We start from the raw sequence: 57,671 nt of genomic DNA on the forward strand, positions 1-57,671 counted from the left end.
AATAGCGTGCAAACACAAATGGTTTAAACACGCTATAGAGACTAGTTCTATGACTGTCTTGAGCAACAAAATTAATAAAAAATAAGATTTTAGTTGGAAATCAACACAGAATCTTATATGGTGAAAAGCTACACCATTTCAATGGCTTCTTCAATTGTAGCATATACCTTTTGAAGCTGTTCGTCAGTCATGATGTAAGGAGGTAATATATAAACTATGTTTCCAACAGGACGTAAAATAACCCCATTTTCGATAAAGAAATTATACAATTTGGTACGCATAGAGCCATAATAGCTTTCTTTAGCATCTGATTTAATTTCAACCGCAAAAATGACTCCCAATGTTCTGGCCGTAATTACTTTTGGATGGCTTTCGATTTTCTTCTGAAATTCTAAATGACTTTTAATGATTCGATCAATATTTGCCTGCATTTCATCTGTCTGCAATAAATCAATACTTGCCAATGCTGCGGCACAGCCTGTTGGATTAGCCGTAAACGTATGTCCATGAAACAATGCTTTATTAATATCGTCATCATAAAAGGCATCGAATATGTCCTGGGTAAAAGTCGTAATCGCCATCGGAATTGTTCCGCCGGTTAAAGCTTTTGAGAGGCACATCATATCCGGAACTTCAGACACATAATCCATTGCAAAGGTTTTTCCTGTTTTGCCAAAGCCTGTCATTACTTCATCAGCAATAGTTAAAACGTTATTTTTTTTGCAAATTGAAATCAGTTCTGCCAGTGCTTCAGGTTCGTACATTACCATTCCGGCTGCTCCCTGTACCAAAGGTTCGAAAATAAATCCGGCACAATTGTGATGCTGAATTACATTTTCCAACGCCTCAAAACTCGCTTGTTCCTGACCTTTCACCGGAACCGGAATCCGCACAACATCTATAAACATTCCCTGAAAAGCCTGTGTATAGAAAGAAATTCCACTTGCTGCCATCGCTGCAAATGTATCCCCGTGAAACGCATTTTCAAAAGCAATTATGGTAGTTCGTTTTTCGCCTTTATTGTAGAAATATTGCAAAGCTACTTTAATCGCAACTTCAACTCCGGTGGAACCATTGTCGGAAAAGAAAATTTTTTGCTGATTCTTTGGCAGAATTTCCATTAATTTTTCGGCCACTTTTATGGCAGGTTCATGTGTAAAACCTCCAAAAAGAACATGTTCTAAAGTGGTAAGCTGCTTGTAAATCGCATCGGCAATAAATTTGTTACTGTGTCCAAACGGATTTACCCACCATGAGGCAATAGCATCTATGTATTCTTTATTGTTTTCGTCCCAAAGCAAGGCGCCTTCGCCTCTTGAAATAGCAATAGGGGTTTGCGAAGTTTTGTGCTGTGTATAAGGATGCCAGAGATATTGGCTGTCTTTTTCTTGTAAAGTCATAATTGTGAAATGTTTTTTTGTCAGATGTGAGATAGATGCATTTTACTTTTTACAAAATACATTTTACAGTTTTAAAAGATTTTCCCGAAACAAATCGGCGTATTCTTTAATTACATTTTGGTCGAAATACGGTTCTTCCTCAATTCTTCCAATGCATTTAATTCCGGTTTTATTTAGAATCAAACTTTCAGTCGATTTATTTTCGCTTCCGCTAAAGATAATTCCATGAACCTGAAATCCTCTGTTTTGAATGGCTTCAATAGTCAATAACGTATGATTAATGCTCCCCAGATAATGTCTTGAAACTACAATGATTTTATAATCAGGTTGAATTAAATCAGCAATTGTATTTTTTTCGTTTAATGGAACAAAAATACCGCCGGCACCTTCAATTACGAGATTGTTCTCAGTGTTAGGTTCCCTGATTTCTTCGAGATTAATTGTAATTCCATCAATTTCAGCTGCCAGATGCGGACTTGCAGGTGTATTTAATTTGTAACTGTTTTCGAAGATTTTCGTTTTTGAATTAGAAATCCGGGCTTTTATTTTATGGCTGTCCGAATTATCTAAATCTCCGGCCTGTACAGGTTTCCAGTAATCTGCTTCTAAAGCTTCTACCACAATTGCAGAAGTTATTGTTTTACCTACGTCGGTAGAAATTCCTGTAATAAATATTTTCATGAGTTCTGTTGTTTCGCAGAGATTCGAAAAGCATACACAAAGCAGCGCAAAGAATAAAAATTTTTGTGAATCTTTGCTTTTACTTTGTGAATCTCTGTGTAAAATTCTCTACAAAAATACCAATAAAAACAACAAACCCATCGTAATTGATGGGCTTGTAATTTATTCTTCTTTTAATTCGTCAATAACTTTCCTTATTTCTTTGGCATGTTTTCCATAGAAATACTGCACCCACCATTCTAATGACAATCCCATGAATAAGATTGAAAATATGACGGAGACAAAAACACTTATCAGTTGTGAATTACTTAGATCGGTTATTTGAAAACCAGGTATTTTTGAAAAATTATGGTATAAAAAGCCGATTAAAAACAAAACAATAAAAGGTGTCAGCGCAAACCCGAATGTTTTGTACAATTCCATATTAAGCCTTATGTCAAAATAAGTTTCATACAGGCTGTCTTTTGTTTTTAAAGTAATCTTGTTTAAGCGTTTGTAAAAAACGTACAGTTTTGCCAGATAATAAATACACACCGCAACAAATATGCTGAACATTAGGTAGAAAGGTGCAATCCATTTTTCTGGGAAATGATAGGCATAAGGCGTAAATGCCATTAATACCACAGCTACTGATTGCATAATAAGTTCATTCTTCAAATTTTTTCGAATCTTGTCCAAAGGCGTATTTGCCGATTGTATTTTTTCTAAATTATCCGGAAGAACGACATTTTCTGTCTTTTCGTTATTCCATGCTTTTTGTATATCGTTAAAATCCATAACCCTGATTTTTTATAATTTCTTTTAATTTTTCTTTTGCCCTGTTTAATTTTACCCTGGCATTCCCTTCAGAGATCCCAAGGTTTTCACCAATTTCTTTATGAGAGAATCCTTCCAGCTGATAAAAAATAATAGCTTTATCTATTTTTTCGAGTTTTTGAACCGCTTTGTAAAAATGATCCAGCTGACTTTCTTTGATGTGTGAATCTCCTTCTTCATCCTTAATATTTTCTGAAGCTATTTCGTATTTATCAACTTTTCGCTTTTCTTTTCTAAGAAAAACAATTGCTGTATTTACCGCGACTCTGTACATCCAGGTAGAAAATTGGCTTTCATTCCGAAAAGTATCATATGATTTCCATAGCTGGCAGACAATCTCCTGAAACAAGTCTTGCTGATCATCATAATTATCCATGTACATCTTCGAGACTTTGTACAGAATTCCTTTATGACTTTCTATCCGTTTTAAAAATTCTTGTTCTTTCTCTTTCAAAATAGTACTATTTCATTACTGGTTTTACGATATATCCTGCTTTTTTTAATAAATTAATAACTCCCGATTCTCCTGCTAAATGTGCCGATCCTACTGCGATAAATAAACTTTCTTTTTCCATTAAATCAGGTAGTTGTTTTATCCAGTTTTCATTTCTGTTGTCCAGGATAATTTCTTTTGTTTTTTTACTCATCGACTTATTCGTGGTAAATGCATCATATATAGCCGTTATATTTTCCTGTTTGTATTGAGATACAAGTTTAGCGGTTTCTAGTGTACTGGATTCTTTTAACGCATCAATCATTTCTGTATCTGTATAGCTTTTAGCGAATGCCTCCATTTGCGAATTTACTGTTTCGAGTCCAATAATTGGAAGTTTTCGTTGTTTTGCAGTTTCTATAAAATTCATTTCATAGAATTTCAAATCGTTGCATCCGAAAGATTTCATAGATATCAGACTCATAATTGTAAATAATTTAAAATTGTCTAACTGCTGAACGGTCATCCCATTGCTTTTTAAGACATTATCTAATTTTGACAAATTCTCCGGACTTAGTGTTTTGCTAAGAGGTTCTTTTCCCATTGCCATTTGCTGCAGATCAGTCATTTCTTTAGGATCAGACATATCAATTTCTAAAACTAATTTCTCTGAAGCTTCGAATGCTTTTTTTGTCTTATCTGAAAGAAAATAATCGGAGGAGCAAATCATATGAATTGTTCCGTATAAATAAGAAGGTTTTGATAATCCATTTCCTGAAACTTCCCATAATAATGAGTTTTCTAATTTAGGAGCTTTTTTTTGCGCCTGAATTGTTCCGCTAAAAATAAATAGTATTACTGCTATTGTTGATTTGATTAAATTTTTCATGTTTTGATTGATTTAAAATTGATAATTGATTGATGATGATTTTGATTGATCTGATGATTGAAACTCTTTTGATTATTTGCTGTATTTGTTCCGTTGCCACGAAGCTATACTTCCAAGTACCAAACATCCCATAATAACTAATAAAGCGACACTAATAAGTTTTAATAAGATCTTGAATAGCAAAGCGAATAAAAATCCTGCTAATGCGGCTAAGATGCATTTGTAAATATTTTGTTTTGAGAAAGAAGATTGCGATTTCATAATAGTTTTGATTTATTTGGTTACGGCTCGTAAGTGAACAAACATTCAAAACGTTACAAAAAAAATTAAACTTTTTTCAAAAACTGAGAGAATCCAGTAGCTTAGAGAAGAAAAAATATAATTTCACAGCGATACAGAATAGGGGAGTGGACAAAGATTCGCGAATTTTTTTGCGATTATTTATGGAAATCCCGTTTAATTTCTGCGGAATAATTAAAAGACCAAATCTCTCATAAATTCTAAAACTTCACTGATTTCTTCTTCGGTATTAAAGCTGTGAATACAAAAACGAAGTCTTTCCTGGCCTTCCGGAACAGTTGGGGATAAAATAGCTTTAATGTCAAATCCTTTGTCCTGTAGCTGCTGGGCTATGTGTTTTACATTTTCATTACCAGAAATAATAGCGGATTGAATTGCTGATTTGCTTCGGACAAACATCGGTTTTAAGCCCAAAAGATTTTTCTGTTGATTAAAGAAAATGATGTTTTGGCGTAATTTTTCAATCGTTTTTTTTTCAATTTCTAATTGCTGGTATGCGATTAAAATTGTAGCAACCGAATGAGGAGATAATCCTGTTGTATAAATAAAACTTCTGGCGAAGTTTACTAAATATTCTTTAAGTTCTGAATTTCCTAAAACTACTGCGCCATGACATCCTAGTCCTTTTCCGAAAGTCACTATTCGGGCAAAAATTTTGTTGTGCAAATTTAGGGATTGTATTAAACCTTCTCCTTTATCACCAAAAACACCAAGAGAGTGTGCTTCATCAACAATTAAATAGCAATTGTATTTTTCTGTAAGTTGTACTAATTCTTCAAGGTTTGGACAGTCGCCATCCATTGAAAAAACAGTTTCAGTAACAATATAAATATTTGTCTCAGGAAATTTTAAAATTAACCGTTCCAAATCTTCAAAATCATTATGGCTGAACTTGTAAGATTTAGCATTTGACATAGAAATTCCATCGCGAATTGAAGCATGACTTAATTCATCATATAAAATAACATCATTTCGCTGCGGTACAGCGCTAAAAAAGCCAACATTAGCATCATAACCCGAATTAAAAATTAAAGTTGATTCTGCTTCATGAAATTCTTTTATATGTGTCTCTGTAATTTGATATAGATAATGATTTCCGGAAAGTAGTCGCGAACCTGTAGCTCCATTCTGAATTATATCATTTTCAATCAAATAATGATGCGCCTGTTTGAAAATGGTTTCAGACCTTGAAAATCCGATATAATCATTTGAAGAAAAATCAACATGGTTATTAAAACTCGGTAATTGTCTTAACGCGTTGTTTTGCTTTCGGGCTTCAAGTTTTTGAATAAGATTTTCAGGTAATTTCATAAAAGCAAAGTTATGAAATTGAACTTAGATTAAAACAACAGCGGGATTAATCACCCGCTGCTTGCAAATCTGGTTTTTAAATATTGGTTATAAAAGGTGATTTTCTAACGAATTTTTCCTCAATCATTTCCTGAACCATAAAATGAGCAATGTCAAAAGAACTTATTTTGTCTCCCGGACAGTCCTCAAGATTTACAATAATTTTGGAGCTGGTATCTGTAAAATCAATAAACGGAACACGAACTAATGTCCAGTTAACATCACTTTCAGTCAATAATTTGTAGGTAATTTGACGGTCTTGCTGAATTTCAGGATAGTTAGCTTTCATCCAGTTAGTCGCAGCTATCGTTTTTTCTCCCTTTTTATCAAATGGTGTATCAACATTAATACCTGCCAGCAAAACATATTGCTGGATATTAAAATCATTCATGATTTTTAGAATATTTTTAGTTGCATTACTTGCAACCATCGGTTCGCCTGGTCTTTGTCCAATTGTACTAAGCACAGCCTGACAATCTTTAAGCAAAGATCTTATAGCACTTTCATTGGTGGCATCACCTTCAATAATTTCGACTTTTGAATTTTGAATTGTAAAGGTTTCCGGGTTTCTTAAAAGAACTTTTACATTGAATCCTTTTTCTAATAACTGGTTTACAAGATATTTTCCAGTTCTGCCGCCTCCGCCTAATACGGCAACTTTTTTTATATTTATCATGATACTCTTTATAAAATTTGACATAAATAATTGCACTTTATCATTGTGATAAAGCGAAAGAATAAAAGCTTACTACGCTTTTATGATGAATCAATATTTTATAAACAGATTTTAATAATTCAAAGATATAAAAAACGAGCTATAGAGTTGGCTATAATTATTGCAGTTTTTCTTTTTCAAACCATCTAAAATTACCTTTTTCTGTAGCATTAAGTAAATTAACATCAAGACCATTGGCTATTTTTAATGCATAATTTAGTGCGGTTTCAAAGTTGAAGTGAACAGAAATAGACTTTTTCTTTGTTTCTGTAAGCCAAAGTTGTACTTCGAATCCCTGTCAGAATGATTTTTATACACAGAAACGTACTGAATATCCTTAAAGATAATACTTCTGCAAAGGGGTATTTGTAATAAGGTGAAATTGAAGCGAATTTATTTTGTAGTGCTGTTTGTATATACTTTTTTAGTAAAAGTTAACCCGGCAGCAGATATAAGCATAAAGAGAACGGCGGTGCTAAACTCCAAAGCATTCATGATTTCTCCTGAATAAAAAAGTTTTATCATTTTTAAAGCTATAGCGATAGTAAAGAAATAAAGTGGAGCTGCTAGTAAAAAATGCCAAAAGGCCTTTTTGAAATATAGATTAATTGTTCTGATTTTAGGCTTTTCATAATTACAAAAATAAAAAAAAGCCAAACAGTTTTGTTTGGCTTTTTTAGTTATTCTGAAATTGTCTTAGTCTGCTAAAACAATTATTTTGTTGTCTTTCATTTCGATAGTACCTGACGTGATATCCAATGTGTAGGTCTGGTCGTTTACTTTCGTGAATTTACCCGCTACTTCTTTAGAAAAATTAAAGCTAGGTGCTGTAATTTTAATAGTCCCTTTTTCCAGAATAGAAACAATAGGAGCGTGATTATTCAATATTTGAAAGCTTCCATCAACTCCAGGCAATGTAACTGATGTCACTTCTCCTGAAAATAATTTTGCTTCTGGTGATACTATTTCTAAAATCATCTTTTTTGAGTTAGAAGTTATTTGTTAAAAGTTAGAAGTAAAAAACATTTCACTTCTAACCTCTAACTTTTAACTTTGTTTTTATGCTTCAGCTAACATTTTCTCTCCAGCTTCGATTGCATCCTGAATAGAACCTTTCAAGTTGAAAGCTGCTTCCGGAAGGTGGTCTAACTCACCATCGATAATCATGTTGAAACCTTTGATAGTATCTTTAATATCAACTAATACACCTGGGATACCTGTAAATTGCTCTGCTACGTGGAATGGCTGAGACAAGAAACGCTGAACACGACGTGCTCTGGATACTGCAAGTTTATCTTCTTCAGATAACTCCTCCATACCTAAGATAGCGATGATATCTTGTAATTGTTTGTATTTTTGAAGAATTTCTTTTACTCTTTGTGCACAGTTGTAGTGCTCATCTCCTAAGATGTGTGGAGTCAAAATTCTTGAAGTAGAATCTAACGGGTCAACCGCAGGGTATATACCTAACTCAGCAATTTTACGAGACAATACTGTTGTTGCATCTAGGTGCGCGAAAGTTGTAGCTGGCGCCGGGTCAGTTAAGTCATCCGCAGGAACGTAAACCGCTTGTACAGATGTAATAGATCCTTTGTTTGTAGATGTAATACGCTCTTGCATAGCACCCATTTCAGTTGCTAAAGTTGGCTGATAACCTACTGCAGATGGCATACGACCTAAAAGTGCTGATACCTCAGAACCTGCTTGTGTAAAACGGAAGATGTTATCAACGAAGAATAATACGTCTTTTCCTTGGTCAGATCCAGCTCCATCACGGAAATATTCAGCGATAGATAATCCTGAAAGTGCCACACGTGCACGAGCTCCAGGCGGCTCATTCATTTGTCCGAAAACGAAAGTAGCTTTAGACTCTCTCATTCCTGGCATATCTACTTTAGATAAATCCCATCCTCCATTTTCCATAGAGTGCATGAAATCATCCCCGTATTTAATAATTCCTGACTCTAACATCTCACGAAGCAAGTCATTTCCTTCACGTGTTCTTTCACCTACTCCTGCGAATACTGAAAGTCCACCGTGACCTTTTGCGATATTGTTGATCAACTCCTGAATCAATACTGTTTTACCAACACCAGCACCACCGAACAATCCAATTTTACCTCCTTTTGCGTAAGGCTCGATCAAATCGATTACTTTGATACCTGTAAATAAAACTTCAGATGAAGTTGATAAATCTTCAAATTTTGGTGCTGGTCTGTGGATTGGCAGACCGTTTTCCCCACTTTTAGGCAATTCGCCTAAACCATCGATGGCATCTCCAACAACATTAAATAATCTTCCGTATACATCCGGACCGATTGGCATTTGGATTGGGCTTCCTGTTCCAACTACTTCATATCCTCTTGACAAACCGTCAGTTGAGTCCATAGAGATTGTACGAACAGTGTTTTCTCCAATATGAGATTGTACTTCTAGAACTAATAACGTTCCATCTTTTTTTGTGACTTCTAACGAATCATAAATTTTTGGAAGTTCAACATCTTTACCGTTGAAAACTACGTCAACTACTGGTCCAATGATTTGAGCAACTTTTCCTATTACTTTTGACATTACTTATGTGTTTATTAAATAGCTATTTAGGTTTATCGAAAATACCTCTTTTTTCAGAGCGCAAAGATAATTTTTTAAAATATAAAATCAATGATTTTTTTATAAAAATACTTAGTTTTTTGTTATACTCTTAAAACGGAGAACTAAAATATATAATAATACAAAATTAAAGACGAATAAAAAAACCACTGCGTTATGAACGAGTGGTCTTTTCTAGACAAAGATATTGGAGTTATGGAAGTGTCATTGGATATTGAATTGAATAAGTAGCCAAATCAACATGGCGCAATGTCGAACCATATTTATCATTTATCGCATCTATAAAAATATTAGCAATTAAACCGTATCCTCTCGGGCTAGGGTGAACACCGTCTAATGAGAAAGCACCACCAACCGCAAAAGAAGATGTCATAGTAAAGTTTCCAAATTTAACTCCACCACTTGATAATTGAGTCATAACGGCTTTTGTATCAACAAATGCCAGGCCTTTCTCTTTGGATATATTCAGGATAGTTGCGTTATACGCATCTGTAGCTTTTCTAATTTCATCAGCTTCTGTTGGAATAATAACATGTTTGTCTTGTAGAGGGTATGATATCCCAAACGAATTTAATGGCGACGGCGGAGCCATTCCTATTCCAGAATCTGTAGCTGTAGGAGCTGTATTGATAGCTCCTTGCGTAGTTAAAAGAATTAAATCAGTTGATCTTGCCTGTCTTGCCTGTCCAAAAACAAGTCCGTAAAAAGCCGCTGTCTGTGCTCCTACTAAAGGAGTAAATGCCGCGGTTAACTGAGTAGACAAATTAGTCAGGCTTTCGTCTTTAATCAATAAAGGGCTTGAGCCTGTTTCTGATAACAAATTGATCCTGTCACCCGCATTAAGGGCAGTCAATACTTGTTTTAACGGTCCGTATAATTGTGTATTAAGAAGCTGAAGCTTGCTTCCTAACAATTGTGGTGTAAGCGGATTATAAGGAACAGTTGTAAAATGAGGCAAAGTTGTAATATAAGGTAAATTTGCGACAACTCCTTTTGCTCCATTTGCCGTTAAGGCTGTTACTAAAGAAGAATATACACTAGCAAAAACAGTTGGATCAGTAATATCATTGCTTCCATAAGTCGCAGGATTCATATTGCCTGTCTGATCTTTTCCTATTCCACCAGATAAAGCATAACTTAGAACATCATTGCCTCCAATGAATAAAGAAAAAAATGTAGGGGCTTGAGCTACTGCATCTGCCAGAACAGTTGCAGATGGAGTGCTGGCAAATCTTGCAAAATATGGATTTGCTGCTCCGGTAACTACCCCGGCAACATTTCCGTAATTCGGAGCTAGTAAATGATAACTTTTTGCTCCCGGAACTCCCATGTTGTTAAATGTACCTGTTAAATGTGTTGTAACCTCTGTAGTCGGTGTACCAGGAACAGGCACTGCTGTTCTTTGTGGTGTGAAGTATAAACGCGTTCCTGCGATTACATTACCACCCAATAAAAGCCCTCCTTTATTATCATTCATATAAGGAATTGTAAAGTTTCCTCCTCCAGCGGCAACAAATTGTTGCGCCAGGATATTTGGATATCCGTTTTCCTGTCCTTTTTTGAAAAGGGCATTATCACTATATCCTGCAGCAAAAGAATCACCAAGTGCAACATATTTGGTAAATACCGCTGATCCTGGTGTTACAGGAACTTCTGCGGGTGTTTTATTGTCATCATCATTATTACACGCCATAAAGGTTAAAGAAACCAACAACAGCCATTTTATATTTGTTTTCATGTTATTACTTTTAAATTATTAGCTTTCTTTTAAAAGAAAGACAAATCCTTTTCATTAAATACTTTTACAATTATGGATTAATTATCCATGATGCAAACCACATCTGGCCAATCATACCTGCACCCACTACCTGAAGGTAATCTTTTCCGAAAAGGTTGGTTGCTCCAACTTTAATAACTGATTTTAATTTTGGAATACCATAATTAATCTGAGCGTCAAGAACTGTATTTTCAGGAATCATACCATCTCCGAAAGAAGACTGCCATAAATATTCCGTATTCCATCTTACATTCATATTAAAACCTAAATTCTTAGTTAGTTTAGCATTACCAAGAGAAGCTTTGATCCTGTGTTTTGGTGTATTGAATCCAGCCACAAAACTTGGATCATCCGACTGATCAAAATTAAACTGAGCATAATTATAGTTAACCCCTACTTCAAAATCTTTATATACTTTTTTAGATAAACCGACTCCAAAACCTAAAGAGGTAATCTGAGCAGTAGTATTTGTATAAACCTGGTACACTCTTCTGTCTCCAAAAGCTAATGCCTGATAACTTAAAAGTACTGAAGGATTTGAAGTATCTGTTCCTGCCGTTCCATAATAAGGAGAGATTACTCTTGAAGTATTCATGAAATCATTGTAGATATTGTAGTATCCGTTAATGTCGATTGATAAATCATTTTGAACAACTGTACGATATCCGGCCTCAAATGCTTGTACCTGCTCTGGTTTTACCAATTGTACGTTTGCTACTTTAAGATCTGATACACTTCCAGAAGCACCGAATGCCTGAACAGAAGTTAATGTATATGCGTTTTCGTATGCTTTACGGCCAGACATTGGTATTGTTGCCGGCTGACCAGCGATTAACTGACCTGATGCACTCACATTTACCGTTTCCTGAAAACGATCTAAGTTGTCTGCAGCAGAACCAATTAATGCAAATGGCCCTAAATCTAAACCAATATACTGATCCTGTGTGGTTGGGTTACGGAAACCTGTTTGATAGGATACTCTGAAATTATGTCTTTTTGATTCGCCTGCAGAGTATACAAAAGAAATCCTTGGTGAAATATTCCCATCAAAATTCTGGCTTTTATCATAACGTACAGATCCGGTAAATTTCAATCGGTCATCCATCCATTTTTTTTGCAATTGTACATAAGCTCCATATTCTTTATAGTCGATTGGGCCATCGTAGTCTGTAAAAATTGTTCCTTCTGAATTCATTATATATTTTCTCCATGAGCCACCAACCTGAATTTCTGCAAATTTGATAATATCTCTGAAGTTGTAGTTTATATCTGAATGATATAGTTTTGAATGGTCTATAAATTTGGCACCCTGAGTTAAGTCGGGATTAGAAATAACTGTTGAAAGTGCATTATTGAATTCAGCAGATCCTGGCTCAAATCTTGCTGATCTTGGAGCAGATGGATTTGCCGGATCAATATTTGGAACCAATGGCAGGTTTGGAGAAACATTATAATCTGCAAAATTTCTGGCGTAAACAGCAGCATCATTTGCATTAAGACCAAGTAAAGCAGAAGATAATTGAAAAGCGGTTCCATAATCTGTAAACCAGTTTTTATCTGATTTAGCCAATCTGTTTACATTCCATCCTGCGAATCTCATATCGTAAGAATCTCCGGCATCTTCACTTGTAAAATAAACTCTCGCAAAAAAGTTTTTCCCTTTCACTTCAAATTTTCCTTGTTGCATCAGGAAGTCTTTCAAAGCATATCGGTTTGCTCCCTGGTAGATTGTGCTTCCTGTACCAATTTTATATTGTAGTATAAATTCTGTATCGTCAGCCCATGGTTTAAAATGCAAACCAAAATCAGCTTTCATACTTTTAACTTTATTATCGGTTAAGTCCTGCTCACGGTATCCTGTTCTGCTCACTTGCCCAACGTTTGGAATAGAAGTAGTCACCTCGTCACCGTAAATATTCAAACCGTCATAATTTTGATTCATTGCATGTCCTATCGAACCTCCGGTCATACTTCTCGTATCGGCAGCAATCCATTCTGATGCTTCCATATAAGTAAAGTTGGCTTTCATTGCAAAATGCTTAGTGAATGCTTTTGCGGCTCTGATTCCAAAATCGTTGTAATCATTTGTTCCGGCTGCATCCTGACTTGTTTGTCCATATTTATAATAAACGCTAATCCCTTCGTTTGTAAACGGGCTTTTACTGTTCATAAACATAATACCGTTAAAAGCATTCGCACCATAAAGTGCAGAAGATGCTCCCGGCAAAAGCTCAACATTTGCCACATCAATATCAGAAATACCAATTAGGTTGCCTAATACAAAGTTTAAGGCTGGGGATGAATTATCCATTCCATCTACTAACTGCATGAAACGAGTATTCGCTATTGTTGCAAAACCGCGTGTATTTATTGATTTAAAAGAAATACTGCTTGTGTTGAAATTTACTTCTTTTAAATTTTCTAAACCATCGTAAAAGGTTGGCGCAGTTGTATTCTTAATTTCCTGAATCCCCATTCTCTCAATAGTAACGGGAGATTCAATTACGCGTTCTGGTGTTCGTGAGGCTGAAACAACTATTTCGTCAAGTTTAGTTTCTTCTTCATTCAAAACTATCTTTACATTTTGATTTGATGATGTAATATTAACGGTTTTTGTTTCGAAACCTACAGCAGATATTTTAATAGTAAAAGGAGGTTTTGATGGCGTGTTTAATTTAAATGTCCCATCAAAGTCTGTTGAAACTCCGGCTGAACTTCCAACGACATTAATATTGGCTCCGGGAATTGATTGTTTGTTGTTGTCTGTAACAGTTCCTGTAATGGTACTTTGTGAAAAAGATAATCCACTGATAAACAACATAATTAGTAAATATGCTCTCATTGGTAGTTTTTTTGTTAGTTCGTATAGCCAAAATACAAATAATTTTAATATTAATAAAAAAACGTTAAAAAAAATTAATATTTATCATAAATATGCGCTTTGTTTTAGGTATTCAGCATTCGATTTTATTAAATTAAAATCAAGAAAGAAATGCTAAGAATAAAAAATAGTATGCATACATAATAATTTTAAGAAAAAAACTGAATTTATCTTAAAAATTGCATCAGGAAGAAAAAAATGTGATAATAAAAAAGCGAGATGAAAATCCCGCTTTAATTTTAGTGTGTATATGAAATTACTCTACAGTAACTGACTTTGCAAGATTGCGGGGCTGATCAACATTGCAGCCTCTCATTACAGCAATATGATAAGATAAAAGCTGTAAAGGAATTGTGGTAATTAATGGGGACAATGCATCAGAAGTTTCCGGAATTTCTATAACATAATCTGCTAATTCACGAACCTGGGTATCACCTTTGGTAACTACAGCAATAATTTTCCCGCTTCTCGATTTGATTTCCTGAATGTTACTTACAATTTTATCGTAATGTCCTTGTTTTGGAGCAATAACGATAACAGGCATTTGCTCGTCAATTAACGCAATCGGACCGTGTTTCATTTCTGCTGCAGGATATCCTTCAGCATGAATATAAGATATCTCTTTTAATTTCAATGCGCCTTCTAAAGCTACAGGGAAGTTATACCCGCGTCCTAAGTACAAACAGTTTGGCGCATCTTTAAAAGCTGCCGCAATTTCTTTGGCTCTTTCGTTTGTTTCTAATGCTTCGGCTACTTTTTCAGGAATTATTTCCAGTTCTTGTAAAAAGGTATGGAAGTCAGTGTTTGATAAGGTTCCTTTGGCTTTTCCTAATCTTAAAGCGATCATTGTCAAAACTGTAATCTGAGTTGTAAAAGCTTTAGTAGAAGCTACTCCAATTTCAGGCCCTGCATGCGTGTAGGCACCAGCATGACTTTCTCTTGAAATGGATGATCCAACAACATTACAAACTCCAAATACAAAAGCACCGTTTTCTTTTGCTAATTTAATAGCAGCCATAGTGTCAGCAGTTTCTCCGGATTGAGAAATAGCAATAACAACGTCGTTTTTGTTTATGATTGGATTTCTGTATCTAAATTCAGAAGCGTATTCTACTTCAACAGGGATACGTGTAAATTCCTCAAAAATATATTCTGCAACTAATCCAGCATGCCATGAAGTTCCACATGCTACAATTAGAATTCTTTGGGCATTCAGAAATTTTTCAATATTATCTTCGACACCGGCCATCTGAACTATTCCTTCATTGGCGTGAAGTCTTCCTCTGTAAGTATCTTTAATAACATTTGGCTGCTCATAAATCTCTTTTAGCATGAAATGATCGTAGCCGCCTTTTTCAATTTGTTCCAGATTCATCTGAAGTTCCTGTATGTAAGGATCAACTAATGAATCATCTTTTATTTTTCTGATTTTAAGAGGTTTGTGTAGTCTGATGTTTGCCATTTCTCCATCTTCCAGATATACCGCATTTGAAGTGTATTCGATAAATGGGGAAGCATCAGAAGCGATAAAAAATTCATCTTCTCCAACACCTATAGCTAATGGACTTCCTAATCGTGCAGCTACAATCTCATCCGGATTTTTTTTGTCGAAAACGGCAATAGCATAAGCGCCTATTACTTGATTTAAGGCAATTTGTACTGCTTTTCCAAGTTTTATATTTTCGTTTTTCTGAACTTCTTCAATAAGATTTACTAAAACTTCAGTATCCGTATCCGATTTAAAGCTATAACCTCTCTTGATTAATTCTTCTTTAAGCGGAGCGTAGTTTTCAATAATTCCATTATGGATAATAACTAACTCTCCGGAATTTGAAAAGTGCGGGTGAGAGTTTACATCATTAGGAACTCCATGGGTTGCCCAGCGTGTGTGACCAATTCCTATAGTTCCGTTTCTTGTGAAATCTGTTTGAGCCTTTTCTTCAAGATCGGAAACTTTTCCTTTTGTTTTGCAAAGTTTGATGTTTTCCTGGTCGTATAACATTACACCGGCACTATCATACCCTCTGTATTCGAGGCGCTTTAATCCTTTAATAACAATAGGATAAGCCTCTCTGTGACCTATATATCCAACAATTCCACACATATGTTATTTTTTTAATTTGGTTTCAGTTTAGTGTAGTAAATTTGAAGTTTTACTCTTTTAGCGTAATTAGCCTCATCGCTTTCGGGGATATTGCTTCCAAATAATACTGTTCCTAATGGGCTCATCACTGATGCTGTTGGTATTTCAGTTAAAAAGCTTTCATTGTTAAGTTTAGGTAATACTTTAGTTTTATCCAGTTTTGATGAGGACGTTATATCGATGCTTTCAGTGACAACTAAGCCTAATTTTACATTTGCAACATCGGCATTCTTAATAAGATTCCGAATGTGATTTGTAATCCTTATCTTATAAGTGGTTCCTCTCTTGCTTGTTGGATCTAGATTAATCATACCATTGAAAATAGTTCTATTTTTTTTAGGATCGCCATTAACAGATGGAGTCCGATCTGCTGTATAATCAGCTACTACAGTATTATTTGTTAAATCATATAAATAGATTCTGCCCGGTTCGGTTGCAATTGTTTCTGGGTCATTTCCAATTAGACTTGCCATTTTTTGTGAATCAATAGTAAAAACTAAATTAGCTTCATTTGCAAGCCATTTTTTATAAGTAACATTGTTTCTGATTTCGTCTAATTCATCAGATACACCATTGGCCCCTGTTACAGGTTCTCCATTTACATAATGTACTAAATCGGTTTTATCAAAAAGCTCAATTACGACCATTGATCCCTGGCCTCCTTTTAAATAGAGCTTTTCGTCTGGGGTAACATCATCTGCGGTAGCAGTTGTATAATCAGAAACAGGATTGCTTTCTTCTAAGAGGTTGACAGTGTTGATGTTAGTATTACTGTCTCCGGTTAAATTAATAACAAAGGTTTTTGCTACAGCCTCAGTATCTTTCTCAGCTGTTTTAGCTTTATAAAAAACTGTTATTTTTCCTTTATTGAAATTCATCATAGCCATCCTGCCTGCAGAAGTTCCTGATTTTTCAACTTTAAAATATAATCCTTTAAAGTAGTTTTTAAATACATCGGGTGAGGCTAATTTGCTTGCTGGTGCATCAAATATTTTGGCTTTGAAAAAATCCTTATCCAAATGCAGACGCATTTCAGGGTCGATTATTTTAGACGATTCTGCGGTAGTGGTAGTTGCTGCAGTTTTTTCTATTATCGGTTTAGAGCTAAAAAAGAATTGATCATTTTCCGCTGTATTGGTTGAGTTATTTAATCTTAATCCAAATACATTAGGGTTAGTTGTAGCCTGTGTTTGAAAGTCACCGTTTCTATCAGTATTGTAAAATTTACTAATATCATAATTATTAGCATTATAGTTGTTTAGTAGAATGCCTGATTCGTAAACGCTTAATTTAAATATTCCGGTTTCAGGTCCATAAATAGAGTCCAATACATAAGTTCTTTTGCCTGCTGTACTTGTTGTAGTTTTAGTTGCATCTATAAAGTAAGGAATATTTAATGTTACACTGTCAATAACTGCTCCAAATCCCAATGCAGGGGCATAAGAGGCTAAGTTAACCTGAGTGTTAAAACTTGCTGTAGTTGTGCCAAAAACAGGATTTTCATAAATTCCCAATGCATTTATAGGCAAATTATTAGAGGCAACAGGAGTGACTTTTTTATTATAAGCGGTAACAGTGTAATGTTGTGCTTCCAGATCAAAATTATCATTGTTCCCAATTAAATCTTCGCCAACTGTATTGAAATCTTTATCGCAGGAATAAAATACAGCAACTGTTGCTATTAAAAGAATTTTCTTAAAAAAAGAAGTATTGTACATGTTTAATAATAATGTTAAAATTTAAAGCCCCATAGTTTTATAGAAATTTGTATACGCTTCTGCGAATGCATCTTTCGTGGTGAAAGGTAAAAAAGGTTTTCCTGAAGATTCTATAAATTTTGTTAAACTTGGAGATACATTTTCTGAAGCAATTATCACGGCATCAGAATGTAAAATGCTTGCTTTTAGAATGTTTTCGTAGTTAGGGGTTTCTAAATCAGCAATATTCTCATGAGGTACACCATCAAATTTTACTTTGTTGATCATTTCCAGATCCAGATTTTCATCAAAAGACTGACCATAAACAGAGGTCACAATCTTGGTTTCAGAAAATAAAGCTTCGTTTTTATAGTAATGTTTCATGTAAATTGGCAGCATAGCAGCAAGCCATCCATGAACGTGAATTATATCCGGAACCCAATTCAGTTTTTTTACAGTTTCAACTACTCCCTTTGCAAAAAAGATAGCTCTTTCATCATTATCAGGATATAAGACACCTTCTTCGTCAGCAAAAGTTGCTTTTCTTTTAAAATATTCATCATTATCTATAAAGTAAACCTGAATACGTTCTTTAGGAATAGAGGCTACTTTGATAATCAAGGGCATATCTAAGTCGTTCACTACCAAATTCATCCCTGAAAGCCTGATTACTTCGTGCAATTGATGTCTTCTTTCATTAATGTTTCCATATCTAGGCATGAAAATTCTTATCTGACCGCCCTGATCGTTTATCATTTTAGGCACATCATAAGACATTAATGAAACCTCATTTTCCGCCAAATAAGGCACGACTTCAGATGATACATATAATATCCTCTTCTCTTTCATAATAGTATTTTACTTAATTTTTGGTAATAAAAACGTTGCAAAATTACAAAAATTTATGCAGTTTATAACTAATATATTATGTTTGCACTAAATTTTAATAATACCGCCATGCATATTTTCTACGGTAAAGTAGCGCTGATAGCCTATTTGAAAACTATCAAAACAGCAAATTCAACTGTAGGATTTGTGCCAACAATGGGTGCTTTACACCAAGGTCATCTGGCTTTGATGCAACGTTCGCTTAAAGAAAATGATGACACTGTTGTGAGTATTTTTGTAAATCCTACACAATTTAATAATCCTGATGATCTTGAAAAATATCCTCGAACACTTGAAGAAGATGTAAGGAAAATGAGGGGGTTAAGTGATAAAATAATTTTATATGCTCCTTCTGTAGATGATATTTACGAAGGAAATACAATATCACAATCATTTGATTTTGATGGATTAGAGAATCAGATGGAAGGGAAGTTTAGGCCTGGACATTTTAACGGTGTTGGAACTATCGTTAAGCGATTGTTTGAAATTGTTTCACCTACAAATGCATATTTTGGAGAGAAAGATTTTCAGCAATTGCAGATTGTGAAAAAACTGGTTGAAAAAAACAATTTGCCGGTTAAAATAGTAGGTTGTCCTATTTTTAGAGAAGAAAACCAATTGGCAATGAGTTCGCGAAATGAACGTTTAACTTCTGAAGAACGAAAAGAAGCAGCCATTATTTATAAAACCCTGATCGAAGCTAAAGAAGTATTTACTACTAAAAGCCCGGAGGAAACTATAGAATTTGTAGAAAATTCCTTTAAGGACAATGAAAGATTTGATCTCGAATATTTTGTAATTGCTGACGAATCGACATTGTTACCCATAGAACATAAAATTAATGACAAAAAATACCGTGCATTTATAGCGGTATTTGTTAATTCTATAAGGCTAATTGATACCATTTCATTAAATTAATTACCTTTGCAACATGCAAATTCAAGTTATAAAATCAAAAATTCATCGTGTTAAAGTAACTGGGGCTGATTTAAATTATATTGGCAGTATTACTATCGATGAAACTTTACTGGAAGCCTCAAATATTATTGAAGGCGAAAAAGTATCTATTGTTAATATTAATAATGGAGAACGTTTTGAAACTTACGCTATAAAAGGTGAAAGAAATTCAGGGGAAATTACGCTGAATGGACCTGCAGCCAGAAAAGTTCAAAAAGATGATATTATCATTATTATATCCTATGCAACCCTCGAATTTGAAGAAGCTAAAACCTTCAAACCATGGATTGTTTTTCCTAATGAAAATGATAATTCACTAACTTAATCACTACTTTTTTTAATCTTTTTTATTTGTCAAATTTATTTTGCACAAAGCAGATTTCTTTTGTCTTAAATTTCTTTTCTTTTTAAAAGCCCTCTTTAACAAAAAAGCAAATAAAGTATTATATTGCCATCTTATTTTTAATACTTTTTAAATTTCCCCAATTCATGAAAAAAGTTTATTTGTTTTTTGCTTTATTACTCTCTGCGTCAGTTTTTTCACAAAAGAAATTCGATACCGTTAAATCTGAAAAACTGGGTGCAGACAGAAGAATAACTATTGGGCTTCCTGCCTCTTATGAAACAAGTCCCTCTAAAAAATACCCTGTTTTGTATCTGCTGGATGGAGATTATTTGTTTGATGCTTTTTCAGGAGCTTTAAGCTACGGCGTTTACTGGGATGATTTACCTGAAATGATTATTATCGGAATTCACCAAAATCACGACGGAGAACGCCATGATGATTCTACAATTGATCAAAATCAGGGTGTGCCGTTTGAAAAAGGTGCAGAATTTTTTGAATTCATCGGAGCTGAATTAGTTCCTTATATTGAAAAACAATATCGTACCGCTCCTTTCAGGATTATTGCAGGACATGATATAACAGCCAGTTTTACAAACTTCTTTTTATATAAGGAAATCCCGCTTTTTAATGGATATATATGTTTAAGTCCTGAGCTTGCACCCAAAATGGAAATACGTATCCCGGAGAAATTTGCCAAGGTAAAAGAACCATTTTTTTATTATTTATCAGCCGCTGATGGTGACATTACTAAGATAAAAGAACCAATAGAAAAGTTAGCCGGCAATATTAAAATTGCTAATAATCCTTTGGTAAACTTTAAATATGATGTGTTTAAAAATTCGACTCATTATTCAGAAGTTTTATATTCTATTCCAAATGCTTTGTATCATATTTTTGAGGTTTACAAACCTATTAATTCGGTTGAGTTTAAAGATAAGATCGCTGTACTCCAATCTGGCTATGCTAATTATTTAGAAAATAAATACAATACAATGTCAGAAGTTTTGGGAGTCGATATTCCTGTTAGAATAAATGATTTTAAAGTTGTTGAAAATCTTATTTTGAAAAGAAATGCCTACGATGAGTTAGAGAAAATGGCAGAAATTGCAAATGTTGATTATCCTTTGGCGATGTTGGGAGAGTACGAATTAGGTTTGATGTATGAAAAAAGAGGCGATCCGAAAAGAGCATCAAAAAGATATCAAAACGCTTCACAAATGCAGCCAATTGGAGAGCTGACACGAGATATGATGTACGAGAAAATTGATGAAATGAATACGCTTGCCAAAAAATCAAAATAATGTCTAAAGTTAAAACTTCCTTCTTTTGCCAAAACTGTGGTACACAATATGCCAAATGGCAGGGGCAGTGCAACGCCTGTAAAGAATGGAATACTATTGCTGAAGAAATTATTCAGAAGCAGGAAAAAGTAGCATGGAAAAGTGAACCAACCCCAACAGGAAAAGCACCGCGTCCATTAAAAATTAATGAAATCGATTCAGCTCAGGAAATCCGAATGGATACTACTGACGGTGAATTGAACCGTGTACTTGGAGGAGGAATAGTTCCCGGATCTTTAACACTTTTGGGTGGCGAACCCGGGATTGGTAAAAGTACCCTTTTGCTGCAGATTTCATTAAAATTACCTTACAAAACTTTATATGTTTCCGGTGAAGAAAGCCAGAAACAGATAAAAATGCGTGCGGAACGAATTACGCCAGATAGCGATAATTGCTATATTCTGACCGAAACCAAAACACAAAATATATTCAAACAAATTGAAGCAATTCAGCCTGAAATTGTAATTATTGATTCGATCCAGACACTTCATACTGATTATATCGAATCTACTGCGGGAAGTATTTCTCAAATTAGGGAAACTACCGCTGAACTTATAAAATTTGCAAAAGAAACCAGTATTCCGGTTATTTTGATCGGGCATATTACCAAGGATGGAAATATTGCCGGGCCAAAAATTCTCGAGCATATGGTGGATACCGTTTTGCAGTTTGAAGGTGATAGAAACCATGTTTACCGAATTTTACGTTCCCTAAAAAACCGTTTTGGATCAACTGCTGAATTGGGCATTTACGAAATGTTGGGAAGCGGTTTACGAGAAGTAAGCAATCCATCGGAAATTTTGATTTCGCATAAAGATGAAGAAATGTCCGGAACTGCAATTGCTACAACTATGGAGGGTATGCGTCCGTTGATGATTGAAATACAATCGCTGGTTAGCACAGCTGTTTACGGAACGCCACAACGAAGCACAACGGGTTATAATGCTAAAAGGCTTAATATGATTTTGGCTGTTCTTGAAAAAAGAGCCGGTTTTAGATTAGGCGCAAAAGATGTTTTCCTGAATGTGACGGGTGGAATTTCTGTTGATGATCCGGCAATTGATTTGGCTGTTGTGGCTGCCATTTTATCCTCTAATGAAGATATTCCCGTTACAAAAGGTTTTTGTTTTGCAGGAGAGGTTGGTCTTTCGGGAGAAATTCGACCTGTTAACCGTGTAGATCAGCGCATTCAGGAAGCTGAAAAATTAGGTTTCAATACTATCTTTGTATCCAGATATAATAAAATTGCCCTGAAAAATACAGGTATTAAAATTGAACTTGTAGCTAAAATTGAAGATGTGGCAAGTATTCTGTTTGGTTAAATTTTTATAAATTTCTTTATGCGATTTCCAAAACAAAAAATAGTCAAAGCTCTTAAAATACTTGTGGTAGTGTTTATTTTGCTTTGTATCGGATTATACTCTTTTCGTAATTCGCTTTTAAAACAAGTTATTGCAAAGGTAACGCACAAAATGGTGGTTGATTACAATAGTGATTTTTCAATAAAGGAAGCTTCTTTTGATGGTTTGTCGGGAGTTAAATTTACTGATATTGTTTTAGTTCCAAAAAATGCTGACACTCTTTTCAATATTAAACAGGTAGAAACTACCATCAGCCTTAGTAATCTGTTAATTGGTGATATACAGCTTGGCACTTTAAAAATTAACGACGGTTACATTCAATTAGTTAAAAAAGGTAAGATTCGAAATTTTGATGCCTTTCTGAAAAAGAATGATACTGAAGAACCATCAGATGAAAAACGTAAATACGCTGATGTTGCTTATCGCATTATTACAAAATTACTGAATCTGGTTCCGACCGATATGAAACTGGAAAACCTGGATTTCAAAATTGATGACAATGGTAAAAAGGCAAGTATTGCTATTAATAAACTGGTTTTGCAGAACAAACAACTTACCACAAATCTACATGTTCAAAGCAAAAATTTTGATCAGCGCTGGAACATAAAAGGTTTTGCTGATCCAAGAAATAAAAAAGCTGACATTCGGTTTTTCAATCTGGATACCGGAGCTATCAGAGTTCCTTATTTAGACGAACGCTATAATTTGAAGGCAAGCTTTGATTCGATACGCTTAAATGTTGCTAATATTGATAAAGACGGAAGCGAATTACATATTGACGGATATACTTCTATTGCCAATTTAAAAATTAACCATCCCAAAATTGCAAGTAAGGATGTTGTCATAAAAAATGCACGATTTGATTATCGCTTTTTATTGGGATCTGATTTTATTTCGATTGACAGCACATCAACGATGCAGCTAAACAAAATAAAAGTGAAACCGTATGTTTCGTATAATACAGAATCGGATACGGTTTATACTTTAAAAGTGGATATTCCCAAGATGAAAGCGCAGGATTTTATCGTTTCATTGCCTGATGGGTTGTTTACGCATTTTCAGGGAATGGAAGCGACAGGTAATTTTAATTATAAACTGGATTTTAAATTCAATAAAAACAAACCAAATACTTTAGTTTTCGACAGTAAACTGAATAAAGAAAACCTGAGAATTACCAAATACGGAGAAGCAAATCTTACTAAGTTAAATGGTGAGTTTGTGTATCGTGCCATTATTCAGAATGTATTGCAGCGTCCTGTTTTAGTAGGAACTGCAAATCCGAATTACACGCCTTTGGATCAGATTTCGCCTTATTTGCAAAAATGTGTGCTGACTACTGAAGACCCGTCTTTCTTTTCCCACCGCGGATTCATCAATGAAGCTTTCAAACAATCGATTTTAAAGAATATCAGGACTAAAAAATTCTCTCGTGGTGCCAGTACTATTAGTATGCAGTTGATTAAAAACGTTTTTTTAACCCGTGAAAAAACACTTTCGCGTAAGCTGGAAGAAATATTATTGGTTTATATTTTAGAAAATAACCGAATTGTAAGCAAAGAAAGAATGTTGGAAGTGTATTTCAATATTATTGAATGGGGACCAAATGTGTACGGAATTGGAGAAGCAAGCCAGTTTTATTTCCAGAAAAGCCCTTCTGATTTAAGTGTTGACGAATGTTTGTATCTGGCCACTATTATCCCAAAGCCGCGAAAATTCATGTATCAGTTTAACGATCAGGGAAACCTTAAAGATTACGCCTTGCAAAATCAAAAATTCTTAAAGAACTTAATGTTCCGCAGAGGTCTTTTGGTTCCGGAGGATACACTTGGTCAATTGCCGGTGTACATTTCTGGCAATGCACGTTCTTTAATCAAAATTAAAGTGCCGGATTCGACTCAGGTTCCTGTTGATTCTTTGTCGGTGAATGATGAGTTTGATTTATAGAATTTTACCCGATTAAACCTAACACTAAAGTTTAAAGTTAATATTGTCATTCTGAGGAACGAAGAATCTCCGCAATCAAAATCCACAAAGTAAAGGACAATCTTTGTTGAGCTTCTTATGGAGATTCTTCGTTCCTCAGAATGACATACTTGTGTTTAAAAACTTCAGTACTTAATAAATTGCAATAAAACATTATTTAAAATTCTTCAAAAAATCATCTTTATAAGTTGGCGAGACTTCAATTTCAGAACCGTCGTTAAGCGTAATAATACCGCCTTTGTTATACGATTTTACACAATTCATATTGATGATATGTGATTTGTGAACGCGTATAAAAGGCAATGGCAAAATTTCTGAAAAGTGTTTTAAAAACCGGCAGACCATTTTTTTACTGCCGTTATTCAAATACAAATCTGTGAAGTTGCCGTTACCTCGAAGTCTTACGATTTCTTCCATTTTTACGACTTCAAATCCTTCAAGTGTTGGTAGGATTACCTGTTGTTTCTCAGGTTTTGATTCATGGAAATTCTCGACAATAATTTTATTCCGGTTAAAGATTTCCTGATTCATGATTTGATGATGCACCTTGTTTACCGCTACAATCAATTCTTCGATAGAAATGGGCTTTAGCAAATAATAAGCAGCACTTTGATTTAATGCTTTTAAGGAATATTCAGAAAAGGCTGTTACAAATATGGTTTCGAACTGCAAATCCTTACACGCTTCCAAAACATCAAAAGCATTACCGAAAGGCATTTCGACATCCAGAAAAACCAATTGGGGCTGTATTTCATGCAACAAGGGAACCGCTTCTTTTATATTCTGTGCTTCTCCAGCCACTTCCACCTGCGGACAATATTTGCTCAGATAATTTTTGAGCACTTCGCGCGCTGCCAGTTCATCTTCTACAATTACACTTTTTATCTTTTGAAAAGCCATCATATGGTATCGATTAAAGGAAAAATGATTTCAACTACAGTTCCGGATTCCGGCAATTTTTTCTCTTTGATTGCAAAAGAAATGTTCTTTTTATACAATTCATTCAGCAAACCAATTCGTTCTTTGGTATTGTTGAGTCCTCGTGATTCATATACTTTCTGATTACTGGTTTTAAGTTCCTGACTTTTGGTTAAACCAATTCCGTTGTCTTCAATAATTACATTTACTTTTCCGTCATTCAATTGAAATTTTAGATGTAAAAATCCCTTTTTATCCAGATAACGCAGGCCATGCCAAATCGCATTTTCTAAGTGTGGCTGAATGATCATATTGGGTACAAAAACAGTTTCTGCATCCAGATTTTTATCAACCGTAATTCCAAAATCAAATTTATCCTGAAAACGCAAATGTTCCAGATCCAGATATTTTTGTAACTGCTCCACTTCTTTATCCAAAATAATAAAATCCTTATTAGAATTTTCCATCATATCACGCATCAGGGTCGAGTAGGAAGTCAGGTATTTATTTGCTTCGAGTTCCTTATTTTCAGAAATAAACTGATTCACACTATTTAAACTGTTGAAAATAAAGTGTGGATTCATTTCACGACGTAAAGATTGTAAAGCGATTTCCTTATTCTTTGTTTTGATGGAATAAAGCGATTTTACAATAAAAAGAAATAAAACCAAAAGCAAAATAACAGATCCAATTAAAAAATAATTGAAAGTGTTTTTTTTGGTAATTAATTCATCTTTAAGGGATTTTTCTTTTTCAAGCTGCCGAATTTTACCTTCGGTAATCTGGAATTTTTTAGTATTAATTAAGGTTGTGTCAGACTGAATTAACTGATCGAAGTTTTTAATAAACCCTTCGTAAAGCGCCATACTTTCTTTTTCATTTCCTTCCGCTTTATAATATTGTACTAATTCGGATAATGTTTTTTTTGCTTCCGCTGAATTTCCTTTGCGTGAGGCTAAGTCATATGCTTCTTTCAGGGACGTAAGTGCTTTTTGAGGCTCTTCTTTCTTAAAATAAAGAGAAGCCAGCGATTGTAATTGCTTTATTTGAGTATTAAAATCCTGTTTTGTGACGGCTTCCGCCAAAAGCTTTTCGTTGATGCCAATTGCTTTTTCAAACTGATTGTCTGAGGCGTAAACTTTGGCAATTTCGTTTTTGATTTTAATTACAGCTTCAGGTTTGTCTTTTGCATACACAAGGGCTTTTTTATAGCTTTCTATGGCAACCTTTTTATCTTTTAGGTCTAATGAATTCTGTGCTTTCTGGACATAAGCTTCCGTAACTTCCGTGCTTTTCTTTTCTTTTTTCAGCAATTCAATATTAGAATCTACATAATCGGTTTGACTGGCGGGATTTGCACTATTACGTAAGCGATTGGCATCATTTATATTGATTTTTTCTTCAGAAGCATCTTTTGCCAATGAACCTGCGGCTTCATAATTTTTAATTGCTAAATCAAAGTTTTTTTGGTTTTCCTGAACTTTTGCAAGACTTCTCGTAACACGGACCTTGTCTTCAGTAAGCTTAAGTTTTGTATAACTTGTCAATGCTTTTTTGTAATATTCCTCCGCCTTTACATTATTCCCTTTATTTAGAAATTCATTTGCCAGCGTTTCATAGTTTTTGGCAATTTGTCCTTCATCGTTTACATCCAGGGACTTCTCTAAGTTTTTTACCGCTTTGCTCATTTTCGATACACGGACCGCTTTCTTTTTTGAAAAAACAGTATCCTGTGCTGCTATTTTAAAAGGTAGCAACAACAATATAAATAACGAAAAAACAGTAATGGATAATAAACGTCTCATATTATTACAATTATGTTACTTGAGTTCCGGCAATTCCGAACGTTGAAAAATAACAATGTAAAGTAAAGTATTTTATGTTCCGTTTACAACTTGTTTCGCCAAGTCAAAACACGGTTTCACCATTTCTTCAAAAAACGAGGATTTTAAGTTTTTAAGTTTGATCTGTAATCGAACCTTTAAAATCAGACAACCATGAAATCAAACTTATTTATCTCCGCAATTTTGGCAACTGTAATCAGTTTTGTAAGCTGTAATTCATCAAATGCAAATCCAAAAAATAATATTGAAATTGAAAGACCGGCACCAACAGAAAACACAAAAATTCAGGTCGCGCTTTTACTGGATACTTCGAGCAGTATGGACGGATTAATCGATCAGGCGAAATCTAGGCTCTGGAACATTGTCAATACATTAACAACATTAAAATACGGAGGCAAAACTCCTGATATCGAAATTGCTTTATATGAATACGGAAATGACGGATTATCGAAACAATCCAATTATATCCGACAAGTAACACCGCTTTCGACAGATTTGGATTTGATTTCGGAAAAGCTGTTTGCTTTAAGAACCAATGGCGGTAGTGAATATTGCGGAGCCGTTATTCAGGATGCCACCAAACAGTTAAAATGGGCGAGAGAAAAGAGCAATATGAAACTCATTTATATTGCCGGAAATGAGGATTTTAATCAGGGCGCAATAAATTACAAAGAAGCGATTAGTGATGCCTTGAAGAATGATATTTACGTGAATACTATTTTTTGCGGCAATAAAAACGAAGGTATAAACATTCTCTGGAAAGATGGCGCCGATTATGGTAAAGGAAAATATTTTAATATCGATTCAAATCAGGCTGTGCAATATATAGCTACTCCGTATGATGATGAAATTTCAAAATGTGATGAAAAGATCAACAAAACATACATCAATTATGGTTCCAGAGGGTATGAAAAAAAAATGAACCAAAATCTACAGGACCAAAACGCAAAAAAAGTTTCGGCATCCAATTATACAGAACGTGCTGTGAGCAAATCAAAAGCGGTTTATAAAAATGAAAGCTGGGATCTGGTTGACAAAGTAAAAGATGATGCAGCGGCTATTTCTAAAATTAAGAAAGAAGAATTGCCGGCAGAGCTTCAAAATAAATCAGCAGAAGAGATAAAAACTTTTGTGGCTCAAAAATCAAAGGAAAGAGAAACTATCCAAAAAGAAATTGCGGTCTTAGCCAAAAAGCGTCAGGAATATATTGATTCAGAGTCTAAGAAAAGTAAAAAGCAAGATGATTTGGGTAATGCAATCAATACGTCAATTTTGGGTTTTGCAAAGGTGAAAGGATACACGGTTGAAAAATAGCAATCCTAAAGTCAATCTGTAAATATGAGAAAGAATATTTTAATCTTGCTTTTAACTGGAATTTTTGGCGCGGGTTTTGCATGCAGAAATGACAAGGAGAAGGATTTAAAAACTATAAATGCAAAGCCGGTTTATTCTTATGAAGAGAATCTAAAAAAGGAAGCAGCTGTTATAAGGAGATTTTTGGGGGAATCTCCGAAATATAATTCAGATGTCGCTTTCTTTTTAGACATGAAGATAGAATCAGGAAAAAACCGGTTTTTTATTTACGATTTAAAACATGATAAATTACTCGATAAAGGGCTGGTAGGACATGGTTCAGGGTCAGAAACGGGTATTGTCGGTAAACTAAAGTTTAGCAACGTAAAAAATTCCAATTGCAGTTCTTTAGGAAAATATGCAATTGGCGGTTCTTACACCGGAAAATTTGGTAAATCGTATAAATTATATGGTTTAGAAAAAACAAACAGTAATGCTTTTGACCGAAATATAGTCCTTCATAAATATTGCGATGTCCCTTTTGAAGAACAGCCTTATCCTATCTGCAACAGTCTTGGCTGCCCGATGGTAAATGAAAAATTTTTTGGCGTTATCGAAAAACTCATTGATGACTCAAAAAAGAAAATCATTCTTGTAATGTATTATTAAATGAATCCTAAAAATATAATCCCGATAACTGCAAGGTTGTCGGGATTTTGTATTTAATGATTCGTATTTAAGGAGCAGGATCAGGAATAATTGTCTGAACATTATCAATCTCATCCAGAATTTCTTTTGAAAGTATTATACCAACAGTAGCAATATTTTTTTTTAATTGTTCCATAGTCGTGGCGCCAATAATGGCACTAGTTAAAAAAGGCTGTTGCAATACAAAACCTAAGGCCAGTTCAGTCAAAGTCAATCCATGTTTTTGGGCGATTTCCTGATATAAACGTGTTGCCCGAGTGCTTTGTTCGCTGTTGTAACGTTTGTATTGCGGAAAAAGATTGATTCTGGCATTTGGGTGTGGTTCTCCTGTTAAAAACTTACCCGATAAAACGCCAAAAGCTAATGGCGAATAGGCTAACAATCCAACATTTTCATGCACAGAAACTTCGGCAGAACCCACTTCGAAAAGACGGTTTAATAAATTATATGGATTTTGAATCGTTTTGATTCTTGGTAAATTTTGGTATTTGCTTTCCTCCAGAAAACGCATCATTCCCCAGGCATTTTCGTTTGAAACACCAATATGTTTTATTTTACCTTCTTTAATCAAAACATCAAAGGTTTCCAAAACCTCCCTGAAATTATCTTCCCAGGCTTCATCCTGAACTTTAAATCCCCGTTGACCAAAACAATTAGTTTTGCGTTCCGGCCAATGCAGTTGATATAAGTCTATATAATCTGTCTGCAGGCGTTTTAAGCTGTTTTCCAAAGCATATTTGACACTTGCCGCAGAGAAATCCAATTTCTCACGCATGTAGCCAAAATTTGGATTTGGTCCTGCGATTTTTGAAGCCAGGATTATTTTATCACGGTTACCGGTTTTTTTGAACCAGCTACCCACTATTTTCTCGGTACTTCCATAAGTTTCTTCACGTGCCGGAACCGAATACATTTCGGCTGTATCAAAAAAATTGACACCATTTTCAAATGCATAATCCATTTGCTGATGTCCTTCGGCTTCTGTGTTTTGTTCACCAAAGGTCATAGTACCCAGGCAGATTTTGCTTACTGATATATCTGTATTAGGCAGGGTAGTATATTTCATAATTTGGTATTGTATAACTTCTCAAAGATACAACCGTATTTTTTAAATGAAAAAGCCTAAAGTTAAAAAGGACTTAAAGTTTTCTATGTTTCGATTGGCAAAAAGAAATTTAACTTTTACATCCTTTTTAGTTATGAAAAAACATGGAATGTTGAAAATCAGATGTTTTATGTTTTTATATGTAGTAATAAACTTATTTTAAATAACAAATCACCTCATTTTTACTGTAAGTAAATACTTCTGATTCTTACTTTTTTTAATTCAAAACAGGTCGCTCATCGACTAATAATGTCTTTCATCTAAAAGGTCGCAAAATCCATAAAAATGCTGATTTTACCAGTTAATTTTGTTTCATAATCTAAGTTAAAATGGATTACAAAAATAAAACCTTCTTACGGGTTTTTACGTAGGTACATGAAAGTACAAAATTTTAAAGGAATTCGATTTTTAATACACCTGGAATCAGGTAGTAATGTTATAAGAAATAATCAACAAAATTTAGTTATCAAACTATTGTATAAGAATTTAAAAATTTTTTTTATGAAGAGAATTTTACTTATTCTGTTAATGGGTCTTTTTCAAAATTTCATTTTTGGAGCGACAATTACAAGTACCGGAGCTGGTGGAAACTGGAATTCAGGAAGTTCTTGGATAGGAGGGGTAATACCAGGGGCATCAGATGATGTAGTTATAGTATCTGGAAGTACAATAACAGTTAATACAAATGTTTCCGCAAAAAGTATAACTGTTTCAGGAACAATGGCTATTCCTGCTAATACTGATGTCAGTATAAATTCGTTATTAATTATTGTTAAATCTCCTTCAGGAAATATTTATTTTAATAAAAAATCTATAATTACATTACCACAAAATGTGGCCTTATATCTTCAAAATGGGTCGAATAGTTTAAATACCTCGGATAGCGGAGTTTGTAGTAACAATACAGAAATACATGTAGGTACAACAAATTATGCTGTTTGTACAGGCGGCGGTGCTACATATACATTTGATCAGGTTGAGAGTGCAGGTGGTATTAATACCACAATCACTTTGTCTGGAAATCAGTATATCTGTACCTATGGCACTAACACAACGACATTTACTTCTACTGTGTCTTCGGGCACTTGGTCCAGCGGAAATACTTCAGTTGCTACAGTAAATCCTTCAACAGGAGTAGTAACGGCGCAAGGAGTTGGAACAGCAACAATAACGTATACAGTATCTGGAGTTGGAAGTGCTACAAGAGATGTATATGTTGCTAATGGACCAGGAGGAGGAGTAAGCGCTATTAATGGCTCTAATTCACAATGTCAAAATACTTCGGCTAATTATACAGTAACATCTAATAGTGCTAATTATAATCATACGTGGAGTTATAGTGGTACTGGAGTTACTTTTGTTACATCAGCCGATGGACGTTCAGCTACTGCAACTTTTGCTTCAAATGCTACTTCAGGACAAATAGTTGTGAATTCGACTAATGCTTGTGGAAGTGGTTATGGAGCTGGTTTTAATGTAACTATTGCTGGAGTACCTTCAGCACCAGGAACAGCTAATCCTGATAGTCCATTATGTACAAGTTTTAATGCTCAATGGGCATTTACATCGTTAGCGACAAAGTATTTTATAGATGTTGCAACAAGTAGTAGTTTTGGTGCAGGAACTTTGCTCCCATCATATACTAATCTTGATGTGGGAAATGTTTTAGTATATCCTATAACGGGATTAAACCCAGGAACAACTTATTATTATAGAGTTAGAGCATATGGCAATTGTGGTACAAGTACAAACTCTTCAGTAATGACTTATGCAACAACCCCTAGCCCAGTAGTTCCGGTTGCAACTTCTATAAGTAGTAACGTACAATGTAATTATGCTGAACCTCAATGGAATACAGTAGCCAATGCAACAGGATACTATTTAGATATCGCTACAGATAGTGGGTTTACAAATTTTGTAGCAGGATACAATGGTTTTAATGTTACAGGTAATAATGGAATTGGTCCATCGAATAATCTTCCTGCTGGTACTTTGTATTATAGAGTGAGAGCATACAATAATTGTATAGTAACAGGAAATTCTAATGTTGTAAGTTTTCAAACAACAGCTCCTGTTGGAGGTTCGGTTTCTCCGGCGCAAACTATTTGTGCAGGAAATTCTCCAACATCCAATCTTACATTAAGTGGATATACAACCACAAACACGGCAATAGTAAAATGGCAAAAAGCAAGTGATATAGGTTTTACTTCTAACGTATCTGATATTTCTGAAACAACAAATGTTTTGTCTATTGCTAAAATTGGTGTTTTAACTACAAGTACTTATTTTAGAGCTGTTGTACAAAATCAATTTGGTTCCTGGTGTATGTCTAACTCGACACCAGTATTGATAACTGTTAATAATTCTATTTCAGCGGCTTCATCAACTCCAACGGTTTGTATTAATACAGCATTAACCCCAATAACACATACTGTAATTGGCTTTACAGGTATTGGAACTGTGACCGGTTTACCATCTGGAGTATCTCCATCTTTATCAGGCAATACATTGACTATTAGCGGGACACCAACAGCCTCAGGGACTTTTAATTACACTATTCCTTTGACGGGTGGTAGTTGTGGAGGCACAAGGAATGCTACGGGGACTATAACGGTTACAGCAGTACCAGCAACACCAGGAACAATTAGCCAACCAACCAATAAATGTGCAAGTACAACAGGAAATACTTTTAGTATAACTTCAGTACCGGGAGCTACATCTTACACTTGGTCAGTTACAGGAACTGGCTGGGCAGTAACAGCAGGAGGTACAACTACCTCAGCAACAATTACTATTGGTTCAGGTGCAGGAATAGTTTCTGTTACTGCAACTAATGCTTGTGGTACCAGTTCAGCTTCTACTACAGGTAGTGTTGCTCCAACTACGGCTCCGGCAACACCAGGAACAATAACGCAGCCAACTAATACATGTGCAGGTTCGACAGGCAATACATACAGTATAGCTTCTGTAAGTGGAGCGACTTCTTATACATGGTCAGTTACAGGAACTGGCTGGGCAGTAACAGCAGGAGGTACAACTACCTCAGCAACAATTACTATTGGTTCAGGTGCAGGAACAGTTTCTGTTACTGCAACTAATGCTTGTGGTACCAGTTCAGCTTCTACTACAGGTAGTGTTGCTCCAACTACGGCTCCGGCAACACCAGGAACAATTACTCAGCCAACAAATAAATGTGCAGGTTCAACAGGAAATATATTTAGTATAGCTTCCGTAACCGGAGCTACATCATATACCTGGTCAGTAACCGGTACAGGGTGGTCAGTTACTTCAGGAGGAACAACTAATTCTGCAACCATTACAATCGGTTCAGGGATAGGAACAGTTTCTGTAACGGCTACAAATGCGTGTGGTACAAGCTCTGCTTCAACTACAGGAAATATCACTCCAACTACTGCTCCGGCAACACCAGGAACAATTACTCAGCCAACCAATAAATGTGCAGGTTCTAACGGAAATATATACAGTATTGCTTCTGTAAATGGAGCAACTTCTTATACATGGTCAGTTACGGGAAGCGGCTGGTCAGTTACTTCAGGAGGAACAACTACTTCTGCAACCATTACAATCGGTTCAGGAATAGGAACAGTTTCTGTAACGGCTACAAATGCGTGTGGTACAAGCTCTGCTTCAACTACAGGAAATATTACACCTAACCCAAGTCCAACCCCAACATTTACTACTCTTGCTCAGTTGCAAACATGTGCAGGAGAACATATGACTTATACGACCCAGAGTGGACAATCTAATTATACTTGGACTGTCTCAGGAGTTCTGAATACAGATTACAGACTTATTGCAAGAGGTACAACAACAAATTATGACATTGTGATTGAATGGTTAACTGCTGGTTCTAAAACCGTTACCGTTAATTATAATAATTCCAATGGTTGTAATGGTGCTGCAGCAGCAACTTATGCTACAAATGTAACTGTCATTGACAGAGGAAGGGTAAATGGCGGTGCGCATATTTGTAAAGGAAGTACTTTGCCAACTTTAACCTTGCGAAATGATGCAGGAAATGCACCTTATCCGGATGCTTCATTGGTTTTAATGTGGCAATACAGTGACGACTTAAATAATGCGACCTGGAATGATATTCCAGGAACTGCAGGCCAAATATCTTATACACCAACAGCATTTCCGGGTGCATTTAGAACGTATCAGGTTATATTGAAAAGCGGTATTTGTACTAAGACTTCTATAGAATCCAGAATTAATATAGACGCCTTTAATGCGCCAACTTTAGGTACAACAACTTATCCTACTTGTTCGGTTGCTACAGGCAGTGTAGTTTTAACTGGTTTGCCATCCGGAAACTGGACAATTAATCAAACAGGAACTACAACTGCGACTTATACTAATATTGTTGCCAACACTACTAGTTATCCTGTTGTTGGATTGCCAGCAGGTACTTATACTTTTACAGTTAAAGAAGGAAATTGTACTTCTGATGCTTCTGCAATTTTGAATATGACTCAGGTAGCTAACATTTGGGATGGCACAAAATGGTCTAAAACAGGTGATACAACATTACCAACTGCCGGAGATAAAATCGTTTTTGAGGGTGATTACACTGTAACAAGTGATATATCGGGTTGTAGCTGTACAGTAAATTCGGGCAATGTAATTGTAAATTCAGGAAGAACATTAACTATTAAAAATGAGGTAACAGTTAACGGAGGTACTTTGACATTTGAAAACAATGCCAGCTTGTTACAAGATGTTAATACGACTGTAAATAACAACTCTGGTCCTATCATCTACAAGCGCAATTCCCAGCCGATGAAGAATTTCGATTTTACATACTGGTCATCGCCTGTAGAAGGTCAGACGTTATACAATTTATCGCCTAACACGCTTTGGGACAAATACCAGTCTTATAGTGGAAGTGGCTGGAAAATCGAGACATCAACCAATGTTATGCAGCCTGGAATCGGTTATATCATCAGGGTGCCGAAGCCTTTTGCGTGGCCGGACCCTAATGCAGCCAGTTACATACAGCCAGTGCAGTTTATAGGTAAGCCAAACAACGGTAACATCACCAGCAGCCAGCATATGGATAAAGGCAAATACTACCTGATCGGAAATCCGTATCCATCGGCCATACATGCAGATGATTTCTTGTTCAGCAATGTAAACAACAGGAATATTTTAGGGGGAACCATCTATTTCTGGACCCACAATACGGCTATTAAGGTGGTCAATTCTAAGCTTGCTTATGTTTCAGACGACTATGCGAGTTACAACCTGACAGGCGGGGTTGCTACTTCTGCTGTAAGTGATCCGGGCTATAATGATAATCCTTCACTGGATACAGGCAGAAAGCCAACCGGGTACATAGCTGCAGGACAATCGTTTTTCACGATGGCTGAGGATGGCTCAGGGTATGTGGAGTTCAACAACTCCATGCGTTATGGCGGAACTGATAATTCACAATTTTTCAAACCGGGCAAAACATCAAAATCCGCATCGATTGAGAAACACCGCCTTTGGCTGAATCTGACCAATACCGGAGGGGCATTCAAACAAACGCTGATTGGATATGTTGACGGAGCGACAAATGGTTATGATACAAACTTTGACGGAATGACTTACGACGGCAACAGTTATATTGATTTTTACAGTGTCAATGAAACTTCCAGGCTGACGATCCAGGGACGTGCCTTGCCATTCAGTGATTCAGATGTTGTTCCTTTGGGCTATCGTTCGACAATTGCGGGAGATTTCACCATTTCCATAGATCAGGCTGATGGTAGCCTGTCAACCCAGAGAATTTACCTTGAAGACAAGCAGACCGGAACAATAAATGAATTAACGGCCAAAAACTATACTTTTACGACCAAGGCAGGTGCATTCAACAATCGATTTGTGCTTCGTTACAAGAACACAACATTAGGAACCGGAGATTTTGAAACGGTTGATGATGCTGTTTGGGTTGTTGCCCAAAACAAAACCATTACAGTAAATTCGACTGCGGAAAACATTGATAAGGTATTTATTTATGATGTTTCCGGAAAAGAGTTGTATAGTAAAGATAAGGTGGGCAATCTTGAATTAGTTCTTCAGAACCAGCCATTTGCGCAACAGGTCTTACTGGTAAAAGTAGTGCTTGGGAATGGCTACCAGACGACCAAAAAAGTGATCTTTAAATAAAACTACAAACCATAAAACAAAAAATCCGATAGCAAAAGTTATCGGATTTTTTTTTATTAATAGATTAAATAATTGGCTCAACTCAGGAGTTCAAGTTCTTTTACCTTATCATAAACTAAATTGCTTTCATAACCTCTTCGAAGTAAATAATCGCAAAATTTCTTTCGTTTTTTTAAGGCATTCCGTTCTGTTAAACTTTCCCAGCATTTTTGAGAAAGGTGATCAAATGTTGTCGCGTATTCCTCAGCGGAAATTTCTTTTAAAGCAAGATTAATATTGGCTGTAGAAATGTGTCTGGTTTTAAGTTCATTTACTATTCTAATTTTTCCCCAGTTTTTAATACGGTGCTTACCGCGGGCAAAACTGCAGGCAAAGCGTGTTTCGTTTAAAAAATTATCTTCAATTAGTTTGACAATAATAATGTCGATTTCCTCCGGAGACATTTTTAAAGAATATAGTTTAGTTACGACTTCATCATGGCAACGGTCCTGATAGGCACAAAAATGTTCTAGTTTTTGTAATGCTTCTTTGATGGTCATACTTGAAAAATGAAAAAGGATTAATTAAAAACAAAAGTAGGTTATTTAATATAATTGTGGAAAAGCTTTAATGAATGTAAAAAAGTAAGAAAATTTAACATATTGGAATTATTTTTTTTATATTTTTGAAATACCCCATTGTAAGCAACTTAAATTCAGTTGTTTAGTAAATATGTTTTTTTGAGGAAAAGTAGCTGTTCCAGACACGCCCCACAGTTCTAGCAGTATTAGCTTTTTCAATACCACTCATAAGTATTTCGAAGAATTAATTGATTTTTTTAATCTTAAAACTCTGTTGTTATGAGACTAAAACTATTTTTTACATTGTTTTTTGTTTACTCTTTTATGTCGTCGCAAATCACTTTTTCACCAACAACAACAACTGCTGGTACTTTTAAGGTGCCTGCTGGTGTAACTTCATTGAATGTAGAATGTTGGGGTGCTGGCGGTGCAGGAGGAGGTGTCACAGCGGGACTTTCTCTTTTTGCAGGCGGTGGCGGTGGCGGTGGGGCTTATAGTAAGATTACTGCATTAAGTGTAACTCCTGCAACTGTTTTGAACTATAAGGTAGGTGAGGGCGGAACAGGTGCTAATGGAGTAGATGGTACTGATGGCGGACAAACCTTTTTTTCAACAGTTATTGCAAATGGTGGGTTTGGCGGTAAATTTGGAAATCCTTCTTTAGGTGCTGGTGGAGCCGGAGGAGCAGCTTCAGGAGCTGGAATAAAATTTTCAGGAGGAAACGGAGCAACTGCTGCAATTTTAAATCTTGTAACAATAAATTCTGGCGGCGGAGGTGGTGGAGCAGGAACATCTGCTAATGGCGGAAGTGCTAATAATGCAACTGCTGGGGCAGGAGGTTCGTCAGGAGGTGGTAATGGTGCTACCGGTGTAATAGCATTATTTAGTGATGGAACTAATGGCGCTGTACCTGGAGGAGGAGGTTCGGGAGCAGCATCCATATTATCTGTTAGTGGTGGTAGAAAAGGCGGAAACGGTGGAAACGGTAAGTTAAATGTTATTTACACCTGCCCAACTTACGGACTTACTGCACCAACTACAGCTGATGATGTTTGTACAACAGTAAGTACAACTTCCGTAGTAAGATTAACTGGTTTGCCAAATGGAGATTATGTGGTAACTTATAATCGCAGCAATCCAAATGTAACCGGATTAACCGCTACAATGTCGGTTACTGGAGGAACAGGAATAGGAACCTTTACGGCGGTTGGATTAACTACACCAGGTTCAAGTACAATAACTATAACTAATCTTACTTCAGAAGCTTGTACAAATACTGTAAATGCAAATAATGCTGTAACAATTAATATATATTCTGCCAGTGTTGGGGGGACAATCAATACACCTCCGGCTATTTGCAGCGGAGCTACAAGTGGTTCATTAACTTTGTCGGGATACACAGGAACGATTACCGGATGGTAATATTCAGTAGATCCTTTTTCTTCCTGGACACCAATTTCTAATACCACAGATGGTCTTTCACCGGGAATATTAACACAGACTACCCAGTTTAGGGCACTTGTTAAAAACGGTGCGTGTAGTCAGACAACATCTGCTATTACAACGGTTACTGTAAATCCTTTGCCAGCTATTACAACAACAGGAACAGTTAACAATATTTGTTTTAGTACAAGTTCTCAATTGGCGACGCTGCCTTATCAAGCGACATCAAATACGCCGGTAAGTTATAGTATTGTATGGAATCCAGCGGCAATTGCAGCCGGATTTATTAATCAGTCAACAACAGTATTTTCATTTTCATCTGGAGAAGGAAACCTAAATACAATTGCAATACCCGCAGGAGTTACTGCAGGGTCATACACGGGCACGATGACCATACAGAATTCCAATTGTTCAGCAACCCAGGCAATACAAATTACAATCGTACCAAAACTATCTGCACCCATACTAGGAGCTGTTACTGAGCCTACATGTATAACGCCTACTGGAAGTTTAACGTTAAGCGGATTGCCATCTTCGGTTACCTGGTTAATAAAACAGACAGGTACCGCATCCACAACTTATACGGGTACAGGTTCATCATATCCAATTTCTAATCTTCTTCCTGGAAATTATCAATTTACTGTTGAATATACCGGAAGTTGTATTTCTGATATTTCTACAAATGTTGTGGTTCATAATCTTGTCACTAATACTTATAATAGTAGCTGGTCGGATGGTACTCCAACAATAAATCAAAATCTGTTTTTGCTTCAAATTATTCTTCAGCCGGAGGAGGATTAGGAAATATTAGTGGTTGTTCCTGTTTGGTGAATTCCGGAGTTACAGTTGTAATGAATAGTAATGATACATTAACGATTCAAAATGCAGTTGTTAATAATGGCGGGACACTAACTTTTGAAAATAATGCCAGTTTATTGCAGAATAATGCTGCAGCCGTTAATTCTGGCAATATTATTTATAAAAGAATTTCAACTCCAATGAAGAACTTCGATTTTACTTATTGGTCATCACCCGTTGAGGGGCAAACTTTATTTGGATTATCTCCTAATACACTTTGGGATAAATATCTTTCTTATACTGGAACTGGCTGGCATCAGGAATATGGTGCCTCGGTTATGGCTAAAGGAATTGGTTATATCATCAGAACCCCAAAAGCAGGAAACTGGCCAAATGGAGAAGTTGTTGCTTTTTCCGTATTCGCAGGCTGTTGCGTTTATCGGGACTCCAAATAACGGAAATATTACCGGGCAGTCACTCAACGCCGGAAAATTTTATTTAATAGGTAATCCGTATCCTTCAGCGATAAGTGCAGATGCTTTTTTTTTTGACAATCCTAATAACAGTTCAATTTTAGGCGGGACTGTTTATTTCTGGACCCATAATACTCCTTTGAAAATGATAGGCACTCAAGAAGCTTATTCTTCAGGGGATTATGCGACTTATAATGGTGTTGGAGGAACTTTAACTGCGCCTGCACCATCTGGTGGGGCCTTGCCATCCGGAAAAATTGCGGCAGGGCAGTCTTTCTTTGCTTTGGCTACTGCAAACGGAACAGTTATGTTTAATAACGGTATGAGGATTCAGGGAAATAATAATCAGTTTTTTAAACCACCGAAAATATCCAAATCAAGTTCATTGGAAAAGCATCGTTTATGGCTTAATATGACTAATGAAGGCGGTGCTTTTAAGCAATTATTAATTGGATATGTTGAAGGCGCAAGTAATGGATACGACAACGATTTTGACGGAATCACCTTTGATGGCAATGCATATATCGATTTTTATAGTATTAATGAAGACAATAAACTAGTCATTCAGGGTCGCGCACTGCCTTTTAATAATTCAGATATAGTGCCTTTAGGATATCGTACAGTTATATCAGGAGAGTTCAAAATTTCAGTAAACAATGCCGATGGAATGCTTAGTAGTCACCCTGTTTATTTAGAAGATAAGTTAACTAATACCATTACTGACCTAACTCAAAATGATTATGTTTTTAACAGCAGTGTAGGTGTTTTCAACAATAGATTTGTGTTAAGGTATGCCAATGCCACATTATCCGCTGACGAATTTGAACACCAAAATAATGTTTTGGCCTGGTTGGATAAGAAGACCTTAAGAATTAATTCTACAGAGAAAACTATTAACAAGGTTTTTGTTTATGATATTACAGGAAAATTAGTTTATAGTGATTTTGATATTGTAGCATCTGAAGTAGCAATAAGTACTCTCAAATTCAAAAATGAAATTTTATTACTTAAAATCGTTTTAGATGACCACGATATAATAACCAAAAAGATCACAACAGCTTCAGAATAATTAATTGCTAATAATAGTGGCGATTTTTTTTATTTATTATTCAAAAAACAGCAGAAAAGTTTATTTACGTTTTACAAAAGAAAAAAAAACTGACAAAAGCTTATAAGTCATATTTTGTTTTTTTAAAAGTTAACAATAACTCCAACTTTATTGTTTTGAATTGTAATTTTTATATTCTTGATTTTCAATTAACTATTTCAATACAATTTGTTAAATAAATAACAGAAGTGCATTTCATCGATTTTTATTGCATTTTAACGATTAGTGATTAAAAAATTATTATCTTAATCGTGTTCTTTGATAAATGCGAAAAAATAAATTTTGGAGCCTTTTTTTTGTTAAAAAATGAATTATTAACTTAAAATTTTATTGAGATGAGAAGGATTTTTATTACGGTAGGCATACTAGTGAGTGTGTGCTCGTTTGGACAATCAACAACAAATGCATTGAATGGTGCAATCTCGGAAAAAAACATTCAATTTCTAACTCCTTCTAAAACATCAAAACCCAGCGTGCTGGAAAAACACCGTATTTGGCTAAACATGACAAACACAGGAGGGGCTTTTAAACAATTATTAGTTGGTTACATTGAAGGGGCAACTAATGGATATGACAGTGATTTTGACGGTATAACTTTGGATAAAAATTTATACATAGATTTTTACAGTATCAATTCGAATCGTAATCTCGTGATTCAGGGTCGTGCGCTGCCTTTTAATGATTCTGATACTGTGCCTTTAGGATATCGTACGATTATAGCAGGAGAATTTACAATTTCAATAGATCAGGTTGATGGAATGTTCACGAATCAAGCCGTTTATTTAGAAGATAAGTTAACAAACACTATTAATGATTTAAGACAACATGCGTATACTTTTACTACTGCAACAGGGGTTTTTAACAATAGGTTTGTTTTAAGATATACTAATAAAACCCTAAATACAGATGATTTCGAAGCTGTAAATAATGTTGTTTCAATTGGAATTAAGAATCAAATTATTTCTGTAAACTCTACTTTGGAAAATATAGATAAAATTTCTGTTTATAATATCTCAGGTCAGCAATTATTAAATCAGGAGAATATCCGGGATACACAGTCAATAATCCAGGATTTACCTTCTACCCAACAAATTTTATTAGTAAAAGTGTTGTTAGAGAATGGAAAATCTATTACTAAAAAAGCCTTATTTAAATGATATACTAATACTCTTTAAAAAATCCGGCAAACTGTTTTGTCGGATTTTATATAAAATCAAGTTTATAAATTATTCACATTTATTTAAAATCAAATTTAAATAGATCGATTTGCCAAGTATATAATATTCTAAAATATTTTTTTGAGATAATCTTTAATTTATTCAAGTTAAATTTTAGTATTGATTAGCAGTACTTTAGATCGTGTTTTAGTAATGCTAATTTAAGATTTTTAAGTCATAATTGCATTTTATGATAGTTTATTGAGTAGGAAACAACTTAACCTAATTAACCTAAATATAAATTAAAATGAAAAACATATACATAACTTTAGGTCTCTTTTTAATTTTTGTATATTCATATGGGCAATCGGCAAGTAATTATACTTTCACGTCAATCCAGGGAAATTATATTTCGCTTACAGGTGTTGCCGGAGTAACTGATACTTCAATTCTAGCCACAGCAGATGAAGGAATTTCTAACGCAATAACACTTCCTTTTACATTTGCTTTTGCAGGAACAGCTTATACTTCTATAAGGGTTTCTCCTAATGGGTGGATATATTTAGGTTCAGGAACACCGGCTGAATCTAATGATAATACCCAGGCAAATGCAGAAACAAGAAAGCCAATTTTATTTCCGTTATGGGATAATTTAAAATGCAATGTTGCACCCCGCTACGTAACAACCGGAATTGCTCCTCACAGAAGGTTTAAGGTAGAGTGGAGTCAGCAAAGCTGGAATAATGGAGTTGCCGGAGATGTGATTTCATTTCAGGTATGGTTATTTGAGACAACAAATGTAGTTGAGTTTTTGTACAATCAGGGAGCTGTAGCAGCAAATACTGCGTCTTCCGGCGGAGCTTCAATAGGAATATATGATGGTTCCAGCAGATATTTGACCTTAAATAATTCCAGCGGTACACCTGTTGCCCAACCGGATGTTTTTACAACGAACATTAGTACAAAACCTGCAACAGGTCAAATTTATAGATTTACTCCACCAGTTACCGCAGGTTTAGAGGCTAATAATTACTGTTTTTCTGCAAGTTCAAGGACCTATGATAATTTATTGTCGGCCACAGATGTACCTGCTCTGGCAGCAAGTTCAGATGATGTACTTTCAAGTACGGTTGCTTTGCCATTTACCTTCAATTTTGCAGGAGCTTTCTATTCTAATATAAGGGTTTCCAGTAATGGCTGGATCACATTTGCATCACCTAATCCAACAGCATCACAAAATTATACGAATAATATTGCCAATGCTAATATTATAAAACCGGCATTGTTTGCATTATGGGATGATATTGAACTTACCGTAATTCCAAAATACCAGGTTTCGGGTACAGCACCTAATAGGATTTTCAAGCTTGAATTTTCGAAGCAAAAGTGGGATTATGCAGGAGCAACTGATGCCATTTCATTTCAGGTATGGCTATATGAAAAAAGTAACGTCATAGAATACATTTATAAGCAAGGTGCAGGGGCATTGAGAAATCCAAGTGCAACTATAGGTATATATGATGCCAATGGAAAATATTTGCTTTTGAATAATGTGACCGCAAGTCCAACAACAACTTCCAGTTCTTTTATATTTACACTTAATGCTAAACCAGCTACAGGACAGGTCTATCGATTTACACCTCCTCCCTCAATTTCCTATCCTGGCAATGCATTTATAGCAACAGGTACGGTGGCAGTTACACAATCCGGAGATACAGGAGGTACTTATTCCGCGACTCCGCCTGGTTTGTCTTTTGTAAGTGCATCAACAGGGGAGGTAAATTTAACAGCAAGCTTAGGAGGAACTTATACCATATCCTACAATGTTGGAGGCTGCGTAACTGCCACTACAGAGATGACAATTTTTCCTTTGTTACCACAGCCTGTAGGAACTGTAGGAGTTGCTTCTTGTGCCAGTGGAAGTGATGGTAGTATCACCATAACTAATATGAACAACAGTGTCAGATTTGTGGCGGCAGATAATGATTACATAGACTTGGGAAGTCAGATGCTATCTAATAGAGCAGCTTTTACTATGGGTGGGTGGATAAAGTTTAAGGCATCTGATATAACAGGCAGAATGAGTTTGTTTGGTCAGAATGATGCAATAGAATTTGGTTTTTCTTCTTCATCCACTTTAGAACTTTGGAGTGTGGCAACGGGTGTTGTCACGGCTTCATTTAATCCCGCAACACTAGGAAATGAAGCGTGGCACCACGTTTCTGTAACTGGAGATGGTGCCCGGATAAGGATTTATATTGATGGTATTAGTGTTCCGGTAACAGGGGGTGTAGTGAACACTACCAATTATGGGGCATCGACTTTTACTACTAAAATAGGAAGCCGGGTTTTTTCTAATACAAATGGCGAAACTTTTACGGGAAGTATTTTAAAAGCAGCATTTTACAGTACTGCTCTTTCTGCATCAAGAATCGAGAGTCTTGCATTTGGTCCTACAGTATATTCTGGTTTTGAGCCGGGTATAATTGCCGGATATAATTTTTATGATGGTTCAGGAACGACTTTAACCTCTACACCTGCGGGATTCAATGGTACATTTCAGAATTCTCCCGAATGGGTCGATCCATATACCTATGCCTGGCAGAGGGTCGGTAATAATACAGTTATTGCCACTACAAAAAACCTAACGGGTTTGACTCCGGGGGATTACAGGGTTACAGTAGCACTTACAGGTGTAAGCAGTCCAAATGCTAAAGTTTTTACAGTTGGTTCAGCTGCAGAAGTGGTCGCAACTGCCGGAACAGGAGCCAATTGTACATCGACTATAACTGCAAATTGGAATGCAGTTGCAGGAACTACAAGTTATGTACTGGATGTAGCTACAGATGCTGCCTTTACTAGTTTTGTTACAGGCTATAATGGCTTAAATGTTGGAACCGTAACAACTTATGCGGTGACTAACGTTCCTCCTGGTCCAATATTTTACAGAGTACGCAGAAATACAAGTTGTGGCATTAGTGCTAATTCTAATATTATTCAATATCAGACACAACAGGTTAAAACTCCGGTTGCAACAGCTGCTGCTATATTATCGTGTACTAGTTTTAGAACCAATTGGAATCCTGTTGACGGTGCTAATGCCTATTATTTAGACGTTTCTACAGATCCTGCTTTTGGCAGTTTTGTTACGGGTTATAATGGTTCAAATGTCGGAAATGTAACCAGTGTTGACGTTACAGGGCTGAGTTCTAATACTACCTATTATTACAGGGTTCGTTCAGGAAATGCTTCCTGTGGCATGATGGCAACTTCGTCTAATACTATTTCAATATTGGTTAGTACAGGTCCTACAGCTCCTACTGTGGGTACAATAACTCAGGCCACATGTGCAAATCCAACAGCAAAAGTGGTATTAAATGGTCTTCCGGCAGGAGAATGGACATTACAATTTTCAACAGGCCAGACTTTTTCAGGAAGTGGAACAAGCGTTACCATATCTGACCTTACACCGGGAAGTTCCTTTACTGCTGCGGTTAAAACAAATGCATGTTATTCTCCTAATTCAGCTAATATTGTACTGAATTCTTTAGTAATACCAACATCAACCTGGAACGGTTCTGTTTGGTCCACCCCACCAACAATTAATAATAATATTGTGTTTGCTGCTAATTATAACTTAGCAGGAGATATAAGTGGCTGTACATGTACTGTAAATCCCGGTGTTTCAGTTGTAGTAAACTCAGGTGACACTTTTACTATTACCAATGCAGTTACAACTACGGGAGGAACGCTAACTTTTGAAAATGGTGCGAGTCTTGTGCAGACTAATGATATCAGTAATACAGGTGATATTATATACAAAAGAATCTCTGAACCGATGGAAAATTTTGATTACACATATTGGTCTTCTCCAATAGACGGTCAGGTGCTTAATGTTTTTTCACCCAATACATTATATGATAAATATTTCTCCTATAACACCACTCTTCTTAAATGGCAACACGAATCTCCGTTAAATCCTATGACACCAGGAAAAGGATATATAATCCGAACGCCTAAGGCCGGACTTTGGGCTAATGGAGAAAATGTAGTTTTTCCTTATGCTCAGAATGTTCGGTTTGTTGGAGTCCCTAATAATGGAAGTATTTTTGCAGAAGAAGTAACTTCTGTTACGGCCACACGTTACTTTTTGATAGGGAATCCATATCCATCAGCCGTGGATGCAAACTTGTTTTTATCAGCGAATAGCACAATTTTAGCAGGAACTCTTTATTTTTGGACACACAATACGCCCCTTTCAGGCACTGGATATACAGGGGATGATTATGCTTCTTATAATTCGACAGGTGGAGTAGGTACTTCAGCAAAAAGTGACCCTGGGCATAATAATAATCCTGCTCTGGATACAGGAAAAAAACCTAATGGAAAAATTGCTGCCGGTCAATCATTTTTTGCAGCTTCAAAAGCACCCGGAACCATTGCTTTTACAAATAGTATGCGTATAGCAGGAAATAATAATCAGTTTTTTAAGCAGGGAAAAGCTGCAGATTCTGAAAGACATCGTGTATGGCTTGAATTAAGTAATAATAAAGAGGCTTATAAGCAAATGTTAATTGGCTATATCCAGGGAGCAACTAATAATTATGAAGATCAGTTTGACGGAGTCACGATAGATGGCCATCAATATGCTGATTTTTATAGTATAAATAATGATAAAAAGCTTGTTATTCAGGGCAGGGCATTACCATTTGAAAATACCGATCTTGTGCCTCTGGGATATAAAACCGCTGTTGCTGGTAATTTTACAATAGGAATAAATCAAACAGAGGGAACTTTTACCACACAGCCTATTTATCTGGAAGACAGACTTACACAGACGATTCATAATCTGCAATCATCAAATTATATGTTTACTACTGCAGCCGGAACTTTTGATGATCGTTTTGTCCTGAAATACAGCGATTCAAATTTAGGTTCAGGTGATTTAGAAAATAATAAAAATAATTTGATTGTTACAGTGAATCGTAAAGTTATTAACATTACATCTTTGAATGATGATAATATCAGTAAAGTCTTTTTGTATGATATTTCAGGGAAATTGATTTACAAAAAAGACAAGATAAATAGCAATCAATTTTCAATCACACAGTTAAATGCAGCAGAACAGGTTTTGCTTGTGAAAGTGTTTTTGGAAAACGATAACGAACAAACAAGAAAAATCATATTCAGGTAATAAAATAATTATGTTTCATAAAAAAATCCGATAGTAATCCTGTCGGATTTTTTTATGAAACATAATTTATCTTAAAAAGGTTTTTTAAGTGTAAATAAGAAAATAATTAATATCAAATAAATTTTATGATTAGTAAGATTTTACATGTAAATATTTTTTTTATTTAATAAAGTATTCTTTTTGTCGCTTTTTTTTGCTTTTTATCGAATAGTTTAAAATTTGATAAAAAAACCATTCAGAACTGTTATTTTTGTTCTATAAATTAGCCCCAAATAATTTAGTATTCATTTTTTAATTCTTATGTTTTGATTATCAGAACATCAATCTGTTTACAGATTTAATACTAATTAAGTTTAGGGTATTATTAAGTTGTTATTTGATAAAATTGTCAAAAAAACAATTTTAATAGAAATAAGTTTACTTTTTTTAAATTTAATCCGCCCCAAACATGATTAAAAAACTACAAATTCTTATTGGTTTATTTTTTTCAAAACAAAATCACAATATTCCAGAAATTATAACAACAAACTTATTTGGTAATACTGCTAAATGGCTTTGTTTTGTTTTTTTTGTATTTCAATTGGGTTATGGGCAGTCAGGTTGTAATGTTGTTAAAGGAGGAGAATTTAATAGTTCTGCTGACGGCAGTAATTGGACATTGCCAGAAAGTTCTAATACAGGTTGGTTTCGTTATGGAAATGAGGCATATATCGATGTAAATAGTACAAGTAATATATCGCTAAAACAAAACGTAACAGGTTTATTAGGTAGTTCATTAACGCTTACTTTTAAAATTAAAGGACAAAATGCTGATAGGTTAAATTGTAATACAAATGCAACTATTAATATAAAACTTGGGGGTATTACTTATATGACCATTGTAAACCCATCATTTAATACTACTAATGCAGGTTATGCTGTAATTACTACAGATAATATTACCACACCTGTTACAGGAACAAGCTATATAGCATCAGGTTTCCCTATAGCTGTAGGTAGAGATTCAGCAACCAAGCCAGGTATGCCCGAAAGTAGTTTAGGTCAAGGCACAATAACACTTACGATTCCCTCTTGGGCAGGAGGAGTAACTGCCGATCTCGAATTTGTTGCATCATCCTCAACTAGTTCTGCTGGAACTGGAAATTGTAATACTACAACGGGTGGAGATGACTGGCTAATAGATGATGTTAAATTGACTGCAAGTGACCCAACAGATTATATGATGACTGGTGTAAATAGCTGTGCAGGAACAAATACGGCAATGGGGCTTAATAATTCTCAAGTAGGAGTTAATTATCAATTAAAACGTAATGGTACGACAAATGTAGGTACTGCAGTTGCTGGAACAGGAACAAATATCAGTTTTGGAACTCAATCTACAGCGGGTACTTATACAGTAATGGCTGTAGTTGGAACTACGGAATGTAAAGTTATGAGTGGGAGTGTTGTAATTAATCCAACCCCAACTTTAACTGGAGCAGCACGATCGGGAACGGCTTGTCTAGGAACTGGTAACTTAATTAATTTAACAGGGTTGTTACCAAATAGTACTTCAACAATTAGTTATACTATAGCTAATATTGCACAAACGCCAATAACAGGAGTTGTTGCTAATGGCTCTGGAGCGGGGAGTTTTACAAGCACAGCTTTAACTGTTTTGAACAGTGGCCAAACTTTACGAATAACTGGAGTTACCACTACAAGTGTTACTCCAAATTGTACTGCAAATTTTACTACTATAACTACAACGTTATCAGTGAGCACTGTCCCAGCCGTAATATCGGCAGGATCTAATCAAGTCCAATGTAACAATGCTACTTTTACCCTTGCTGGAACTGCTGCGCCAATTGGGACATCAGGCTTATGGAGTGTGGTAAGCGGAACGGCTACTATAACTACTCCATCTTCGAATACATCTGGGGTTACTGGAGTTCCTGCAGGATCCAGCGCAACATTGCGATGGACAATTACAAATGGAAGTACTTGTACTGCAAGAGATGAAGTTGTTTTGACAAATTATGCTACTCCAACTGTTTCAAATGCAGGATTGGATATATCCAATTGTAATTCGGCCTCATTTACGTTAGCTGGTAATTCGCCGACGATAGGAACAGGTGTGTGGTCAGTAGTTAGCGGAACAGCAACTATTACTACTCCAACTTCAAACACATCTGCGGTTACAGGAATTACCGCAGGAAACAGTGCGACATTACGATGGACAATTACTAATGGAGCTTGTACTTCAACAGATGATGTTGTTTTGACTAATTATGCTACAGCAACAGTAGCAAGTGCTGGTGCAGATCAAACAAATTCAGCAACCTGTGGTCTGACATCAGTAACCTTAAATGGTAATAATCCTACAGATGGAACAGGTGCCTGGTCTATTGTAAGCGGAACAGGCGGAACAATTGCATCACCATCTACCCGAAATAGTACTTTTTCAGGAACGGCAGGCTCAACCTATACATTGCGATGGACAATTACAAACGGTGTGTGTTCTTCTGCAGATGATGTAGTGATTACTTTTAATCAAAGTCCAACAGTTTCAAATGCAGGTCCGGATCAAACAGGTATTGCCACATGTGGATTGACTTCAGTTACATTAGCCGGAAATGCTCCTACAGTTGGAACAGGGGTATGGTCTATCGTTAGTGGAACTGGGGGAACAATTGCAAATCCATCAAGTCCTACAAGTACATTTACTGGTACAGCAGGGTCAACATATACATTGAGATGGACAATTTCTAATTCACCATGTACCTCTTCTACTGATGATGTAGTAATAACATTTAATGTTATACCAGCAACACCTACAGGTTCAGAATTTCAAACATTTTGTGCAGCAGGTTCGCCAACAGTAGCAAATCTTACCGCCACAGGAACAGCTATAAAATGGTATGATGCACTAATAGGAGGAAATCAGCTGACAGCAGCAACGCCCCTAATAAATGGAAATCATTATTATGCTTCGCAAACTTCAGGTTGTGAGAGTACTACCCGATTGGATGTTACAGTAATGTTAAATGCGACACCTGTAATCACACCTAATAAAGTGGATGAAACTTGTTCTTCATCAAATAATGGAACTATTTCGCCAACATTTTCTGGTGGTCTTGCTAATGTTAGATATATAAGGCTGACTCAAAAATTTGACAATCCTGATGCCTGGCTGCAAGTTGCAGAGATAAATGCGTTTGAAATTTTTACAGGTCAAAATGTAGCATTAAGTTCCAATGGAGCTAGTGCGACAGCGAGTTCAGTTTATTTAAACAATGCTGCATCCTTTGGCCCTGCACTGGCTATAGATGGGAATAATGGAAATATGTATCATAGTAATACACCAAATAGAAATGAGTATCTGGAAATAAGTTTGGCTTCGCCTAAAAATATCGATTATTTGCGAATTTATAATCGTAATGATGCCTATGCTTTTAGAGGTCAGAATATGTTATTAGAGTTATTAGACAATTCCCATAATGTTGTATATGCAAAAACGGTCGATTTGAGAGGGGTTAGCGGTACTAATGTGATAGATGTAAACGTATTGGATGTTACATGGTCAGATGCTGCAACTACGTTAAACAGAACAGGATTAGATTCCGGAAGTTATACTATAAATTATGCAGATGCTGCAGGCTGTTCTGTAAGTATGCCAATAAATATAACATCAATAAATAATGCACCTGCTATAACGGCTATTTCTTCACCAGCTTTATTATGCCAAGATGATTCATTGAATCCTACTGTACCAACGGTTACAAACAATGGTTCGGCAGTTACGGCGTCAGGCTGGGAGATTTCTACAACTTCAGGCGGTAGCACTTATACCGCTTTATCACTTCCTTATACAGTAGCTTATGCCGACAATGGTAAGAATGTTAGATACTATGCTATTAATGGTTGCGGTAGGACAAATAGTAATATTGTAGCGATAACAGTAAACCAAAAACCTACAGCTCCAACTGTAGGAATCATAACTCATCTTAATTGTACAACAAATACGGGTAGTGTAGAATTAAGAGATCTGCCAACTGGTGATTGGACAATTAATCAAACTGGAGATGCTGCTGCAAGTTATGGCAATACAATTCCTAATACAACAAACAGAACGATTTCAGGTCTTTCAGCTGGTAGTTATACATTCACAGTAACTAATTCCGATGGATGTACTTCTCCAGTCAGTACCACGGTTACTATTTTCAATAATTCTAATACTTGGAATGGCAGCAGTTGGAGTAGAGGAGTACCGCCAAATGCGACTATGAATGTTGTAATAGCTGCAGTAACTCCAAACTCGCCCTTTACAACAGATTTAGTAGGTTGCGCTTTGACAATTAACTCAGATGTAGTGGCAATAGTACCATCAGGAGTTACATTAACTATAACCAATGAAGTAACAGTTAATGGTTCTTTGACATTTGAAAACAATGCCAGTTTAGTACAAATTAATAATGTTAACAACAATTCTGGTTCTATCATCTACAAGCGCGATTCGCAGCCAATGAAGAATTTCGATTTTACGTATTGGTCATCGCCAGTAGAAGGTCAGACATTATACAATCTATCGCCTAACACGCTTTGGGACAAATACCAGTCCTATAGCGGTAGTGGCTGGAAAATCGAGACCTCAACCAATGTTATGCAGCCAGGAATCGGTTATATCATCAGGGTGCCGAAGCCTTTTGCTTGGCCGGATCCCACTGCGGCCAGCTATGTACAGCCAGTGCAGTTTATAGGTAAGCCAAACAACGGGAATATTACCAGCAGCCAGTATCTCCAGACAGGTAAATATTATCTAATAGGGAATCCTTATCCTTCTGCGATTCATGCAGATGATTTTTTAAAGAATTCTCATAATGATCCTATTTTAGGAGGGACTATTTATTTCTGGACCCACAATACAGCCATAAAAATTGTAAATTCAAAGCTTGCTTATGTTTCAGATGATTATGCAAGTTATAACCTGACAGGAGGTGTTGCGTCTGCACCAAGTGATCCTAATCATGCTGTTGGTACACCTGCAGTTGATAACGGCAAGAAACCGACAGGTTTCATAGCGGCAGGACAGTCTTTCTTTGTGAAGGCAGAGGGAACTGCAGAAGGCTATGTGGAGTTCAATAACTCCATGCGTTATGGAGGAACCAATAATACCCAATTTTTTAAACCGGGCAAAACATCCAAATCAGCCGCAATTGAGAAACACCGCCTTTGGCTGAACCTGACTAATACGGGAGGGGCATTCAAACAAACGCTGATTGGATATGTTGACGGAGCGACAAATGGTTATGATACAAATTTTGACGGAATAACTTATGACGGAAACAGCTATATTGATTTTTACAGCATCAGTGAATCTTCTAACCTGACCATTCAGGGACGTGCACTGCCATTCAGTGATTCAGATGTTGTGCCTTTGGGCTATCGTTCGACAATTGCGGGAGATTTTACTATAGCAATTGACGAGGCTGATGGAAGTCTGTCAACCCAGAGAATTTACCTTGAAGACAAGGATACCGGTACAATAAACGAACTGACGGCGAAAAATTATACTTTTACAACCAAGGCAGGTACCTTCAAGAACCGATTTGTGCTTCGTTACAAGAACGCAACATTAGGAACCGGAGATTTTGAAACAGAGAATGATGCTGTGTGGGTTGTGGCTCAAAATAAAACCATTACAGTAAATTCGGTTAAGGAAAACATTGATAAGGTATTTATTTATGATGTTTCAGGAAAAGAATTGTATAGTAAAGATAGGGTTAGCAATCTTCAGTTGGTTCTTCAGAACCAGCCATTCGCACAACAGGTTTTACTGGTAAAAGTAGTGCTGGAGAATGGTTGCCAGACAACTAAAAAAGTGATCTTTAAATAAAACTACAAACCATAAAACAAAAAAATCCGATAGCGTAAGTTGTCGGATTTTTTTGTTTTAATATCATATTAACCATTTTTAATTTTGAAAAACCTTTATGGTTAAAAGTGAATGATTTAATAGAATTGAACATATTTTCATGTAGCTTTTTACTTATATAATTTTTTACTTATAAAGTACACTGGTTCTACATCGGGTTTATATGCCTTTAATCGAGTTTGTCTGGTTTCAATTAAAATAAGTGGCACAAAGGATTATTTTTGTGTCTTATATGCTTCTTAGTGTGGATTTTAAAACATAATTTTCAATTATTTTAAATATCAGGTTATTGAAAACTATCAGGGAAATACATACAAGAAGTATTTCTATAAGACTAATTTAATCTTTATAAGCCTATACAATGATTAGAAAATCACTTTCGATGAAACGTTCTTTATTTTTAAAAATTGTTGTTTTATTTTTTTTACTCATTACTTCCAAAACTTTAAGTCAAAGTTCGGTAACAAGAATATATACCGATTGGAATACTTATTTCACATCTAATTCTGCTACTAGTGTAGTGGCAAATCAGCCTAATACTGAAAATAATTTGCTTGCCTTTGACTGGCAGGGAAAAACGTATGCTACAGGCGCTAATAATGCTGTTTTGACTGCTAATTCTGTTAAATTTGTGAATAGTCGTTTCAGAGCTTTAAAAATACAATCTTTGCCATATGACGCGTCCAGCTACTATTTGCAAGGTTCTAATATTGATGGCTCTTTAACGAATAGGATATTAACTCCTGCTCTTGGAGGAGCTTTATCAACGCCTGCCGAATTAGCGTATAGACTTACAGACGGTATTAATGGATTGGCTTTGGGTACAGGGATTGCAAATATAAAAGCAAATACTTTGGCTGAATTCAAAATAGGTACAAATAATATACAAATCGGGATAATCGGGGATGGTATTCCTGATATTATTGTCAGTCAGGTTGCTCAGCCAAATTCAGTAGTTGACAAATTCAGTTTTGTTAATGCAGCAGGAGTTGTTATTGGTAATTCTGTTAATGTAGATTTTACTTCTAGTTCTATTCCGGCTGTTGGAACTTACAGACTGGATTTATTTAATACTAATAACGGTACTCCAGCCGCTGGTTTTAGTGCAAATGATACCCGTGATATTCGTCTGCTGGCCTTTGATTTAAGTGCATTTGGGATTACAGATGCAACTTCCTCGCAGATAGACCGCTTTGTGGTTAATTTTTCAGGAAGTTCTGATTGCGCATTTATTGCTTTTAATACCAATTCATTAAAATTAGCCACCTTAGCTTTAGTAAAAAAAGCGACATTATTGGGATGCGGAGTAGGAGGTAAAATTAGATATACTTTTGAAGTTACGAATACAGGAGACGTTCCATTAACAAATGTAGTAGTGACTGATCCTATGATTGGTACAATATCAGGTTCTCCTATAGCTTCCTTAGCTGCTGGGGCAACGACAACTTTAACCGCAGATTATACTATTACAGCGGCTGATGTAGCCTTAGGAAGAGTGATCAACTCTGCAAAAGTTACAGCTTTAGATCCTTCATCCAACACGGTTGAAGATATTTCAGGTAATTCTATCGGAGATGATATCCAAACCGTAACTAATTTATTGACACCTCCAACGATAGGAACAATAAAAAACATAACTTGTAATTCATTGGGAACTATTGCTTTAAGCAGTTTGCCTTCAGGAGCATGGACTCTTGAAATAAATTCAGGAAGCGGCACGGTAAATACTTCCGGTTCCGGATCTACAACGACTGTCACTGGTTTAGCAGTTGGAACCTATACTTTTAGGATAACGGATAATAGCAGTGGCTGTAAATCACCTTTAACAGCTCCAGCTTCAATTATTAGTCAGACAACGAATACCTGGAACGGAACCGCATGGTCAACAGGATCCGTACCCACTTTAGATCAAAATATTGTTTTTACAGGAAACTATCCTCCTGCTGTAGATCCTAATGTTGATTTATATGGCTGTAGTTGCAGGGTTTCGGGAAGTTCAACAAAAGTTACTATAAAAACAGGACGTACTTTAACTATAACAAACGCGGTGACAGTTGATACAGATGAAAATTTGATCTTTGAGAATAACGCGAGTTTAGTTCAATTAACCAATGCTGTAAATTCAGGTAAAATCATTTACAAGCGCGATTCGCAGCCAATGAAGAATTTCGATTTTACGTATTGGTCATCGCCAGTAGAAGGTCAGACATTATACAATCTATCGCCTAACACGCTTTGGGACAAATACCAGTCCTATAGCGGTAGTGGCTGGAAAATCGAGACCTCAACCAATGTTATGCAGCCAGGAATCGGTTATATCATCAGGGTTCCAAAGCCTTTTGCATGGCCGGATCCCACTGCGGCCAGCTATGTACAGCCAGTGCAGTTTATAGGTAAGCCAAACAACGGGAATATTACCAGCAGCCAGTATCTCCAGACAGGTAAATATTATCTAATAGGGAATCCTTATCCTTCTGCGATTCATGCAGATGATTTTTTAAAGAATTCTCATAATGATCCTATTTTAGGAGGGACTATTTATTTCTGGACCCACAATACAGCCATAAAAATTGTAAATTCAAAGCTTGCTTATGTTTCAGATGATTATGCAAGTTATAACCTGACAGGAGGTGTTGCGTCTGCACCAAGTGATCCTAATCATGCTGTTGGTACACCTGCTGTTGATAACGGCAAGAAACCGACAGGTTTCATAGCGGCAGGACAGTCTTTCTTTGTGAAGGCAGAGGGAACTGCAGAAGGCTATGTGGAGTTCAATAACTCCATGCGTTATGGTGGAACCAATAATACCCAATTTTTTAAACCGGGTAAAACATCCAAATCAGCCGGAATTGAGAAACACCGCTTGTGGCTGAATCTTACCAATACAGGAGGAGCATTCAAACAGACTCTTATCGGATATGTTGAAGGTGCTACAAACAGTTATGATACAAGCTTTGACGGAATAAGTTATGACGGCAACAGTTATATTGATTTTTATAGCATCAGTGAATCTTCTAACCTGACCATTCAGGGACGTGCACTGCCATTCAGTGATTCAGATGTTGTTCCTTTGGGCTATCGTTCAACAATTGCAGGTGATTTTACTATAGCAATTGATGAGGCTGATGGAAGTCTGGCAAACCAGAAAATTTATCTTGAAGACACACAGACCGGTACAATAAACGAATTGACGGCTAAAAACTATACTTTTACGACAAAGGCAGGTACATTCAAGAATCGATTTGTGCTGCGATACAAAAATACTACATTAGGGACAGGTGATTTTGAAACAGAGAATGATGCTGTATGGGTTGTGTCTCAAAACAAAACCATTACAGTAAACTCGACTAAGGAAAACATTGATAAGGTATTTATTTATGATATTACCGGCAAGCAATTGTACAGCAAAGATACTACAGGCAGTCTTGATCTGATTATGCAGAATCTGCCTTTCGCCGAGCAGGTTGTACTGGTAAAAGTAATTCTGGAGAATGGTTATCAGACCACCAAAAAAGTGATTTTTAAATAGAAAAAAGCACAATAACACTAATTAAAACACCCGATAGCGCAAGTTATCGGGTGTTTTTGTTTAAAAATATTATTTTTTTATAGTTTTTAAAATCACTAAATGTTGGTATTGTAACAGGTGAGCGATAATTATAAATTGCATGTAAATTCTTATTAATTGTATTTATCTAATCTTTATAACCCAACTCCTAATATCTTGAAATCAAAATTACATTACTTATTAATAATTCTTTTTAGTTTATTGTCTATTTCAAATAATGCCCAACAAGGAAAACCAGACACTAGTTTTAATACTTATGATGATGGTTTTAATGGTGATGGTTTTAATAATGCAGTCAGAACCTTGTCAATTCAAACTGATGGGAATTTAATTGTAGGAGGTGAATTTTTGAGTTTTAACGGAAAACCACTTTCTTATTTGACCCGACTCAAAAAAGATGGAACTATAGATGAAGAATTTGATACAGGTTCAGGTTTTAATGGAAAAGTATATTCGTCTTGCATACAGAATGATGGCAAAATTATTATTGGAGGAAATTTTACCAGTTATGACGGAGTTGCTGCAGGCAGATTAATCCGTTTAAATGCTGATGGCTCGCATGATAGTACTTTTAATACTTCTATAGCAGCAGGTACGGGCATTATATATCAAATTGCCCGGCAATCAGATGGAAAAATTATAATTGTCGGAAGCTTTACAAAGTATGATGGAATTACTGTAAACAGGATAGCCAGGATTTTACCTGATGGAAATTTAGATGCCACTTTTTTAACTGGTTCCGGTGCTCCTTCAAATATAAATTGTGTTCAGGTTCAGCCTGACGGAAAAATTATTCTGTCAGGAAATTTTATAAAATTTAATGGTATCGATGTCAATAGAATAGTTC

36 protein-coding genes (1 of these 36 running past the window's edge) are annotated in these 57,671 nt (G+C 35.8%); 17 read left to right on the forward strand and 19 right to left on the reverse strand.

Annotation, left to right across the window (positions count from 1 at the left end; translation table 11 throughout):
* Positions 1-128 precede the first annotated feature (128 nt).
* The 15 genes from bioA to K8B81_RS13240 form a co-directional block, all read right to left on the reverse strand.
* Positions 129-1,400 carry an adenosylmethionine--8-amino-7-oxononanoate transaminase gene (bioA, locus tag K8B81_RS13175; RefSeq protein ID WP_223682058.1) on the reverse strand — a complete coding sequence of 424 codons (1,272 nt, stop codon included), beginning with the start codon at positions 1,398-1,400 and terminating at the stop codon, positions 129-131.
* 63 nt (positions 1,401-1,463) lie between these two features.
* Positions 1,464-2,081 (reverse strand): dethiobiotin synthase, encoded by a 618-nt coding sequence (bioD, locus tag K8B81_RS13180; RefSeq protein ID WP_223682059.1) that lies wholly within the window; start codon positions 2,079-2,081, stop codon positions 1,464-1,466.
* 162 nt (positions 2,082-2,243) lie between these two features.
* Positions 2,244-2,858, reverse strand: coding sequence for a hypothetical protein (locus K8B81_RS13185; RefSeq protein ID WP_223682060.1), 615 nt, complete (start codon positions 2,856-2,858; stop codon positions 2,244-2,246).
* Complete coding sequence (locus K8B81_RS13190) at positions 2,848-3,351, reverse strand: RNA polymerase sigma factor (RefSeq protein WP_223682061.1); 504 nt, start codon at positions 3,349-3,351, stop codon at positions 2,848-2,850. The genes K8B81_RS13185 and K8B81_RS13190 overlap by 11 nt, the downstream gene beginning before the upstream one ends.
* 7 nt (positions 3,352-3,358) lie before the next feature.
* Positions 3,359-4,219 carry a TraB/GumN family protein gene (locus tag K8B81_RS13195; RefSeq protein ID WP_223682062.1) on the reverse strand — a complete coding sequence of 287 codons (861 nt, stop codon included), beginning with the start codon at positions 4,217-4,219 and terminating at the stop codon, positions 3,359-3,361.
* A 474-nt stretch (positions 4,220-4,693) separates the two neighbouring features.
* Positions 4,694-5,830 (reverse strand): aminotransferase class I/II-fold pyridoxal phosphate-dependent enzyme, encoded by a 1,137-nt coding sequence (locus K8B81_RS13200; protein ID WP_223682063.1) that lies wholly within the window; start codon positions 5,828-5,830, stop codon positions 4,694-4,696.
* 76 nt (positions 5,831-5,906) lie between these two features.
* Positions 5,907-6,545, reverse strand: a complete 639-nt coding sequence (locus K8B81_RS13205) for an NAD(P)-dependent oxidoreductase (RefSeq protein ID WP_223682064.1) — start codon at positions 6,543-6,545, stop codon at positions 5,907-5,909.
* 432 nt (positions 6,546-6,977) lie between these two features.
* The gene (locus K8B81_RS20995; RefSeq protein WP_262902734.1) at positions 6,978-7,109 is read right to left on the reverse strand and encodes a hypothetical protein; all 132 of its coding nucleotides are present in this window, start codon (positions 7,107-7,109) and stop codon (positions 6,978-6,980) included.
* Positions 7,110-7,280: 171 nt separating this feature from the next.
* The gene (locus K8B81_RS13210) at positions 7,281-7,562 is read right to left on the reverse strand and encodes a F0F1 ATP synthase subunit epsilon (protein ID WP_223682065.1); all 282 of its coding nucleotides are present in this window, start codon (positions 7,560-7,562) and stop codon (positions 7,281-7,283) included.
* 81 nt (positions 7,563-7,643) lie between these two features.
* Positions 7,644-9,155: a F0F1 ATP synthase subunit beta gene (atpD, locus tag K8B81_RS13215; protein WP_223682066.1), complete on the reverse strand. Its 1,512-nt coding sequence runs from the start codon at positions 9,153-9,155 to the stop codon at positions 7,644-7,646.
* 232 nt (positions 9,156-9,387) lie between these two features.
* Positions 9,388-10,932 (reverse strand): SGNH/GDSL hydrolase family protein, encoded by a 1,545-nt coding sequence (locus K8B81_RS13220; protein WP_223682067.1) that lies wholly within the window; start codon positions 10,930-10,932, stop codon positions 9,388-9,390.
* Positions 10,933-11,002: 70 nt separating this feature from the next.
* Positions 11,003-13,813: a carboxypeptidase-like regulatory domain-containing protein gene (locus K8B81_RS13225; protein ID WP_223682068.1), complete on the reverse strand. Its 2,811-nt coding sequence runs from the start codon at positions 13,811-13,813 to the stop codon at positions 11,003-11,005.
* Between the two features lie 295 nt (positions 13,814-14,108).
* The gene (gene glmS, locus K8B81_RS13230; RefSeq protein ID WP_223682069.1) at positions 14,109-15,956 is read right to left on the reverse strand and encodes a glutamine--fructose-6-phosphate transaminase (isomerizing); all 1,848 of its coding nucleotides are present in this window, start codon (positions 15,954-15,956) and stop codon (positions 14,109-14,111) included.
* 11 nt (positions 15,957-15,967) lie between these two features.
* Entirely contained in the window at positions 15,968-17,713 is a 1,746-nt protein-coding gene (locus K8B81_RS13235; protein WP_223682070.1) for a DUF4270 domain-containing protein, read from the reverse strand.
* Between the two features lie 21 nt (positions 17,714-17,734).
* On the reverse strand, positions 17,735-18,541 hold the full coding sequence (locus K8B81_RS13240; protein WP_223682071.1) for a glycogen/starch synthase: 807 nt from the start codon (positions 18,539-18,541) through the stop codon (positions 17,735-17,737).
* A gap of 78 nt (positions 18,542-18,619) precedes the next feature.
* On the opposite strand from K8B81_RS13240, the gene panC reads away from it, so the two are divergent.
* The 5 genes from panC (at position 18,620) to K8B81_RS13265 (ending at position 24,528) form a co-directional block, all read left to right on the forward strand.
* A complete protein-coding gene (panC, locus tag K8B81_RS13245; RefSeq protein ID WP_223682072.1) occupies positions 18,620-19,498 on the forward strand; it encodes a pantoate--beta-alanine ligase in 879 nt (292 codons plus the stop codon).
* Between the two features lie 13 nt (positions 19,499-19,511).
* The gene (gene panD, locus K8B81_RS13250) at positions 19,512-19,862 is read left to right on the forward strand and encodes an aspartate 1-decarboxylase (RefSeq protein WP_223682073.1); all 351 of its coding nucleotides are present in this window, start codon (positions 19,512-19,514) and stop codon (positions 19,860-19,862) included.
* 164 nt (positions 19,863-20,026) lie between these two features.
* Positions 20,027-21,184, forward strand: coding sequence for an alpha/beta hydrolase (locus tag K8B81_RS13255; protein WP_223682074.1), 1,158 nt, complete (start codon positions 20,027-20,029; stop codon positions 21,182-21,184).
* Positions 21,184-22,545: a DNA repair protein RadA gene (gene radA / locus K8B81_RS13260; RefSeq protein WP_223682075.1), complete on the forward strand. Its 1,362-nt coding sequence runs from the start codon at positions 21,184-21,186 to the stop codon at positions 22,543-22,545. Before K8B81_RS13255 ends, radA begins: the two co-directional genes overlap by 1 nt.
* An 18-nt stretch (positions 22,546-22,563) precedes the next feature.
* Complete coding sequence (locus K8B81_RS13265; RefSeq protein WP_223682076.1) at positions 22,564-24,528, forward strand: transglycosylase domain-containing protein; 1,965 nt, start codon at positions 22,564-22,566, stop codon at positions 24,526-24,528.
* Positions 24,529-24,720: 192 nt separating this feature from the next.
* Here the strand turns inward: K8B81_RS13265 and K8B81_RS13270 are convergent, their stop codons facing one another.
* Positions 24,721-25,470 (reverse strand): LytR/AlgR family response regulator transcription factor, encoded by a 750-nt coding sequence (locus tag K8B81_RS13270; RefSeq protein WP_223682077.1) that lies wholly within the window; start codon positions 25,468-25,470, stop codon positions 24,721-24,723.
* The gene (locus tag K8B81_RS13275; protein ID WP_223682078.1) at positions 25,467-27,290 is read right to left on the reverse strand and encodes a tetratricopeptide repeat-containing sensor histidine kinase; all 1,824 of its coding nucleotides are present in this window, start codon (positions 27,288-27,290) and stop codon (positions 25,467-25,469) included. Before K8B81_RS13275 ends, K8B81_RS13270 begins: the two co-directional genes overlap by 4 nt.
* Positions 27,291-27,482: 192 nt before the next feature.
* On the opposite strand from K8B81_RS13275, the gene K8B81_RS13280 reads away from it, so the two are divergent.
* On the forward strand, positions 27,483-28,643 hold the full coding sequence (locus tag K8B81_RS13280) for a vWA domain-containing protein (protein WP_223682079.1): 1,161 nt from the start codon (positions 27,483-27,485) through the stop codon (positions 28,641-28,643).
* A gap of 24 nt (positions 28,644-28,667) precedes the next feature.
* Complete coding sequence (locus K8B81_RS13285; protein ID WP_223682080.1) at positions 28,668-29,291, forward strand: murein L,D-transpeptidase catalytic domain-containing protein; 624 nt, start codon at positions 28,668-28,670, stop codon at positions 29,289-29,291.
* Positions 29,292-29,358: 67 nt separating this feature from the next.
* On the opposite strand, the gene K8B81_RS13290 is transcribed toward K8B81_RS13285, so the two are convergent.
* The gene (locus K8B81_RS13290) at positions 29,359-30,396 is read right to left on the reverse strand and encodes an NADP(H)-dependent aldo-keto reductase (protein ID WP_223682081.1); all 1,038 of its coding nucleotides are present in this window, start codon (positions 30,394-30,396) and stop codon (positions 29,359-29,361) included.
* Positions 30,397-30,936: 540 nt separating this feature from the next.
* Here K8B81_RS13290 and K8B81_RS13295 point away from each other — a divergent pair.
* Positions 30,937-36,609 (forward strand): T9SS sorting signal type C domain-containing protein, encoded by a 5,673-nt coding sequence (locus K8B81_RS13295; protein ID WP_223682082.1) that lies wholly within the window; start codon positions 30,937-30,939, stop codon positions 36,607-36,609.
* Between the two features lie 77 nt (positions 36,610-36,686).
* Here K8B81_RS13295 and K8B81_RS13300 read toward each other — a convergent pair whose 3' ends face one another.
* Complete coding sequence (locus K8B81_RS13300) at positions 36,687-37,148, reverse strand: regulatory protein RecX (RefSeq protein ID WP_025571602.1); 462 nt, start codon at positions 37,146-37,148, stop codon at positions 36,687-36,689.
* A 300-nt stretch (positions 37,149-37,448) separates the two neighbouring features.
* Here K8B81_RS13300 and K8B81_RS13305 point away from each other — a divergent pair, with 300 nt between their 5' ends.
* From K8B81_RS13305 to K8B81_RS13345, 9 genes are all read left to right on the forward strand, one after another.
* Positions 37,449-38,591: a glycine-rich domain-containing protein gene (locus K8B81_RS13305; protein WP_223682083.1), complete on the forward strand. Its 1,143-nt coding sequence runs from the start codon at positions 37,449-37,451 to the stop codon at positions 38,589-38,591.
* A 159-nt stretch (positions 38,592-38,750) separates the two neighbouring features.
* Positions 38,751-39,413 (forward strand): hypothetical protein, encoded by a 663-nt coding sequence (locus K8B81_RS13310; protein ID WP_223682084.1) that lies wholly within the window; start codon positions 38,751-38,753, stop codon positions 39,411-39,413.
* A gap of 50 nt (positions 39,414-39,463) precedes the next feature.
* On the forward strand, positions 39,464-39,865 hold the full coding sequence (locus K8B81_RS13315; RefSeq protein WP_223682085.1) for a fimbrial protein: 402 nt from the start codon (positions 39,464-39,466) through the stop codon (positions 39,863-39,865).
* The gene (locus K8B81_RS13320) at positions 39,804-40,952 is read left to right on the forward strand and encodes a hypothetical protein (protein WP_223682086.1); all 1,149 of its coding nucleotides are present in this window, start codon (positions 39,804-39,806) and stop codon (positions 40,950-40,952) included. The genes K8B81_RS13315 and K8B81_RS13320 overlap by 62 nt, the downstream gene beginning before the upstream one ends.
* A gap of 374 nt (positions 40,953-41,326) precedes the next feature.
* Entirely contained in the window at positions 41,327-42,148 is an 822-nt protein-coding gene (locus K8B81_RS13325; protein WP_223682087.1) for a T9SS sorting signal type C domain-containing protein, read from the forward strand.
* A gap of 307 nt (positions 42,149-42,455) precedes the next feature.
* Positions 42,456-47,342, forward strand: coding sequence for a LamG-like jellyroll fold domain-containing protein (locus K8B81_RS13330; RefSeq protein WP_223682088.1), 4,887 nt, complete (start codon positions 42,456-42,458; stop codon positions 47,340-47,342).
* Positions 47,343-47,790: 448 nt separating this feature from the next.
* Entirely contained in the window at positions 47,791-53,217 is a 5,427-nt protein-coding gene (locus K8B81_RS13335; protein WP_223682089.1) for a T9SS sorting signal type C domain-containing protein, read from the forward strand.
* 400 nt (positions 53,218-53,617) lie between these two features.
* Positions 53,618-56,785: a DUF7507 domain-containing protein gene (locus tag K8B81_RS13340; protein WP_223682090.1), complete on the forward strand. Its 3,168-nt coding sequence runs from the start codon at positions 53,618-53,620 to the stop codon at positions 56,783-56,785.
* A gap of 195 nt (positions 56,786-56,980) precedes the next feature.
* Positions 56,981-57,671 carry the start of a calcium-binding protein gene (locus K8B81_RS13345; protein ID WP_223682091.1) on the forward strand. 3,152 nt of this gene lie beyond the right edge of the window, so 691 of the gene's 3,843 nt are visible here — the first part of the coding sequence; it begins with the start codon at positions 56,981-56,983; its stop codon lies off the right edge, out of view.

Origin of the sequence: Flavobacterium hibisci, assembly GCF_020026925.1 — a bacterium.
Classification (GTDB): domain Bacteria; phylum Bacteroidota; class Bacteroidia; order Flavobacteriales; family Flavobacteriaceae; genus Flavobacterium; species Flavobacterium hibisci.

Coding starts and splice junctions, on each gene's coding strand:
- bioA (WP_223682058.1), bottom strand. CDS start 1,400: ATGACTTTACAAGAAAAAGACAGCCAATATCTCTGGCATCCTTATACA.
- bioD (WP_223682059.1), bottom strand. CDS start 2,081: ATGAAAATATTTATTACAGGAATTTCTACCGACGTAGGTAAAACAATA.
- K8B81_RS13185 (WP_223682060.1), bottom strand. CDS start 2,858: ATGGATTTTAACGATATACAAAAAGCATGGAATAACGAAAAGACAGAA.
- K8B81_RS13195 (WP_223682062.1), bottom strand. CDS start 4,219: ATGAAAAATTTAATCAAATCAACAATAGCAGTAATACTATTTATTTTT.
- K8B81_RS13200 (WP_223682063.1), bottom strand. CDS start 5,830: ATGAAATTACCTGAAAATCTTATTCAAAAACTTGAAGCCCGAAAGCAA.
- K8B81_RS13205 (WP_223682064.1), bottom strand. CDS start 6,545: ATGATAAATATAAAAAAAGTTGCCGTATTAGGCGGAGGCGGCAGAACT.
- K8B81_RS20995 (WP_262902734.1), bottom strand. CDS start 7,109: ATGATAAAACTTTTTTATTCAGGAGAAATCATGAATGCTTTGGAGTTT.
- K8B81_RS13210 (WP_223682065.1), bottom strand. CDS start 7,562: ATGATTTTAGAAATAGTATCACCAGAAGCAAAATTATTTTCAGGAGAA.
- atpD (WP_223682066.1), bottom strand. CDS start 9,155: ATGTCAAAAGTAATAGGAAAAGTTGCTCAAATCATTGGACCAGTAGTT.
- K8B81_RS13220 (WP_223682067.1), bottom strand. CDS start 10,932: ATGAAAACAAATATAAAATGGCTGTTGTTGGTTTCTTTAACCTTTATG.
- K8B81_RS13225 (WP_223682068.1), bottom strand. CDS start 13,813: ATGAGAGCATATTTACTAATTATGTTGTTTATCAGTGGATTATCTTTT.
- glmS (WP_223682069.1), bottom strand. CDS start 15,956: ATGTGTGGAATTGTTGGATATATAGGTCACAGAGAGGCTTATCCTATT.
- K8B81_RS13235 (WP_223682070.1), bottom strand. CDS start 17,713: ATGTACAATACTTCTTTTTTTAAGAAAATTCTTTTAATAGCAACAGTT.
- K8B81_RS13240 (WP_223682071.1), bottom strand. CDS start 18,541: ATGAAAGAGAAGAGGATATTATATGTATCATCTGAAGTCGTGCCTTAT.
- panC (WP_223682072.1), top strand. CDS start 18,620: ATGTTTGCACTAAATTTTAATAATACCGCCATGCATATTTTCTACGGT.
- panD (WP_223682073.1), top strand. CDS start 19,512: ATGCAAATTCAAGTTATAAAATCAAAAATTCATCGTGTTAAAGTAACT.
- K8B81_RS13255 (WP_223682074.1), top strand. CDS start 20,027: ATGAAAAAAGTTTATTTGTTTTTTGCTTTATTACTCTCTGCGTCAGTT.
- radA (WP_223682075.1), top strand. CDS start 21,184: ATGTCTAAAGTTAAAACTTCCTTCTTTTGCCAAAACTGTGGTACACAA.
- K8B81_RS13265 (WP_223682076.1), top strand. CDS start 22,564: ATGCGATTTCCAAAACAAAAAATAGTCAAAGCTCTTAAAATACTTGTG.
- K8B81_RS13270 (WP_223682077.1), bottom strand. CDS start 25,470: ATGATGGCTTTTCAAAAGATAAAAAGTGTAATTGTAGAAGATGAACTG.
- K8B81_RS13275 (WP_223682078.1), bottom strand. CDS start 27,290: ATGAGACGTTTATTATCCATTACTGTTTTTTCGTTATTTATATTGTTG.
- K8B81_RS13280 (WP_223682079.1), top strand. CDS start 27,483: ATGAAATCAAACTTATTTATCTCCGCAATTTTGGCAACTGTAATCAGT.
- K8B81_RS13285 (WP_223682080.1), top strand. CDS start 28,668: ATGAGAAAGAATATTTTAATCTTGCTTTTAACTGGAATTTTTGGCGCG.
- K8B81_RS13290 (WP_223682081.1), bottom strand. CDS start 30,396: ATGAAATATACTACCCTGCCTAATACAGATATATCAGTAAGCAAAATC.
- K8B81_RS13295 (WP_223682082.1), top strand. CDS start 30,937: ATGAAGAGAATTTTACTTATTCTGTTAATGGGTCTTTTTCAAAATTTC.
- K8B81_RS13300 (WP_025571602.1), bottom strand. CDS start 37,148: ATGACCATCAAAGAAGCATTACAAAAACTAGAACATTTTTGTGCCTAT.
- K8B81_RS13305 (WP_223682083.1), top strand. CDS start 37,449: ATGAGACTAAAACTATTTTTTACATTGTTTTTTGTTTACTCTTTTATG.
- K8B81_RS13315 (WP_223682085.1), top strand. CDS start 39,464: ATGAATAGTAATGATACATTAACGATTCAAAATGCAGTTGTTAATAAT.
- K8B81_RS13320 (WP_223682086.1), top strand. CDS start 39,804: ATGGAGAAGTTGTTGCTTTTTCCGTATTCGCAGGCTGTTGCGTTTATC.
- K8B81_RS13325 (WP_223682087.1), top strand. CDS start 41,327: ATGAGAAGGATTTTTATTACGGTAGGCATACTAGTGAGTGTGTGCTCG.
- K8B81_RS13330 (WP_223682088.1), top strand. CDS start 42,456: ATGAAAAACATATACATAACTTTAGGTCTCTTTTTAATTTTTGTATAT.
- K8B81_RS13335 (WP_223682089.1), top strand. CDS start 47,791: ATGATTAAAAAACTACAAATTCTTATTGGTTTATTTTTTTCAAAACAA.
- K8B81_RS13340 (WP_223682090.1), top strand. CDS start 53,618: ATGATTAGAAAATCACTTTCGATGAAACGTTCTTTATTTTTAAAAATT.